Genomic DNA, 57,671 nt, shown 5'->3' on the forward strand with positions numbered 1-57,671 from the left:
GTTAGGTGAGACCCCGCAGGCGAAGCCGAGGAGGCTCACCAACCGCCCGCGGAAAGCGAAGTTTTGCACGGAAATCATTAGCGGCGATGAGAGGAATCAAAAAAGTTGAGAAGTCAAAAAGAGCTTCTCTATTTCAGATTGCCTAAAAACAAAAATTAGTTGGGGTTAGTATCTTGACAGTCTCGTTCATATCAAGAGGCTCACGAGCTGCTCGCAGAAAGCGAAGTCATCCACGGAATCGGGCAGCGGTATTAAGAACTGTATCCCCCAAAAAAGAAATTCCCAATTGTTTGCGGGTTGATAGATTTTTTACAGATATGTCATTATAATAGAGAGTAAGGAAAGGAGTAGATAAAGATGGCTGATCAAGCACAATTTGATTCCGTACAGGAAGTACTAGATAAATTACGTCCGTTCCTACTTCGCGATGGCGGGGACTGTGAACTGGTTGACGTGGAAGACGGCATTGTGAAGCTGCGTCTGTTAGGCGCATGCGGAAGCTGCCCAAGTTCAACAATTACACTTAAAGCTGGTATTGAACGCGCACTAGTCGAAGAAGTACCTGGAATTGTTGAAGTAGAACAAGTTTTCTAATTTTGAACTTACGGATGACTCAAGTAATGTTGAGTCATCTTTTTTATGCCCGCAAAGCTCTATCCCCCGGCGAATGCCCGGCCCTTAAATCAAGCTAAAAACCAATTAATTCCACTAATTCCAACATCTTTTTATAGCATGCCGTTTTCTTTTTTTCATATACATCTTATAATGATTCAGATTTGTTTTTTAAGGGGAGAAAGTGAGAAATTGACTAAAGAGAGATATCAACAGATCGTAGATGAGTTGTTAGCCCGTTTGGATTCTAGAATGAATGTGATATTGGAGTGTACCTTTCCCGGAAAGCGCCTTGTAGGCGGGAAGTACAGTATGAACACCCACTCGATTACGATATACACTGATAATGTCACCGAGCAATGCCTCAGGATGTATGGGGAAGCTGAATGCCTGCCTGAATATTTTAAAGTAGTCCTTGCCCATGAAATGGGGCATGCGCATGACAATGAACTTGAAGTACTTGCCGGCAGACTGGATGAAGCTGATAAAGAAGAAAGAAGCCGCCTGATGCTCCGGATTGAAGAAAATGCATGGAAGTTTGCCCGCACAATTCTATATGATGTGGCACCGGCTTTCCTCGAAGAGATTGAGCGGCAGTCGCTCGCTCCTTATTATAAGGCTGTTGAAGAAGAGGCAGTTCCTGTATAAGGAAGAAAAAACACGCATGGCGTCATGCGTGTTTTTTGTATGTCATTCCACCCGGGTACGGGGCTCGTCCCCTTTTAAAACAGCCATTACATTCTGTACGCACAGATTCATCATAGCCGTCCTGGTTTCAATCGACGAGCTGGCGATGTGCGGCAATGCGACCACATTGTCAAGCTGCAGGAGCGGGTGATTGGAATCGATCGGCTCTTCAACGAACACATCGAGTCCCGCTCCTGCGATTTCACCTTTTTTAAGCGCTTCTGTCAATGCCTCTTCATTCACGATCGGCCCGCGTGCCGCATTGATGAAGAAGGCAGATTTTTTCATGGCCTGGAATTGTTCTTTTTGGAACAGGCCTTCCGTTTCCTGAGTCAGCGGTGCAAGGACGACGACAAAGTCAGATTGGGCCAGGAGTTCATCCATTGATACGTAAACAGCGCCCAGCCCTTCTTCAGCTTCCGGCTTTCTTGAACGGTTATGATACAGGATATTCATATCAAATCCTTTTGCCCTTTTTGCCACGGTTTCCCCTATGCTCCCCATACCGACGATCCCGATCGTTTTATGATGGATGTCCGCTCCGGCAAGAAGGAGCGGGGACCAGCTTTTCCACCTGCCCTCTTTTATGTAACGATCAGCCTCCACGATCCTCCGGGCGGCCGCCATTAATAACCCAAAGGTCAAATCAGCGGTTGTATCAGTCAATACATCGGGTGTGTTGCAGATGATGACGCCTTTTTCTTTTGCTGCTTGCAGATCGATATTATCGTACCCGACTGCCAGGTTCGCAATAACCTTCAATGAGGACGCATGTTCAAGCAGCTCCCCGTCCATTTGATCAGACAGCATGGTGATCAAAGCAGAGGCACTCCCTGCTTTCTTTAGCAAGACGTCTCTTGGAACCGGCACGTCTTCTTTCTCCCACATTTCTACCTGGTATTCCGCATTCAAAGGCTCAATTACAGCCTGGGGCAGTTTCCTCGTGATAAAGATAGATGGCTTCATCCTTCTTCCCTTCTTTCACTCATGTTTCTTTTTAGTGTATCATAAAAGGGTTTTCATGAAGGGGATCTTGATTTAAAGCCAGCCTACCAATGGGATCCCCCATTTTTTCACCGGAACCTCTGACAGGTGGTAAAAGTCAGATAAAAAGGTCTCATAATGATTGGAATTTTTTAAATAGCGATCAAGCTTATCCTCTGCGGCTTTCTTTTGCCCGTCGGACTGTGAAATATAGTACTCTTCTATGCATTCGAAATAATGAAGGGGGAAAAGGATCCTTGAATACAGCAGACGCCATCCAAATGGCGAGAGCGGTGCCACTGATCCATATTCCCTTAAGAATTCCTGCAGACCGGGATGGAAGGTCTGATTCTTCAAGTGATATTGTTCCCTGACCCATTCAGCCAGATCCCGGCTGGCGTGATCAAATACCCAGTGAAACGGGAAATGGATGCAGCTTTCGGTTCCCCAGGTCGAGTTCTGGAAACGTTCATGGCAGATTGTGCCGGCATCCTCCGGCTTCGGGTCTTCATCCAGCTCTGTATCGACCAGATACTGAATGGCATTTTCCGATAACGAATTGTAGTAAGGATAGCTTTCTACAAATCTCCTTTCAAACTCATCTGCCGGCTGATTCTCAATCACCGAATAGTAGGCTTTTTCCAGCTGTGAGAGCCTCCTTTCCCATAACGTCTTCCACTGTCCCATCCTGCTGATCTTCTCCACTTTTTCTTCGAAAAGCCTTCCGCGGAAATGGAACTTCCCAAGTTTCCTGCCCACTTTGCCTTCAGCAACTGGAGGCAGATTTTCATTTCTGACCACCACATAATCCTGGTTTTTTTCCGTTACAAGGAAACGCCCTTCCTTACTCTGGACAAAGGAAGAAACATAGCGGTCCCCCTGCGTCTTCATATGCTCCGTCAATTTATACATTTCGACCAGTGTTTCCTGTTCCACATCTGAAACACTGACAATACTATATAATAATCCGCCCGCCATGTAGCGGTCCATCACACCGTCAAAGAATGCGCGCTCGGGTGTCAAACCGAAATGTTTTGCTAAAAGGTCTTGTGACATAATACCCTCTCCTATCTTGATAAAAGCGGCCATCTCCATGGCACCTCTGCCTTCGTATCGATATTTTTATATGAAATCGAACCTTTCAAGGAATATCACCTTGTACTGATGGGCATGAATGGGGATAGAAGCTATTATTATGTCTATTTTTCAAAATGGAATCATATGAGTAAAAAACAAGGCTCTGATGCTTGAATACTATTTATAAACAGAAAAGGTGAATAGGATGAAGGACAAAAAATCAATGGACATATTAAAAGAGACCTCAAGGAGATGGCTCCATGAAAGAGGGGTCGAAATAGAAGACATCGCCAATTTAGTTATGTACCTTCAGCAGAAATACCATCCTGACCTGGAACTGGAAGAATGCATTTATAACGTGGAAAGGGTCCTGACCAAGCGGGAAGTCCAAAATGCCATTCTAACAGGTATACAATTGGACCGGCTGGCAGAAAAGAAAATGCTTGAAGAGCCGCTGCAGGCGATTGTGGAAGTGGATGAAGGCTTATATGGAGTTGATGAAATCCTTGCCTTCTCGATCGTGAATGTCTATGGATCAATCGGCTTTACGAATTACGGTTTCATCGATAAACAAAAACCTGGTATTTTGAAAAAGCTGAATGATAAATCTTCCGGCATGTGCCATACTTTCCTGGATGATATCGTCGGTGCCATTGCTGCAGCAGCCTCAAGTCGTCTTGCCCATCGGAATGAAGGACAGCAATAAGCATACCAAAAAACAGACACTCATTTGAAGAGGTCTGTTTTTATTTGGTAAATTTTTCTTTTTTTAGCACATTAAAGTTGCACACGCAAAAATTATCCGATATAATTACAAATATAGTTGTAATTATTAAAAATATAATTGTAATATTATGACTCTTTTCTCTTTATAAAGGCTATCACGAGTACGGCTAAATCCGCCTGTTCATTGGTCGCAACAATGAATCGGACTGAGGTGAATGTAAGATAAAACTACTCAGTGATCAAACCTTGGTAGAAGCGTTCAAAAAAGCAAATGCATTACAACTGGACAAAGAATTCATTCAAATGATCAAGCTGGAAATGTCTCATAGAAACCTCATTCTGTCAACTCGTCAGAAGAGGGAGCCCTAAGCGTCATCTCTTCTTCGCGAGTGGGAATGATATCCTCCCACTTCAGCTGCAAACCTTGTATCAGCGCATGAATTTTGTTTATGGATGCATTTGCGTCTCCTTTTTCAATCAGGGAGATATAATTTACGGTCAACCCGCTCCTCCTGCTAAGCTCTTGAATCGTGATTTCTTTTGCGCGCCTGTGCCTTCTGATGTTCTTCCCAATCAACTCAGTAATACTCATACTTCACACTACCTTTTTCATATTCCCCAACTAACAGAGTCAACAGGATCGGATATGCATACATATCCTTCTTACCCTTCTACCCTGCATAGCATGATTAAAACATTCCACGGCAATTTATTTTACCTTCCCCTCCTTTTATTCATATTTCAGGAAATAACTTTCATTTCCCTGTTCTATTTTACCTAGATAAAAAAGAGATGTCTAACCTTGAAATGCTGGAATCTCATTTTTTGAATCAAAAAAGGGCGATAGACTAAGTGTCCATCACCCTGCCCCTTTCTATACATCCCACTCCTCCAGTGTGTCGGCCACATAAGTAGGCTGGTCATCCTTCTTCTCCAAAATTTCTTTCGTTGTCACTCCTGTATGAACTAACAGAGTATCCAGACCTGCATTCATTCCTGCTTTGATATCCGTATCGTAATTATCGCCGACCATCAAAGTATCCTCTTTTGAAACCCCAAGCACCTCCAGTGCCTGCTCCATGATGATTGATTCCGGTTTTCCGATGAAAATCGGCTGAGTTTGAGTGGATACCGTCACAACGGAAGTCAGCGACCCGTTTCCAGGCAGCAGACCTCTTTCTGTCGGGATGGCGATATCCCCATTTGTTGAAATGAATGTTGCTCCATTCCGTACTCCGAGACAGGCAAGGGAAAGTTTTTCATAATTGATATCGCGGTCAATTCCTACAACGACAAAGTCCGGATTCTTGTCCTGAAGCGTGATGCCTTTTTCCTGAAGAGCAGACCGGATCCCCTCCTCACCGATGACATAAGCTGTGCTGCCTGGCTTTCTGCCGGCAATGAACTGAGCAGTGGCCATCGAGGTGGTAAAAACCTGTTCTTTGGCTGCCTGGATCCCGAATGCCTGGAGCTTTTCAGCCACCTGTTCAGGGCGGCGCGAGGAATTATTGGTCACAAACAGATACGGCAGCCCCTTTTCCTGCAGGCGGCGCACAAAGTCCCCGGCTTCTTTTATGACTTCGGTTCCCCGGTACATAGTTCCGTCCAAATCGATTAAATACCCTTTATATTGTTTCATGATGTACCTCCATTTAATTGTTTTAGTATGTATTGTTTTCAGTAAAAAAATCTCATTATAAGCAGAAAGCGCTTTCCATATAGGAAGCGCTTTTGAATGTATTAATTTTTGAACGCTGATACAGGTCCGAGTTCGTTTTCAAGGTAGCGGCGGATATGAACCGGAAACTGTTCAAGTGTAGGCTTTACTTCAGTCAGGATTTCATTGAGTTCATTTCGATCGACTTTTGTATACTCCTGTACAAGTATTTTTCGCTGATCGATCAGACGTTTCAGGTCCTTGCTCATACCCTCGTCGATCACCTTTTCATCCAGCAGGATATCGATAATATCCTCGTAACTGCCGGGATCCCTCATGATGAACCCGTCGATCATGCTGTTTCCAACATCCAGGACCGATTCAATCAAGGTATGCCCGATTCTTTCAAGGGCGAGCGTTTCAACGGTTGATTCCCATGTGGAGCCAGCGTTGAATACACTTAACTGATCATTCATATACACTAATCGTTCTTCAATTTTGTCTCTGTCCACGAAATACATTTTGTTCACCTCTTCTGAATAACATCCACATATAGTTTAACATAATTTGCGTGCGGTCTATATAGCGGCTTCTTCTCTGCAAACCCGTCCCTAAGTTTGTTATGATGATGAAAGGCAAAGAATTTAAGGAGGAAATCATGATGACAGAACGCTTTTATTTATATGATGATACAGAGCAGACCAAGACGAGGTTTGTAAGTTTCATGGGGGAGAATCAGCGCTATGATTTAGCCATCACCCAAACTGAAAGATATTATGGAAAATCACTTGTACTCGACCTTCAGGGAAGCAGTTTCGCCATCATCGGACGTGACGACCTGGATGAGCCGGGTTACCTGGAAAGCGTGTATAAGCTCACCGAAGAAGAAGCAGCCGAGCTGAGGGAATTCTTGAGCGAAACGATTCTTTAACATACCGGGAATGAACATCTCCCTCCCCTCACATACTATTTCTAAGAAAGGTGGGAGATAAAATGAAAGAAGAACACTGCGACAAAGAAGAAGTATACAGTGATTTCTCGAATGTAGAGGCGCAGAGAAACTTCCTTGTTCCGGAGACACTTCCTGAAGGACCTTACGGATCACCCCGGGGTAAATACACTCCTGTTGAGAACAAAAGCACGGAATGGGAAGAAGGACAGCGCTATTACAGTGCGTTCAACTATGAAAATAAAACCCTGCACCAGGATATCCCCCGTCAGGAGCCTGGCGCACACCCCGTTCATGCCGACCCCGAACGTAATGAAGAACCGCCATACACGGAGAATGAAAATAAATAATAAAAGGGACATCTCTTCACGAGAGACGTCCCCTTCCCTTCTTACTTTTTTACTTTCTTCAAAAGAAAATAAGCGCAGCCAAAGTTACAGTACTCATAAAGATAATCCTTGTGGGTGCTTACTTTTGTGTCAAATGAAGATTTTTGATTTTGATCATCAAAAAAACCTTTCAGGCGCAATTGCCCGTATCCCCAGTCGCCGAGGATATAGTCATATTTATTTAAAATGTCACTGTACCGCTCTTTGAATGCCTCTTCATTGAATCCGTCCCTGAATTCCTCGACGATTTCATAGCATATGTTTTGTACACAGATCATTCCATCCACCTCTTTCATGCTTATCCTTACTTAAATTATAACGGATTGTCCATTAATTACTATGAAAAATTGTAATTTGAGTTGGCTACCCTAATAAATAGGGGGTGCTTCAATTGAACAAATATATTCTGGGCACGACTGTATTAACCTTTTCATTGTTTGGTGCTGCCTGCAGCGGGATCGACACTGCGAACGAAGAAATGTTCCATGATAATGGCAATACCATCAATGTAAATGACCAGGAAGAGCTTTATAATGAGAATGTCAGCAACAATGCCAAGAAAAACGGCGAAGATTTCGGTTTTGTAAGACAGCAGAAAAGTCCTGTACAGGGACAGGCCATTTCAAATAAAAATATGTACCGCTTAGACAGGGAGAAGGTTGCCGACAGCATCAGCAGAATGAGCGTGGCTATACCGAATGTAGATGATTGTGCAACACTTGTTACGGATGAAGAAGTGCTGATTTCCTATAAAACGGATAAAAAAGGCAAGGATGAACGTTTCAATATAGCCGATCAGGTAAAGAAAACCGCTTTATCCGTCGTTCCGCGCTGGTACCATGTGTATGTAACGGATGACCCTAACTTGATGCAGAATGTCGAGAACCTAGCAAAAATGGACAGCGACAGCAAAAACGTCAATACGTCCATTGATGATACAATCGATCAGATGCTTAAGGCTTCTCCACAGGGGAAAAACGTCAGTACCGGCGAAAATGCCAACGGAGAGATGATGGACGAACAATATATGGGTGAAGATGACGTCCATCAAATCAACAAAACCAATCAAAAACGCATCGATAATCAGAAACAATGACGGACTAGATGCAATAAACAAGCTTTGAAAAAGGACTGACTAAAAAGTCAGTCCTTTCTTTTTTATACCTCTTGTTTTAGCTCTTCTTCCCCTGCTGCCTGTTTCGCTTTTGCGGCTGCATTAACCTGCTCATCCGCGTGATAAGATGAACGCACAAGCGGCCCAGCTTCACAGTGACTGAACCCTTTTTCCATCGCTGCTTCACGAAGCTCTGCAAATTCATCAGGGTGATAGTACTTCTGTACTTTCAAATGTTTCTTCGTCGGCTGCAGATATTGACCGAGTGTTACGATATCCACATTGTTGGCACGAAGATCATCGAATGTCTCAAGAATTTCTTCCTTCGTTTCCCCAAGACCCACCATGATGCTGGATTTCGTCGGGATGTCTGGATTCAATTCTTTTGCACGGCGAAGGAATTCGAGCGTACGGTCATATGTTGCACGGGCGCGGACTCTTGGAGTCAATCGGCGTACCGTTTCGATATTGTAGTTCATGATATCAGGTTTGGCATCCATCAAAGTCTTGATGTTATCAAACACACCGCCCATGTCGGAAGGCAGTACTTCAATGGAAGTGAAAGGACTCTTACGGCGGATGGCACGCACTGTTTCAGCGAATACCTGGGACCCGCCGTCTTTCAGATCATCACGGGCAACTGCTGTGATGACCACGTGCTTCAGATTCATCAATTGGACTGAATCGGCTACGCGTTCAGGTTCTTTAAGATCCAGTTCATTCGGCAGCCCTGTTTTGACCGCACAGAAACGGCAGGCACGTGTACAGATGTCCCCAAGGATCATGAATGTGGCGGTTCTTCTGGTTCCCCAGCATTCGTGGATATTCGGGCATCTCGCCTCTTCACATACCGTGTGAAGATTTTTTTCACGCATCATTTTTTTCAAGCCCATATAGTTATCATTCGTATTCAGCTTGATTTTAAGCCAATCCGGTTTACGAATATATTCGTCTTTCTTCGTCATACCCCTCATCTCCAATCCTAACAATTTCTGATTTAGGCAAAGCCTTTTCGCATACACTGTTGCTTACAGACAGGAAAATACAGGAACTTAGGTATTTTCCAATGTACGTCCCTCTTTCTTTTTAGCTTGAGTTTGAAAAGAGCACGTAAACACGCACTATTCAGTCCCCGCAATCATGAACGAGATGCAACAGTAATTAGAAAACAGCCCTATGTAAGAGTGAAACGCTTACTGATCGTTCATTCTATGTAAAAAAAGCCATCATCAATATACTCCTTTTGTCACTTTATCATACTAAAAATGTGAAAACAAGCATGTTACCCTTTTACCATTTATTGATGATTATGAATCCTAAATGCTCGTCGCAAACTAATGATAGAACTCTAAGTTGGGGTGATTGACCTTGTATATACGATTAGTCCTGGCACTGATCCTGCTCTTTTGTTTCACGAGTCCAGTAAAGACAAAGGCAGAAGAAAAGTTGTCAGAAGAACAAATCCACACAAAACGAATGGAATTATTTCAAAAAAGTGAAGCACTCACTCATATACCCTGGTATTATCTTGCGGCAGTCGATCAGTATGAACGGAGCCTGCGCTTTGCGCGTAAAGATAGAGAAAAGCCCACTTCTTTCATTTCCATCTATATTGATCCCGAGAGATGGTCAGGTCCCCTGAATCCTAATCCTGGAGATGACAATCCGAGGACGATCACGTTATTCAATGGTTTCGGCAGGGACGGGGATATGGACGGTAAGGCAAGCATCAAAAGCGATGAAGATATCCTTGCCGCCTTTACGGATTATGTATTGCAGTACGGGATTGACCGAGATAATTTCAAGTTGGCCTTATGGGATTATTACGAACGCGATAAGACAGTCAGCATCATTATGGGAAAAGCCAAAATCTATAAACATTTCGGCACGATTCACCTCAATGACAAAGCATTTCCACTGCCGCTCCGGTTCAACTACAGTTATAAGAATACATGGGGTGATGCACGCGGGTGGGGAGGACGCCGCATCCATGAAGGAACGGACCTTTTTGCAGACTATGGCGTACCGGTAAGAGCGACTTCCTATGGGATTATCGAGATGAAAGGCTGGAACCGTTATGGCGGATGGAGGATAGGAATCAGGGATATCAACAATACCTATCATTACTTTGCCCATTTAAGCGGTTTTTCTGAAAATCTTAAAGTCGGACAGGTCGTTGAACCGGGTATGATGATCGGCGGAGTGGGCAGCTCGGGATATGGACCGCCGGGAACATCCGGTAAATTCCCGCCTCACCTCCACTACGGTATGTATAAGGATAACGGATTGACAGAATGGTCGTTTGATCCTTATCCGCATCTGCGCCAATGGGAGAGACAGGAATGGATGAAAAGCAGGAAGAGGTAACATTCTTTTCTCAACAACGCTAATGATTTCCGTGCAAGACTTCGCTTTCTGATGGGTAGCCCGTGAGCCTCCTCGGCAAGCCTGCGGAAAAAAAAGCGGAGGGGCTTTGAAGAGAGGCGGTTTGCATAAGGCGAATCGACCACGAAGGCGCTCTTTGCCTTCTTGGACGATTTGACTTATGACATGTGCCTCTAAGCCCAGCAGCTGGACAAATAGAAAAGCGGAAGCGGCTCGCCCAGAGGCGACAAGCATAAGGCGAGAAAGCCGGAAAGGCGTACTTTGCCTTTTTGACTTTCTCGCCTTATGACCTCGAGCCTCTAGCCGCTGGAGCTGGACAAGTAGAAAAGCGGAAGCGGCTTGACCAGAGGCGACAAGCATAAGGCGAGAAAGCCGGAAAGGCGCTTTTTGCCTTTTTGGCTTTCTTGACTTATGACCTCGAGCCTCTAGCCGCTGGAGCTGGACTAGTCTCACATTAGCTACACTTGGCAGGAGTCTTCGTCTTGCACTCCAATCAACCGCTGAAAAGGACTAAGATAAAATGTGCAATCAATACGCTCTGAACAAGAAAGTGAATTAGACGTTGGATCAAGTATTCTTGTCACAAAAATTAATGTTACAAAAAAAGCAGCCGGTTGAAATGTCAACCGGCTGCTTTTTCTTATAATCAGGATGCTTTTTTTGATTTGGACACCGCGTTCGCGATACTTGCCGCAAGGCCTCCCCATATGATGACGACACCGACAACCAACATTACAATTGCACTACCGCTCATGTCAGCTTACCTCCTTATAGCTTTCAGCTTCTGTCTTTGAATGCCAGCGCTTAAAGGTGAATGCCACACCGACGATCAATGCGAATGCTGCTACGAACCACCCGCTGTAGAGGATGAAAGCATTTGAGTAACCTTCATAGTTTCCGGTATCCGTATCGAATTCTTTCAGAAGATTCATCTTGAATAATCCGAACATCATCCAGCCAAGCACGATCGGAGTGATGACGCCGAGGCATACTTTCCACCATCCGCCAAGCTGGATATCGGAAATGCCGTTAGAATGATCTCTGAATGTATTGATCTTGCGCAGGAACCATGCCACGACAACCACTTCCACCAATCCGATGAACGCCACTCCGAATTGATTGATGAAGTAATCTGCAACGTCGAGGAAATACAATCCGCCCTGTGTTGCAAATAAGATTGAGATGACAGCTGAAAGTCCTCCGCCGAACGCTACGGCTTTTGTACGCGATAAGCCGAATTTTTCCTGTACCGCAGCCACATAAGTTTCAGAAATTGAAATCAGTGACGACAACCCTGCAAGAACGAGGGATGCAAAGAATAAGAATCCAAACAACCCATTCAATGCCGGGAATTCATTGATGATCTGCGGGAAGACAACGAATGCCAAGCCCACTCCGCCGCTGACGACTTCCTCCACCCCGACTCCCTGGGACTGAGCCATGAATCCGAGTGCAGCGAATACACCGATACCGGCAAGAAGCTCGAAACCTGAGTTACTGAACCCTGTGATAAAGGCGTTATTTGTGATATCCGATTTCTTTGGAAGATAACTTGAATACGTGATCATGATGGCAAATGCAATCGACAAGCTGAAGAAAATCTGTCCGTATGCAGCCACCCATACCCCCGGGTCTGCGATCTTACTGAAATCCGGTTTGAAGAATGCATCAAGTCCATCAAGTGCCCCAGGTAAAGTCAACGCGCGAACCACAATGATCAAGAATAAAATGACAAGTGCGGGAATAAAGATCTTGTTCGCAACTTCGATACCTTTCTTGACACCCTTGAACAGAATTCCAAGAGTGATGATCCATACAAGCACAAGCGGGATGAATACTCCGCCAACGATGCCGCCGGTTTGTCCGGGATCTACAGAAAGCTTAAGATACTCCCCGAACAGGAAACCTTCCGTGTCGTCCCCCCAGCCCTTGTTAAAGGCAAAGACACTGTAAGACATTGCCCACGCGATGATGACGGCATAATAGGTCGAGATGACAAATGCGACGAGTACCTGCCACCATCCAAGCCATTCCGTCTTTTTGTTCATACGGAAATAAGATAATGGTGCTGATCCGCGGTACTTATGACCTATCGTGAACTCTAATACTAATAATGGAATACCGGCGGTCAAGAGAGCAAACAGATAAGGAATGAAGAATGCTCCTCCGCCATTTTCATACGCTACGGCCGGAAAACGCCAGATGTTCCCCAACCCGATCGCAGATCCTACTGCTGCCAGGATAAATCCTGCACGTGTTCCAAACTGGGCACGTTTTTCCATGTTGGTCCCCCCAAGCTTTTCAACTACCAATAATAAGGTAATTGAAATTTTTTTATTTTCAGATTATTTAATCTAAAGTCAGTATAGCTAGTTCTAGGACAATTGTCAAAGCAAAATTTTGCTGTTTTAACTGTAAAGTCCGCTTTGATGGTTCAAAACGACTATATACCGCGGTTTTTGTCGAATATTTTTTCAGCTTGCAATTTATACATCCTCCCTATGCTGGATTTCAAAAGCAGTCCTTACCCCTGATTCAATCGCCCCCTCCATCCAGCCATGGAATGAAGAAGTATGCTCCCCTGCAAAATGAAGCCTTCCCTCCGGTTCCCGGGAGATTTTATCGAAGTTCTTCTGCTGCTGAGGTGTAAATAGTGTGAAGCACCCGGCTGAGTATGGATTTTGTCCCCAATTGAACCAGACAGCCTGAATAAATTCAGAATAGACGATGTTTCCATATATTTTGGCTAAATCTTTCAAGGTAACCCTCACCAGTTCTTCATCGGGCAGACTATTCCATAATACGGCATCATTACCCCAGCTGTAGCTTGCAAGCATCACCCCCGGGCCGCTTGAACCGATGCCATGGCTCGGAATATAACTGAACTTCAAAGGACTGTCGGTGACTGCATTTCCAAACCCGGATTTCTCCCAGAACCTGGTCTTGAATTCGATGCCGATCTTTACTGCCTGGACATTATTCACTTCCCTTATCGCCTTCCATTTATTGAATGAAATCGATTCATGAGGGACTACGTCCACGAACTGAAAGACCGTGAAGGGCATCGTGACAATGGCATAGTCCGCCGTGTAACTCGACCTCTTGCCTGAATGGGGATTCAACGTCCGTACACAGACACCATCTTCTTTCTGAATGATCTTCACCACTTTCCGATTGAGCTTGATCTCATTTTGCAGCTCACTGATGAAAGAACGTGGCAGCTGATCATTGCCCCTCGTTATTTCATAAAAGGATATTTCCTCACTGAAAATCGGATAAATGATATCGGTCAAAATATCAATGAACGAAAAACCGGGGAATCCTTCGATGCCCAGCATGACACCGATCTTTCTTATGGCACTGTCTGAAAGGGGTTTTCCCAGCCGGTTGGAAGCCAGGTAGTCGCCCATCGAGTAGATTGAATACTCTTCTCTTAAACCCTTCTGTTCTTCGGGTGTACTGCTCATATACAGATCTAAGAATGGTCTCGTCGCCTCTAGGAAAAGCTCTGCGGCAGTTTTCCCTTTTTCATGTTCTTCAACCGGATAACCCAGGATATCAGGATTTCTTTTATATTCATCTTTAGTGGTAAGGACATTATTCGCAAAGATCAAATCCTGCGGAGATGAGTTGATGAAGCGGTTTACGGGCAGGTTAAAGCGTTTGATGTATTCAAAAACCAAAGCGTGGTTCTCAGGAATTCTCATCGCTCCAAAATCAATGTAATTACCTGAAGTAAAAGGTTCCCTTACTGTATAAACCCTACCTCCCACCCTGTTATTCCCCTCCAGGACAGTGACTTCATGCCCGGCCCTCTTAAGCAGGGATGCAGCCGTCAAACCAGCGAGTCCAGCTCCGAGTATCAGCACCTTCTTCGGCTTGGACGAATGTTTAAAACCATTTCGGATGATCGATAACAAATCATCGGGATAGATCAAATCGTTAAAGCCTTCCACCTCTGTCAGCATATCTCTGCCCCCTTTTCTCCTATTCTTATGAGAAAAGAATCTATGGTAGAATATGGGCGAAAGGCTTATTTTCTTTAGGGAGAGAACAAAAAAACCAGAAGCAGCATTCTGCCTCTGGTTTCTTTTTCTTACATTATGAAACGGCTGATTCCGTTTTCTTCCCTTTCAGTAAACCAAGTCCCACGATGATCACAACCACTACGATCAGACCAAGCAGTGTGCTTCCCGTGAATCCTAATACAAGATATCCGATTGAAGCCGCCAGTGCTCCGATAAGAGCATATGGAAGCTGTGTCAATACGTGGTCGATGTGATTACTTCCGGCTCCTGTCGAGGACAGGATCGTCGTATCGGAAATCGGTGAACAGTGATCTCCAAGTACAGCACCTGCCAATACGGCTGCCATCGCAGGAAGTAATACACTTACGTCTGTCGCCGCTGCAATTTCACCAGCGATCGGAAGCAGGATCCCGAAGGAGCCCCATGAAGTACCCGTAGAGAAGGCCATGATACCGGCGACCAAGAACAACAGTACTGGAAGCAGCTCGACTGGCATGTTTGATTTTTCAACCAGCCCTGCAAGGTACGTGCCCGTTTGAAGCTCATCGATCAGCGTGACGATGGCCCATGCAAAAATAAGGATATATACGGCAGGAAGCATCGATTTGATTCCTTCCACTACCGCTGTCCCGACTGCACTCCCTTCCACACCCTTCAAGCTTACTTGACGGAAGAAAAGAATAAGTGCAATCGCCAGTGCAAATAAACTGCCGTATAATAGTGACTTTGTTACATCCGTGTTTTCAAACACCGGGATGATGTCAAAGGCTCCGACTGCCTTATACCCTGTCCATAGCATCATGCCGACGGTTCCAGCGACAAGCGCAATGATCGGCCATGCCAGATCACCGACTGTCCCTTTGGAGCTGACTGGAAGATCATTTTTCAGTTCTCCCGGGATTTCCTTGTCTGGATCATACAGATTCCCTGTCGTGATTGCCCTGTCTTCATGCTCTTTCATTTTACCGAAATCAAAGCCTTTAAACGCTACTACCAATACGAGCAGAAGCGCTGCCCAAACATACAGATTCATTGGGATCATTTGAATAAATGCAGAGAATGCCGTGTACTCGGTGATGCTGTGAGTCGCAAGGATCGAACCGATGATTCCGATGATATATGCTCCCCAGCTTGATACCGGTGATACGACACAGACCGGAGCTGATGTCGAATCGATGATATAAGCAAGTTTCGCACGTGAAATTTTGTGACGGTCCGTGATCGGCCTTGCAACCTGTCCGACCGCAAGCGCATTGAAATAATCATCAATAAAAATAATGATACCTAAAACGGCTGCGAGCAGCTGCGCGCCTCTTCTGGTCTTCACGCGTTTCATCGCCCATTCACCGAATGCGCGGCTTCCGCCTGAGATGTTGACGAATGCAGTGATGACGCCAAGAATCAATAAGAAAAAGATGATGTACACATTCCATGTGTTCAATCCGCCGTCTGCGACGAAAATACCTTTGACGGCCTCCCATATCTTAGCGGCTGTACCTGTGATAGAGAAATTTGTAATAAGAAGTGCTGAAGCGATGATCCCTACACCCAGCGAGAGCAGTACGCGTCTCGTCAGAATAACCATCAGGATGGCTAAAAGGGGCGGGATGATTGAATAAATCGTGTTTTCCATAATGTCCTCCTCCTACTTGATAGGGGGGAACCATTAGCATGACAGAGGAATATAAAAAAGGTAATGATAGAGGATCCTATCATTACCTTTAATGAGTAATGTAAGTGCTCCATCACGATCTGTAGCTCCCCATTATAGAGTGTCCCCCATAATGACAGTGTTACCCTTCTTCAAGATAACCCCAGCATATATGCTTTTGACGAACATATCTGCTTCGGCAAAGGTTCCCTTTCATCTGTTGTCTCAGTTGTCATCCTCAAACAGCTTACTCTTGAACCCTGCACCTCTACCCCATCGGATTGATGATGTGGTTATAATATTAAAATTTCCTTTTTAAATATATCAAACTATCACTTTTTTGACAACTTTTAATTCGAGATGGGGTGAGGGAAGTTTTTTCCATTCTTGATTGTCGCAATTGATTTCCGTGCAAGACCTCGCTTTCCGCGGGCAGCATCAATTCGTCGGCATTTCGATTGATGGAGATGTGCCGTCGCCGCTGTTGTTGAAGAATTGCGGTACATCCAGGTGGACGGTATCCATGGCAATCAGTACATCCTGCTTGATGGTTTCGGTTTTAGTTGCAAACGGGATGATGATCTGGACGTTGACGGTAAGGGTAACATAGACTTTGACGAGGGCATTGTTGATGCCGAACTCTTCGACCGTGTGTTTGATATCCGATCGCACGTCCCCGATGGAATGGAACCTTATAGGAACTTTTGGTCCCAGGTTCCCTAGTAATGCATTGTTTGTAGCCTGACCCAGAGGGACAGAATAGACAATTCCTTCATCGGCTTTCGTCCCATCCTCGTCTATTTCAATATCCGTGATGTATTCGAGATTTTCGATATTCCCTTTTTCCGCATCTTTTAAATATAACTGCACCAAATTAGTGATTTCTCCCTGAACCCTGTTGATATTCTGTGTATTGAACCTGAGGGAGACCACCTCCCCTTCTGCATTTTTCACTTCTTCCGTTATTTCCTCCAGTTCAATTGATCCGGCCACCTTTTTGTTGATCGCTTTATTGATAACCATCGTCCCGATTCTGCTCGTCTGCGTTTCGGCATAGGCAAGCAGGGTCGGCTTCAAGCCCAGGTTTACGATCCAGAGACCAGCCCCTGTGGAAAACATGAAGAAAATGATAGTGATGATCATCACATGGCGAAAAGGCAAGGGCCCTCCTCTTCGGGGTTTGTGTGTTTTGAACTTAGACAAAAAAATCCCCCCTTACAAGCTATTCTTATGCTTCCTAAGGAGGGTTTAACGCAAAAAAATTATTTAATTTTACTAGGTGACGGCTCATAATCGACATCAAAACCTGTGATGACTTTATCAAGCTCCGTGCTTAAGTCCAATTCATAAGGAGCATACAATTCTTCCCCTTTTTCTTCGATCACGCGGATGACCGGCCTGTCTGTCACCCCTCTGTTTTGACTCGTTACAATCCCTTTTTTCTCATCATTCAATTCAACGATCATCCCGTTCGGATAAATCGCGACCGATCTCCTGAACGCTTCGATCACATTCGGATCGAATAATGAACCTGAACCTGCGTAAAGGATTTCGAGCGCTTCATGAGGGAGCATGGCTTCCCTGTACACCCGGTTGGAGGTCATCGCATCAAAGACATCAGCGACTGCGATGATCTTGGCATAAGGATGGATGTCCTCACCCTTAAGCCCACGGGGGTAACCCGATCCATCCAGCCTCTCATGATGCTGATATGCACAGTGGGCCACCAGCAGGGAGATCGTCTGCAGCTTTCTTAATATGTCAAAACCGTGCTCGGTATGTTTCTGGACTTCCACGAATTCTTCTTCTGTCAATCTGCCGGGCTTCATGAGAACCTCTTCCGATACAAGCATCTTTCCAACATCATGAAGAATCGCACCGATGCCGAGCTCTTCAAGCTGTTTTTGGGAAAGATTCAGTTCGATCCCGATTGATAAAGTATATAACGTTACATTGAATGAATGATGAAATACGTAGGAATCATAGGAAAAGACGTCTGTAAGGACAGTCAGCAGCTCATCATTTCCTTTAACTTCCTTCAACACAACATCGATTATACTCTTCAGCTGTCTTGCACTTTCCTCTATGACATTCAAACTCCTGGGCATCTTCGCCTCATTGATCCGGCTGAGTACACTTTCTATATTGGCGACCGCTTCCTGCCTGACTTTTCCAGGTACGGATTCAGTCACTTTAATCCCGTTGGATAAAGCATCTTCAATATAGACATACCTGATGTTAAGCTCCTGCAGCCTGCGAATCATCCGCTCTGTGATTGCCACGTTCTGCTGGATCAGTGCATGACCCCTTACATTATATACAGTTGTCGCCATAACCATTCCAGGCCTCAAAGCCCTAGTTGATATCAGCCTCATAGAATTCTCCTATGTAATTCTTTCAATTTTCGACATTTTTTACTAGTACCTCCATTATAAAGGATAAAAAGGGCGTTGCAACCTGAATTTATGCAAAAAACAGGAAATATTCATGAAAGAATATTAAGGGGATTATTTTTGGGATGGAGTTTATAGGGTGGAGATTGCAGCTATTTGGTTTTGGGGCTTATCGGGGGAGCGGGTAGGAAATGTGGATTATGGGTAGTGAATATGGATGGTGAGGAGTGTGGATTGGGGTGGATGGTGAGCAGATAATGGTTGGTGGCGCGGGATGATACAGTGACGGGTATTAAACGCTGCAACATAATGGTTTTGATAATATATTTCTATTTTTGATAATAAAAGGTTGGTTTTTGATAATATATCCTGATTATTGATAATAACCGGGCTGTTTTTGATAATATAATTTTCCAATGTCCGATAATACCCCTCCCCCGGCCGTAATTCCACCATGAAAAGTCTCCCGCCGGACCCTAAAACACAAAAAAGCCCCCATGCACCCGGCACAGAAGCTTTATCCAAACAAAATCATAACATTTTCAACAGCGCATCGCGGCCGACGGTACCTGGAATGATTCCTCGGTTTTCCGCTTCGATTGTGACTGATTCAAGCGGTGCATCGAGAAGCTGATCAATCGTTTTGACCCCTACCGCCCTGCCGGCAATGATTCCCCGGTCACTCAGTTTTTCATTGAGCAGTCCCACATCCAGCGCACCGCACATGATATATCCCTTATCGCTCGTGACTACGAGCAGGTTGGTTTTAGGCAGCTCCACTGATATGGCTAAAAAGGTATGTCCTTCTATCGTAACTGGAGAAAGATTCATCATTCTGCATCACTCCTCTCAACTCATATGTATGAGAGGAGCCGCAGAACGGTGAACCATTCACCCGCCTAATTTCCAGGCAAGGACATCCCTCAGGAACTCAGGCATGAAGTATTTCTTATCCAGCCTCGCAAGGTCTGGGAAAAAATGACCGAATGTAAACATGTCGGGGATGGCAAGTTTATATGTTTCCTTCGGTAGGATTTCACTCCCATTTATATAAATCTTTTGTTTCTCTTCTTCAAACGCAATCCCGCTGTATACGAACTCACCCATGATTTTCCCCCGGAAGCCGAGACCTTTCAGCTGAAGATGCGGCCATTCTTCATTAAAGGTCATTTTAATGAGCTCTTTCAATTCTGCTCCTGACAGTTCAATCAGGCAGGGGTTGATCGGGTGAGGGAGAATATGATGAAGATCCCTTTTCGTCACAGCCCCTTCATTCAACCCCTCGATGAGAAGTCCAGCATTCAGGAAGGAACAATCCGCAGAGCACCATTCTTTCAGGGCATCGCACAAAAGTCCTGGAAGCGGTGATGGTTTAAACCATTCAGCTTGCAAAGGTTCCTGTAAATGGGCTACTTCTGTCTCCAGTAAATGTTCTCCCTCTCTGTACCATTGCACCATTTCTTCCTCTTCATTAACTGACTTCGGCAGGTCTTCGTGTGCGTATAGACGCGCTTTCTTGGACAGCACTGTTTTTTTATCGGGATCCACTTCAATCATCATATGGCCGACATAATGACCGAACTTCCCTGCAGCCCCGAGCATCACCCCATTTATTTCTTTCCCTTCATGCAGGATATGATGGGTGTGAGCGCCTAAAACTACATCAATCTCAGGGAAGGATGAGGCGATGAGTTCATCGTCCCTGATTCCAAGATGCGACAGGAGCACAAGCACATCAGCTTCATCTTTCACGAGCTCCACCTGCTTTTTGAGCTCCTCAAGCGGAGGGGTGATATTCCAGCCAAGTGCCTTGTAAAAAGGAAGGAAGTAAGCGGTCAGTCCGAGGACTGCAACCTTCAACCCCGAACTCGTTTCATAGATATGATGAGTTTTCACCCAGTGGGGAACCTTATTGTCCCTGCTTAACAGATTCCCGACAATCACATCAAATTCAGCGTTTTTATACAGGCTTTCCAAATCCTCGTAATCGAGGGTGATCCCTTCATTATTCCCGATCGTGACGGCATCGTACCCCGCTTCATTGAGAAGGCCGACATTTCCCTTTCCCAATGTAGCTTCCGAATAAGGATGCCAGCGGTCTGCATGATCTCCGATATCGAAGAGAAATACCTCTTCTCCTTCGGTGACATGCCATTCTTTTCTTTTTTTCAAAAAATCCCTTATCCTTGACCAATGTTCAAAATGACTGTGAAGGTCATTCGTATGGTAGATATGAATAGTTTCTTTCATGTTACTCTCACTCTCCCGATGGAGGTTATCCCGTTATGCTCTGATAAATCAAACGTAATCCTATAAGTATCAAAATGATCCGCAGCACTCTCACAAGGACCTTGGATTCCAGTTTGGTGTTCACAAATGAGCCGATTTTCGCCCCGAACCAAGCCCCCGGGATCAGCGCTAGTGCATACAGCCACTTAACATTCCCAAGGGCGACATGTGTGCCCGAACTGACGAGCGCTGATAGAAACACCATGAACATCGATGTCGCCACAGCTACATGAGGCGGGAACAGGAAGATCAAAATCATGGCAGGCACCATTAAAGATCCCCCGCCGATCCCGAATAATCCTGAAGTGAATCCCACCAGGAGTGCGATCAACGCGCCGATCACCGGCGGGTAACCGTAATGAAAGGTGTTACCTGACGGATCGGTGAACTCCCTTTGAAAAGAAGCATTCTTAAACGTTTCAATTGGCTTCAGTTTATCCCTGACCATCAAGATGACAGCCATCACGATCATGAATATCCCAAAATAAAGATTGAAGTCTTCCATTTTCAAATATTTGTTCACCCAAGCACCGATGATCGAACCCGGACCTGCTCCAGCAAAGAAAATCAATCCGCTTTTATAATCGACGGTCTTATGCTTGAGATAGGAAAGGGTTGAAGAAAGCCCCGTGAAGATCATGACCAGCAGCGAAGTGCCCACTGCAGTCTGCGGGGTGATATTATCAAGCAAGCCTGTATATGTACCAAAATAAATCAATGCAGGAACAACGATGACTCCTCCGCCAAGGCCGACAAGTGAGCCCAGTGTCCCTGCAAATAAACCGATGCCTATCAATACGATCCATTCCACTGTGTTTCATCTCCAATTCTCATTTTAATAACAATCCTCGGGTTCTTCTTACTCCTGGAATAAATCAAGCTGCTTCGGTGCAAGCCCTTCATATTCTATTCCGAGCATGTCAATCAGCTGCTTGGCATTGTCCGCCGCGTCCCCTCCGGAATTGTTATTAAAAAGGATATACACATCCTTCGACTCTTCATGAAGCTTATGGATATGGGGAATCCACTCTTTTAATTCTGATTCATTGTACCGATATAAATACCTGACTTCACGCCATTCATCACCGCTTCCGGTTTTATTCCATCCATGAACGTTGCGTCCGTGGAACCGGATAAGCGTGGCATCTTCCTGGGTCGCCTCCGTCACTCTCGGAATTGACCCTTCCCCTGCCTGCGGTTCATCACAGACGCTGTGAATCCAGCCTTGGTCCTTCATGAAGTCCAGTGTCTTTTCCTTGAACTGAGGGTAGTACCAGCTTTGATGGCGGAATTCTAGTGCCAGCGGCAGATCGTCGAGTTGTTCTTTACAGTATCTGATGTAGGCGACATTGTCCCGGTTGCAGTCAAACCAAGGAGGAAACTGCAGAAGAACCATCGCCAGTTTTTCAGCTTCAAGATACGGAGTAAGGGAATCCCTGAATGCACGGAACATCTCCTCTTTCGTTTCAAAAGGGATATCACCGCGCTGATGCCCGGTCATTCCCTGATATGCCTTTACTATAAATTTAAAATCTTCGGGCGTCTCCCTCACCCACTTCTCGGCATTGCGTATCGGCTGGATGGCATAGAAACTCGCATCCACTTCCACAACCGGAAAGTGTGCACCATATTCTTTCAGCTTATCCCGCGGGGAAACGTGATCATACAACGTATCATGATCTCCCCAGCCGGTCACTCCAATATAAATCATCCGTATTCACCTTCTTTTACAGTGATGAACTTCTTTCAGTTTGTTTTTCATTTTATCATAAGAAATATGTGGATTCGTAGTGATTGGAACTATTTTCGAAAACAATCTTTCAATATACAATCACTTCCCCTTAACAGTCTGAAATAAACAGATGCAGCGTCTTCCGGCTTTTGTGAAAGGCTTATGAAAGAAGGGGACCTGTCCCTGTAGTAACACCAGTCTTCCAAAGACACGCTACTATTTTGGATATATTTAACAATTGACGGAATTATTCACAAAATCGAAAGAATAATCAGCTAAATTCGAAGAATATAGGAGAATTTAAAAGATTATCGACCAAATTTCAAAGATTATCACCGAATATCGAAAGAATAACCAATTAATTTCCAACTACAGCTGCCGTCATCCTCATAATTACTCTATTAATGGCCCTCTAACAAAGTGCTGCACCCAAATATGATCGGATCCAACACCAACAAAGCATTAATCAGACAATAAACTTGCTTTGTACATATGAAAATACCGGAACCTGTGTAATTCCGGCTTGTCCTGCCCTCTGTTGTTTAAACTTGAGTTCGAAAAGAGCACCTCCCCAAGCAATATTCAGTCTGCAAGCCATGTAACAAAAAAGCAACAACCGAAAACTGCCTTCTGAAAAAGAAAAACCCCCTGGCCGCATAAACAGCAGCAAGGGGGTGGTATCGTTACATATATAGTTTATCCGATTGAACCTTCCATCTCGAACTTGATCAGGCGGTTCATTTCAACTGCGTATTCCATTGGAAGTTCTTTCGTGAATGGCTCGATGAAGCCCATTACGATCATTTCTGTTGCTTCTTCCTCTGAAACTCCGCGGCTCATCAGATAGAATAATTGTTCTTCTGATACCTTCGATACTTTCGCTTCGTGCTCAAGCGAAATGTTATCGTTCAGGATTTCGTTGTAAGGGATCGTATCGGAAGTGGACTGATTATCCATGATCAGCGTGTCGCACTCGATGTTCGAGCGTGCCCCTTCCGCTTTGCGTCCGAAGTGGACGATTCCGCGGTATGTTACTTTACCGCCGTGCTTGGAGATCGACTTCGATACAATTGTTGAAGAAGTGTTCGGTGCCAAGTGAATCATCTTAGCCCCTGCATCCTGGTGCTGACCTTTACCTGCAAGCGCGATGGAAAGTGTCATACCTCGGGCGCCTTCTCCTTTAAGGATGACAGCCGGATATTTCATCGTCAGTTTAGATCCGATGTTTCCGTCTACCCACTCCATAGTTGCGTTCGCTTCGCACACAGCACGCTTCGTTACCAGGTTGAATACGTTGTTCGCCCAGTTTTGAATCGTTGTGTAACGGCAGTACGCATCTTTTTTGATGATGATTTCAACAACTGCCGAGTGAAGGGAATTCGTTGTATAAACCGGAGCCGTACAACCCTCTACATAGTGTACGCTTGCGCCTTCATCTACGATGATCAGTGTACGTTCGAACTGACCCATGTTCTCGGAGTTGATGCGGAAGTACGCTTGAAGCGGTGTATCTACCTTCACACCTTTAGGAACATAGATGAACGATCCGCCTGACCATACCGCTGAGTTCAGTGCAGCAAATTTGTTATCCGTCGGAGGGATGACTTTTGCCCAGTGCTCACGGAAAATGTCTTCGTTTTCTTTCAGTGCGGAATCTGTATCCTTGAAGACGATTCCCATATTTTCAAGATCTTCCTGCATGTTGTGGTAAACAACCTCAGATTCATACTGGGCAGATACCCCTGCAAGATACTTTTGCTCAGCTTCTGGAATACCCAATTTATCAAACGTCTGCTTTATTTCCTCAGGTACTTCATCCCAGCTTCGCTCTGACTTCTCAGAAGGCTTAACGTAGTACGTAATGTCATCGAAGTTCAGTTCTTGTAAGTTGCCGCCCCATTGCGGCATTGACATATTATAAAAATGGTCAAGTGACTTCAAACGGAAATCAAGCATCCATTGAGGCTCTTCCTTCATGCGGGAGATTTCTTCTACAATCTCACGCGTCAAACCACGTTTTGAACGGAAAATTGATACGTCTTTATCGCTGAATCCGTATTTATAATCCCCGATCTCAGGCATTTTCTTAGCCATGTTGATTCCTCCATTCTTTGATAGAGTACCGAAGAAGAGCTTACTCCTGCTCTTCTTCTTTCACTCCTTTTTCCATCGCTTTCCACGCCAGTGTTGCACATTTAATGCGGGCCGGGAATTTAGCGACTCCCTGAAGTGCTTCAATATCTCCTAAATCCACATCTTCATCATATTCGTTCCCTTGCATCATATCAGAAAAAATCTTTGAAAGCTTAAGGGCCTCTTCGATTTCTTTACCTTTTACGATTTGCGTCATCATGGAGGCCGAAGCCATTGAAATGGAGCATCCTTCACCGTCGAATTTCGCATCCTGGACGATTCCATCCTCCACCTTCAATGTCAAGTGGATGCGGTCGCCGCAGGTCGGATTATTCATATCGATCGTAAAGCTTCCATCTTCAAGCGCCCCTTTATTGCGGGGATTTTTATAATGGTCCATGATGACCTGTCTGTACAGCTGATCTAAGTTATTAAAAGACATCGCTGAAAAACTCCTTTGTCTTCACTAGGCCTGCTACAAGTTTATCAATATCTTCTTCTGTGTTGTACAGGTAGAAGCTGGCACGGGCAGTTGCCGACACATTCAGCCACTTCATCAGCGGCTGTGCACAATGGTGGCCTGCACGGACAGCGATTCCGTCTGCATCCAATACAGTCGCCAAGTCATGCGGATGGACATCATCAATGTTGAATGTCACAAGTCCGGCACGCTGACCGGGATCTTTCGGACCGTAAATGGTTATTCCTTCAACACTATTCATCTTATCGAGGGCATATGCGGCAAGTTTATGCTCGTATGCCTCGATATTGTCGAGTCCGATATCCTCCAGGAAATCAATCGCCGCACCAAGGCCGATTGCGCCTGCAATGATCGGCGTACCGCCTTCGAACTTCCACGGAAGCTCTTTCCACGTGGATTCCTGAAGGCCCACGAAATCGATCATTTCTCCACCGAAATCGACCGGTTCCATCTTGTTCAGATGTTTCTTCTTCCCATAAAGGACACCAATACCGGTTGGCCCGACCATTTTATGAGCTGAGAAGGCGAAGAAATCACAATCCAGATCCTGCACATCGATCTTCATATGAGGAGCAGCCTGTGCCCCGTCAACGACCATGACCGCACCGTTTTCATGTGCGATTTTCGTGATTTCCTTGATTGGATTCATCGTACCGAGTACGTTCGATACCATCATGATCGAAACGATCTTCGTTTGAGAAGTAACCGTTTCTTTCACATCCTCAAGGGTGATCGTCCCATCCTCTTGAAGAGGGACATATTTCAATACTGCACCGGTTTCCTTGGCAAGCTGCTGCCACGGGATGATATTGCTGTGGTGTTCCATATGGGTGATGACGATTTCATCGCCTTCACTTAGATTGGCACGTCCGTAGCTCGATGCAATTGTATTGATCGACGTTGTCGTCCCGCGCGTGAATATCACTTCCTGGGTTGACGGGGCGTTGATGAACTTGCGAACCTTTTCACGGGCTCCTTCGTAGCCATCCGTCGCTCTTGTACCAAGCGTGTGAACACCGCGGTGAACATTCGAATTATAGCCTCTATAATAATCATTGACTGCTTCAATGACGGAAATCGGTTTTTGTGAAGTCGCAGCGCTGTCCAAGTAAACTAGCGGTTGTCCATTGACTTCCTGGTCGAGAATCGGAAAATGCTTACGAATCTCTTTTACATCCATTAGTTTACTTTCCTTTCAATTACCTCAACAAGCTGCTTCTTGACTCCTTCAATCGGCAATTGATTCACTACAGGAGCCAGGAATCCGTGAATGACCAGACGCTCCGCTTCCTTCTGAGGAATACCGCGGCTCATCAGATAGTATAGCTGCAGCGGATCGACGCGGCCAACCGAAGCTGCGTGTCCTGCTGTTACATCATCTTCATCGATCAGAAGAATCGGGTTGGCATCTCCGCGAGCTTTTTCGCTCAGCATCAATACGCGTGATTCCTGCTCTGCATTCGACTTGGATGCACCGTGTTCGATTTTACCGATACCGTTAAAGATTGAAGAAGCTTCATCTTTCATGACACCATGCTTAAGGATGTAACCTTCAGAGTTTTTACCGAAGTGAACAACCTTCGTCGTGAAGTTTTGCTTCTGTTTTCCTCTTCCGACAACAACCGTTTTCGTATCAGCATAAGAACCGTCTCCGATCAGGTTCGTTACGTTTTCAGAAACGGTGTCACCGTCGTTCATCAGGCCGAGGGCCCATTCAATGCGGGCGTCCCTTGCTGCAACACCGCGGCGGTTCACATAAGTCGTCAGTCCGCTTGCAAGATTGTCCACTGCACCGTATGCCACCTTGGCGTTGTTTTTAGCTACAACTTCCGTCACGATATTGTAGACACCGTCTTCAACGTCAGCAGTAGAAATATAGTTCTCTACATATGTCACTGAACTGTTGTCTTCCGCCACAACCAATACGTGGTTGAACATCGCAACTTCAGCATCATCGTGAACATAAACCGCTTGAATCGGATCAACCAGTTCCACATTCTTAGGAATGTAAAGGAACGCTCCACCGTTCATCAATGCAGCATGAAGAGCCGTAAGCTTGTGCTCATCTGTTTTCACGCCTTCTGTCATGAAATACTTTTGAACAAGGTCGCTGTGCTCTTTCACCGCAGTGAAGATATCGGTGAAAATGACACCTTTGTCTTTCAATTCACTGGATAATGAAAGGAAAGCAGGCGTATTATTTCTTTGAATATATAAACTTTGATCTTTGCTTTCTAAGTCAACTAGTGCCTTTGCTTCTTCAGGCAGCTCATTCAATGATGAGAACGATTCACTGTCAACTGCATGCTTCTTGAATGAAGTGAAATTCCAGTTCGTGATTTTCGTCTTATCTGCAACCGGCAGGCTGAGGTCTTTCATCTTGTTGAACGCATCTGTACGAAGGTTCGTCAGCCATTCCGGCTCCCCAAGCTGCTTCGAGTAGGAGCTGACATAGTCCTGATCTACTGATAGTTTCGTTTCTACAGTCATTATTATCCCCCTAACACTTACGCTTCTTGGCCGACAGTTTCGTCTTTGATTCCGAGTTCTTCCTTGATCCAGTCATAACCTTCCGCTTCAAGGCGCTGAGCAAGTTCTGCACCGCCTGATTTCACGACGCGGCCCTGCATCATAACGTGAACGTGATCTGGTGTAATGTAGTTAAGAAGACGCTGATAGTGAGTGATGATCAAGCAGCCGAAATCTTCTCCACGCATTTTGTTGATTCCTTTAGATACAACTTTCAGAGCATCGATATCAAGTCCTGAATCGATTTCGTCAAGGATTGCGATCTTAGGCTGAAGCATCATCAACTGAAGGATTTCATTACGCTTCTTCTCACCGCCGGAGAAACCTTCATTCAAGTAACGCTGTGCCATATCAGGATCCATTTCAAGGTATTCCATTTCAGAGTCCATTTTACGGATGAACTTCATTAGTGAAATCTCATCGCCTTCTTCGCGTCGGCTGTTGATTGCAGAGCGAAGGAAGTCCGCGTTTGTAACACCGCTGATCTCACTTGGGTATTGCATAGCAAGGAATAGACCTACACGCGCACGCCCGTCTACTTCCATTTCAAGGACATCTTCGCCGTCAAACGTGATGCTTCCTTTTGTTACTTCATACTTAGGGTGACCCATGATAGCAGAAGATAAAGTAGATTTACCTGTACCATTCGGTCCCATTACTGCGTGGATTTCTCCACCCTTAATTTCAAGGTTAACCCCTTTCAGGATTTCCTTTCCTTCAATCTCAACATGAAGATCTTTAATTGTTAAAGTAGAACCTGCCATGTGTAAATACCTCCGTGACTTTATAAAATGAATGTAAGGGTTACTCCCTTACTCATTCTCAATTTATTATCATTACAATCTTATAACAAATAAAAGGTATAATCAACTTTTTCAGAGCCTGCCGACCATGTTATCCTGCCCGAAAATCCTTCTCTATTGTGTGCTTAAACAATCAGAAAAATGTAGGCCCTGCCGTGAAGGAGCCTGTCCGGGTTTCTTCTTATATAAAAAGGAAGAAATTACATGATGCTGTTGTATTTCATTCCCCTCATTCGATTTCCTTGCAAGAGTTCGCTTTCCGAGGGCAGCACGTGTCTCCTCGGCTGGTTACATGCCTGACCATTTATATGTTTTTATTAATGATTGCAATGAAATAAAGCATAATCATGTATTATCCGCAGTACTTTATACCGCATTAATGAAAAAAACCAGTGTCTGAAACAACACTGGTTTTCCTTTGCATCTATTATATATTAGCATGCACTTTTCTATCAAGTGCGGCAATCATTCTTCGGCTTTCCTTGTAATCCTGCTCTCTTTGCTTCTCTACTTGCATCCTCACTGCATGCTTTCGTTTGTACACCTCGTATCCAATTCCATGGGCACTATGCATCGCCTTTTCCATTTCACTTGTGTACGACAAACCCTCAAGAGAGTCGATAATGAATCATTCCTTTCAAATTTTATATTCATAACTATACTACCCCCTCCTTCTGAACACAAAACCCGAATTTCTTCATTTTTTCTTAAAAATCATATTCAGAAGATTTTTACAGAAGGGTATCATTAAGTTTTCACAAAATTCCGCCACTATACTGGCAAATGATAGGTAAGTTAGTAAATATCCAGATGGTTGTATAAAGATGAAGCGCTTACATTGAAGAGATGGGGAGAAATGGACAGGCAGCCTGGATTTTCGGATGTGAGTCCATGTCCATTTTTATTTATTTATGTTCCAGTTTCCTGCTTTTACGTTCCATATTTTAAAAATACGATCCAAATATCTAATTTTCATTCCACTTTTCAAAATTACGTGCAACTTGTCGGATTATCTTTATACAGCCGGAACAAAATAAACCAATGACCCCTGAACGCCAATCTACTTTCCCGTCTCCTGAACGAAAGTCCTATATATAATAGAAGAAACTAAAAAGCGGAAGGGCTCCGATCCGAGTCCTTCCGCTTTCTGAGTTATTGTTTAAGCTGGTTCAGTTCCTGCACGGACTGCTGTACGAGGGTGACGGCCTGGCTCATTGCTGCCCCTCCGCCGAATGCCGCAGTGACCCCGACAGCTTCAAGAATTTCCTGTTCAGTGCATCCTTCATCGAGGCACCCCTTTGTGTGGTAGATGATGCAGTATTCATCCTGTGAATAAAGACTGATCCCAAGGGCAATCAGCTGCTTTTCTTTTTTAGAAAGGACCCCCTCCCTGAAACAGTGTTCTGTGAAGGTATTATAATGCTCTGCAAGCTCAGGCATTTTCTCCGTGAAGATCCCGAGTCCCATTTTATAGTCATGAAGTGCCGCTTCGGTTGTATTTCTTGGTTCCATTTGCATCCTGTTCAACTCCATTTTCGTTTTAGATTCATCGAAGATAGTATGAGCCAATCAGGAATGGTTTATGACTGAAATTTATCCATAAAAGAAACCCGATGGAAGCATCGGGTTTCTCAAAACGTATTATTCTGAAACTGGGACAACCGCTCCGTCCCATTCTTCATTGATGAAATCCTGGATTTCTTTTGAGCGCAGAGCTTTAACCAGTTCTTTCACTTCTTCCTTATCTTCGTCGCCTTTGTTGACAGTGATTACATTTACGTATGGAGAATCAGTATCTTCGATTGCGATTGAATCTTCCAGAGGCTTCAGGCCGGCATCGATGGCATAGTTGGAGTTGATGACCACGGCATCGCCTTCTTCATTTTCGTACATTTGAGGAAGCATACCCGCTTCATACTCGTAATCGAATTTCAGGTTTCTCGGGTTATCCTTAATGTCTTCAAGCTGAGCCTTTGTATTTTCGACGCCATCCTTCAGCGTGATGAGTCCTTTCTTCTCCAATAAGCTAAGGATGCGTCCGTGATCGGAAACAGAGTTACTCATCAAAATTGTTGCACCGTCCGGAAGGTCTTCCAGAGATTTATACTTCTTGGAGTATACTCCGATCGGCTCGATATGGATTCCGCCCGCATTGACGAAATCATAACCCTCATTATCCTTCATTTGAAGTTCCATGTAAGGGATCGTCTGGAAATAGTTGGCGTCGATATCGCCGTTATCAAGATCTTTGTTAGGAAGGATATAATCCTGATACGTCTCGATTTGAAGATCGATTCCCTTCTCTTCAAGGATCGGCTTTACCTGTTCAAGGATTTCAGCGTGCGGTACATTCGAAGCACCCACAACCAATTCCTTTTCATCGCTCCCCGCTCCTGAATCATTTCCGCAAGCGGCCAATCCAAATATACTTGCTGCTGCTACTGCTCCTGCTAACCATTTTTTCATGTTGTTCTCTCCTTTTAGCGTTTATCTAATTTTTTTGTAAAGTAATCACCAATGAATTGAATTCCGAACACGATCACGAGGATCATGATCGTAGATGCCAGAGTGACATCATCCCTGCTGCGCTGGAAACCGTCAAGATAGGCAAGGTTCCCAAGACCGCCTGCCCCTATGACTCCTGCCATAGCGGTATATCCGACAAGGGCGATGGCCGTCACCGTAATACCTGAAATGAGGGCCGGCATCGATTCCGGGATGAGCACTTTAATTATGATTGTACTTGTCTTTGCGCCCATGGCCTTTGCTGCTTCAATTACACCTTTGTTTACTTCCCTCAGGGCGATTTCAACCATTCTTGCGTAAAACGGGGCTGCCCCAATGATGAGCGCCGGCAGGGCTGCATTCGCACCGCGGATCGTATCAAGCAAGAACTTCGTGAACGGGATCAACAACACGATCAAGATGATGAACGGGATCGACCTGAATACATTCACGACAGCGCTTGTTATAGTGTAAGTAAGCTTGTTTTCCCATAGATTTTCTTTGGATGTCAAAAATAGAAGTATCCCGAGAATGATACCCAATACAAACGTGATAAGGACGGACATTCCTGTCATATAAAGGGTTTCAAGTGTTGCTTCCCAGAGTTTTTCCCAATCGACATTCGGAAAGATCGTGTCGATCATCCTGCCATCACCTCCACTTTCACCAGCTGGCTTTCGGCAAACGTGAGAGCTTCCTTAAGTTGAGATTCCTCTCCGTCCAGATGGACAAATAATGTGCCGTAAGCCCCTTTTTGGGTCTGTGATATCTGCCCCTGGAGGATATTCACTTCAAGGTCGAATTTTCTGATCAGCGAGGTGATCAGCGGCTGCCCGGTGGATTCACCCACGAACGTGAATTTCAAGACCTTCCCTGTCGGGTACTCTTTGATCAGCTGTTCGATCACTTCATCCGAATCCTGATCCTGTGATACTTCCTTCACAAACCGTTTAGTCACCTGCTGCTGCGGATTACGGAATACTTCGAGTACATCCCCGAGTTCGGCAACCTTCCCATTTTCCATCACGGCTACACGATGACAGATTTTTTTGATGACGTGCATTTCATGCGTGATCAGGACGATGGTCAATCCCAGGCGTTTATTGATATCCACAAGCAGATCAAGGATGGAATCGGTTGTCTGGGGATCAAGTGCAGATGTCGCTTCATCACACAGAAGTACTCTCGGGTTGTTCGCAAGTGCCCTTGCGATGCCTACACGCTGTTTCTGGCCGCCGCTCAGCTGCGCAGGGTATGCATCCCCTCTTCCTTCAAGCCCGACAAGCGTCAGCAGTTCGTTTGCCCTATTAACTCTTTCCTTTTTAGGAACCCCTGCTATCTCCAAGGGAAATTGAATATTATCAATGACAGTCCGTGACCACAGCAGATTGAAATGCTGAAATATCATTCCGATTGACTGCCTTGCTTCCCTGAGCTTTTTACCTTTTATTGTAGATACTGCTTGGCCGCCTACGTTGATAGTCCCTTCTGTCGGTACCTCGAGGCCATTCAGCATACGGATCAGCGTACTTTTACCGGCACCGCTGTAGCCGATCACCCCGAATATTTCACCTTCCTTAACGGAAAGGTTCACTCCGTCCACTGCAGAAATCGGCCCTGCTTTCGATTGGTATATTTTCTTCACGTCTGAGATGGTAATCATGATGTCGGTCACCTTCTTTCATTTGAGTAAAACGATCGTTCTAATAAGAATTAATACTCCTATTAAACGTGCGCCCCTTCAAAAAAGGGCAATAAAAAAACCTTCCTGCTGATAAGCAGAAAGGCATAATCATATGACTATCCTTTCTCTTATCTTTCAAAGCGTCTGCTTTGAGTGAATTGGCACCATTTCAATTTGCATTGACGGTTGCCGGGCTTCATAGGGCACGTCCCTCCACCACTCTTAATAAGAGTAAGTTAAATATATTAAGTTAAAGAGTTAAAAGTCTCAGAAAATTTTCTACAAAGGTGATTCTATCATCACGTTCAAAGACATGTCAAATGTTTTTTTCAGAAGATTACAGTTTTCATTATATTTCCACAGTTTCCTTTACCACAGGCCTGGTCAGCCATAAAACCGATTCGACGAATAGCAGCGGCCGGTATCCTCCCTTTATTTCAAGCTGATCCTGATCAACCATGTGCGATAATAGCTCATTTCCTTTAAGCAGGCAGGCAATCATATCTTCAGTTCCTTTAATCAAGAACTGAGATTCAAGGCCGTTACTGTCTTCCACGATCATACATGCCTTGCTTGAAAGGGAAATGGTGTAACGCTGATCTTTACATTGAATATCCAGGATAAATGGATTTGATGGAAATAATAGCTGCAGATGGTACTTCGAACGGCATTGTTCAATTAGAGTTTCTAAGTATTTTCTCATACATACCCTCCCGCGAATCTTCTTACCTAATACATTCTACTTCTGGGTATTTTATCCTCCACGGGTCGCTCGACATGATTCAGAAGAAATGTCATATTCTTGTCGAAAATGATAGTTTTGAATATTCAGAATATAAATTCCGAGCAATTTCTCTAAAAATTTCCCGAGAAATATGTCCTTGTTTGTAGAAAGGTTTTCCTTACTCATCGAAGAAAAATTATATAAATGACATAAAAAAAGACCCTTAGCTCGTAAAGGTCTCGGTTTTCTTCAGCATGTCGTATAGATAAGGAACCGATTGAAAGGCATAGATCCTTTCAATTTCCTTCGAATTCTTATATAGGAGCAGACAAGGAACACTTTCTATTGATTGCTCTTCTGCAAACTGCTGCAAGTAATTCAAATTGACTTTTTCGAAATGAAAAGCATGAGGGAGCTTTTCCACGATGTCAAGCATCCTCCCGGCTACCTGGCATGTCCCGCACATCGGGGTGTAGAGATACACGGCGGCCAGCTCATGTGTATTGATTGCATCATACAGTGCTCTTTCATTACTTACCTCGTTCAACTTAACTCATCCTTTTTTCCAAATATTCCGTGTGTACATCGATATTTGCGCCAACCAGTACTGAAGCAAGATGATACTCGGGTGCAGATGCCACTTCTTTATACATCCGGTCGATATATAAGTGTTCTGCTTCCGGGAATTCACGCTTGAATTGCTTCCTCAGCTTTTCGCCTGCATGATCGGCATCCACAAGTATATAAACATCTCTCTGTTCCAGCGAATCGATCAGTTCGTCCATTTTTGTGATGCTGATGGTTCCGTTCGTACAGATAATTTCAATCGGTTCCTTTATGATTCCTTTAACCTTTCGTTTATCTGTCGTACCTTCAACGATAATTACTTTTTCATCACCAATTTCAAACATTGTCATCACCTTATCTTTCAGAAAATAAGATTAGGATAGTATATTCAATTATTTAGAGATGATGTCCACTACTTACTCATATCTTCTCATTTTTTTGAGGAAATAGAAAGGAAAAAGGCTGTGTTTAAACCCGCTGTTGATTTCCGCACCAAGACTTCGCTTTCGGCAGGCAGCCAGTGAGCCTCCTCGGTCGTACCATCCTGAGAGTAGAAAAGTGGAGGGGCTTCGCTCAGAGACGGGTGTCATAAGGCGAAGCGGCAACGAAGGCGCTCATTTGGATGATTTGACTTATGACATGTGTCTTTAAGCCCTATAGCTGGATAAGTCTCACATTTCCCAAAGAAGTCTTCCTCTTGCACCCCAATCATCACCTGGAACAGGCTTATACATTATTCTTTTACTAACTAAGCAGTTGAGACAGCATCTATGAAGTATATATACATAATCAATAACCTTGAATCAGCTTTATTATAGGCAAAAGGGTGCCGGCTGTCCATCAGGAGAAGTCCGGCACCCTATTTAGGAGCTTAACACCAGCCGCCTTCATCGCAGTCTGTATATCGTGTATCAGACCCTTCTGTCGCGGTGTAGCTTTGAAAAATTTTGTTTTCTTTCGTTTCAAAATTAGGTTCCATGGAAATCCCGTCAAGCGGAACAGCCATTCTGCCGACCGGCTGATTATCGAGATACAATTCCAGCTCTCCATTTTTTAATTTTCCTGTCACACGGTCGGTGACATCGAGTTTTTTCGGTTCGAGTGTCATAGGGGTCATCCCTTCTATAATGGTTTCTATCGTTAGAATGCCCCAAATAAAAAACAAAACACCTTGAGAATTCACTCAAGGTGTCAGCCATTAACCTTCGTTAATCATTTCATCATATTGTTCTGCACTCATAAGCTTGTCCACTTCACCGGCATCAGCAGGTTCAATGACGATCATCCAAGCTTTTTCGTAAGGGGACTCGTTCACGAATTCAGGGCTGTCAGCAAGTTCATCGTTCACTTCCACGACTTTACCCGAAACCGGAGCATACAGTTCAGAAACAGTCTTAACAGACTCAACGCTTCCGAAAGGTTCTGAAGCGGTTACTTCGTCGCCAACTTCCGGCAGTTCAACGAATACGATGTCGCCAAGTTCGGATTGTGCAAATGCTGTGATTCCAATTCGTACTTTTTCCCCTTCTGTTTTGACCCATTCATGTTCTTCTGAATATCGAAGATCTTTCGGTGTACTCATTTCAAATCCCTCCAAATCCTTGTTATACAACCTAATATTGACACACTTTTAAATGAAAAAGCAAGAAAACAAAAAGTTTCCCATAAAACTTTTTATTTACTGTTACAGAACCTTCCAACTCCGTCCTGACATGGCTCTATTTCCATGTTTCTTCAAACGTTTCTTCCTTGAATCCAACAGTCACTTTTGAGCCGTCAGTCGCGATTGGACGTTTGATGAGCATCCCGTCTGAAGAAAGGATCTCAAGCAGTTCTTCGTCGGAAGCAGAATTCACTTTATCCTTCAATCCAAGCTCTCGATACTTTTTCCCGCTTGTATTGAAGAACTTTTTCAACGGCATGCCGCTTTTTTCGTAAAGGCTTTTCAGTTCTTCCTTGGACGGGGGATTTTCAACGATATGTATTTCATTAAAGTCAGCGTTATTGTCTTCAAGCCATTTCTTGGCTTTGCGGCATGTACCGCATTTCGGATATGAGTAAAATGACAATGACATATTACCACCACCTTTCGATTCCTGTCCGGTTTTCTTCTGCTTAAACCATATAGATTGCCTTCCGTCTTTTCACGAAGGAAGGCTTCATCTCTTCCACTAGACTACATTCGACAGACTTCGTTATTTTCCTTCTTTTACAGAAGGTTTATTCGCAATGATTTTCAATTGTCCCTACAAGCTCTTTAAGCAGTGCAGCCGCATGATCAAGCTCAAGCGAATAAAAGCGCTGAGTCCCTTTCTGCTCCATGGACACAAGCTTCTGATCCCTAAGTATCTTTAAGTGATGCGAAACAGCAGGCCTTGAAAGTGTGAGATGCTCAGTGATTTCGTTGACAGTCAGAGGTTCTTTATCGGCGAGGAGGACAATGATATCCTGCCTGTAAGAGTCGCTTAATGCTTGAAATAAAGGTGTGCAAGCACGGAATACTTCAATGGCTTTTTGCCCCATAATGTTCACCCTTCTCTTTCTTTCCGCTATTATTATATCCGTTCCTGGACTTTGCGCACAAACTTTGTGACCATCCTGCGCGGGAGGAATCGGATAGATCCTGCAAGCAATCTATTCTTCACCCCCGGTATGATGACAACCTTCTTTTGGGTCATTTTTTTGTAAGCTTCATCCACTACTTCCTCAACAGTCATGACCCCTGACTGAAAAAGTTTTGACTGTTGAAGGTCTGCTGCATCTTTAAACCCTGTAGAGGTTGCACCCGGGCAAAGAGCCATAACTTCTACTCCATGAGATTCCCATTCATTCGCAAGGGCCTCTGAGAATGAAAGGACGTAAGCCTTGGTTGCATAATAGACGGCCATTAACGGACCAGGCTGGAAAGCTGCGGTAGAAGCGACGTTCAGGATCTGTCCTTGTTTCCGCTTTACCATCTCTTTGCCAAAATACTTACTGAGCTCGGTCAGAGCGGTTATATTTACTTGTATCATATCGACTTCTTTACTTATTTCTGTCTGTTCGAATTCGCCGAACAAGCCGAAACCGGCATTGTTGATCAGCGTATCAACTTCAATGCCTTTCGCAGTAACCTGTTCGTATATAGATTTGGAAGCTCCTGTTTTGGCTAAGTCTCCATCGATTACATGTGCCTTGACACTGTATTTTCCCTCTAATTCCTCAGCAAGTGATAGAAGCTTATCCTTACTGCGGGCGACAAGGACTACATCATGTCCGTCTTGTGCAAATTTATGACTGAAGCTAAGGCCGATTCCGCTTGATGCCCCAGTGATCAGAACTGTTTTGTTATTCATTTTGGCAGCCACCTTTATTTTATGTTGTTATGTTTAAACGTTTAAACATATAATAATTACGATCAAGCGTTAAGTCAAGAAAATAGGTAAGTGGCCTGTACTCTTGAAGAACTACTAACTTCCATCCAATACAAAAAACGGACCCCCGCCGATCGGAGGTCCGTTTCTCTTATAAAAATTCACTTATCAAACTACGTACTTCTCAGCGTCAACCAGCTTTTCAGATGCTTCACGTTTCACTGCGATCACGTTGATCGGTGTGTGGCGCGTGAATTTACGGAGCGCTGAGAGCATCATGCGCAGAGTGTCACCCTGTTCGGTTGCGACAAGGGTTTCTTTTGCATGTGCTTCGATTTCATTGAACGCTTCCTGACAGAAGATTTGTGTGTAAAGAAGTTTTTGCTTCGCTTTTTCAGCTCCGCCCTTCTCAAGCGCTTTTTCTGTACGAAGGACAACGGATTCCATTGCATAAGCGTTTGATACGATATCCGCGATGTTCACAAGGATTTCCTGCTCTTTTTCGAGTGCCTTTCCGAACTTCTGAGCAGCTAATCCAGCAAGCATCAAGCCGATCTTCTTCGCATTTTTCACAAGATATTTCTCTTGTGCCAGCGGCTCGTCGCCAACTTCTTCAGGCATAAGCATCATCAGTTCTTCCTGAAGAGCCTGAGCTTTCTGCAGCAGCGGCAGTTCGCCTTTCATTGCTTTACGAAGGTATGTGCCCGGTACAAGAAGGCGGTTGATTTCATTCGTTCCTTCGAAGATACGGTTGATTCGGGAATCGCGGTACATTCTTTCAATCTCATATTCCTGCATGAAGCCGTAACCGCCGTGAAGCTGGACGCCTTCATCTACAACATAATCCAGCACTTCCGTCGCGAAGAATTTATTCAATGAACACTCGATGGCATATTCAGCGATCGACTTCGCCACTTCCGTTCCATTTTTCACTTCTTCATCCGTAAGCTTGCTCATGCGGTCTTCGAATAATCCTACAGTACGGTATACGGAGCTTTCGGCTGCGTACAATTTCGCTGCCATCGTCGCCAGTTTTTCTTTTGTCAGGTTGAAAGAAGAAATCGGTGTCTTGAACTGCTGGCGCTGATTTGTGTATTGAACCGTCACTTCAAACGCACGTTTACTGGCACCGACTGCACCTACACCAAGCTTGTAACGCCCGATATTCAGGATGTTGAAGGCGATGATATGCCCTTTTCCTGCCTGGCCGAGAAGGTTTTCTGCAGGAATTTCAGCATCTTCCAGGATCAATGTACGTGTGGAAGAACTCTTGATTCCCATTTTCTTTTCTTCCGGTCCTGTCGATACGCCTGGATAATCTTTTTCAACAATGAACGCTGAGAAATGCTCGCCGTCGATTTTCGCATATACAACGAATACATCAGCGAATGCAGAGTTTGTGATCCATTGCTTTTCACCATTTAAAATATAGTGCGTGCCCGCTTCGTTCAGTTTCGCTGTCGTCTTCGCACCAAGTGCATCCGAACCTGAACCCGGCTCCGTCAATGCATACGCCGCAAGCTTTTCACCTGTTGCCAGCGCAGGAAGGTACTTTTGCTTTTGATCTTCGTTACCGAAAAGGACGATCGGAAGTGACCCGATCCCGACATGGGCACCGTGGGAGATGGAGAAACCGCCTGCACGGGACATTTTTTCAGCAATCAACGCAGAACTCACTTTATCTAGACCTAGTCCGCCGTACTCTTCAGGTACATCCGCTCCAAGGAGACCAAGTTCCCCTGCTTCTTTCAATAAGCGTACGGAATGATCGAATTCGTGGTTTTCAAGATTGTCGATGACCGGTACCACTTCATTCAAGACATAATCTTCAGTGGTTTTCGCGATCATTTTTTGTTCGTCTGAATATTCTTCAGGTGTGAATACTTGATCAAAGCTCACATCTTCGATTAAAAAACTTCCACCCTTAATCAATTTATCAGTTTGATTTGCCATATTTGACATCCCCTTAACGTTTTTTATAAATGGCCATATCCTAATATTGATGTTCCTTAGAAACGTAGACCGTTCCTTTCCGCTGCAGGCACCTGCTTTCCGCGGGGAGGAAGTCGAGCCTCCTCGTCGCTGCGCTCCTGCGGGGTCTCGACCTTTCCTCTATCTCCCGTCGGAGTCAAGTGCCTTCCGCTCCAATCCACTCTCGTTTTTCAATATGGTTAATAAATTATCAAATCTTAGTTGCTTAATAGAAACTCAATCAAATGTCATTTCAGCATTAGAAATGAGTTAACCAATTAGTTCAAACACCCCGGCTGCTCCCATTCCGCCGCCGATGCACATGGTGACGATGCCGAATTGCTGGTTGCGGCGTTTCATTTCGTGGACGAGTGACAGGGTCAATTTTGCACCTGTGCATCCAAGCGGGTGACCGAGTGCGATCGCACCGCCGTTTACGTTCACTTTGTCTTCATCAAGGTCAAGCTGGCGGATGACCTGGATCGACTGTGAAGCGAATGCTTCGTTCAGTTCGAACAGGCCGATATCAGACAGCTCAAGACCTGCCATCTTCAGTGCACGGGGAATCGCTTCGACAGGACCTATTCCCATGATTTCAGGCGGCACCCCTGCTACGGCAAAGCTTCTGAACTTCGCCATCGGCTGCAAGCCGAGGCCGTCTGCTTTTTCACGGTCCATGACCATCACTGCTGCAGCCCCGTCACTTGTTTGAGACGAGTTCCCTGCCGTTACAGACCCTTTTACATTGAAGGCTGGGCGCAGTTTGCCAAGTACCTGTGAATTTGTTCCAGCACGTACTCCTTCATCTTTTGCAAATTGAAACGTCTTTTCTACCAGTTTGTTCTCAGCATTCACAGTACGCTGGACCACATCTACCGGCACGATTTCATCGTCGAATTTTCCTTCGGCTATCGCTTTTGCTGCTTTCTGGTGGCTCCTCACTGCAAATTCATCCTGGTCTTCACGTGATACGCCGAATTTCTTCGCCACTTCTTCTGCCGTATGGCCCATGCTCATGTAGTACTGTGGAGCCGTTTCAGCAAGCTTAGCATTCGGGCGTACGACGTGCCCCATCATTGGTACAAGACTCATTGATTCCGCTCCGCCGGCAATCGCCGTGTCAGAATGGCCCAGCATGATTTTCTCGGCTGCATAGGCGATTGACTGCAAGCCTGATGAGCAGTAACGGTTGATCGTAATGGCAGGAACCGAGCTCGGAAGCCCTGCAAGGCCTCCGATATTTCTTGCCATGTTGAGGCCCTGTTCGGCTTCCGGCATCGCGCATCCGATGATCAGATCGTCGATATTCCCTTCATAATTTCCCGCGCGTTTCAATGTTTCTTTAACGACCAGGGCACCAAGGTCATCCGGTCTGACACTTGCCAATGACCCTTTTCTTGATCTTCCGACTGGTGTTCTGGCACCAGCCACTATGACTGCTTCACGCATGATGTTCCCCCGCTTTCTGGATTGGTTTTATATGATTAGTTGCGTAATGGTTTCCCTTTGACAAGCATGTGCTGCATTCTTTGCTGTGATTTCGGCTGAGCGATCAGACTCAGGAATGCTTCCCTTTCAAGATCCAATAAATACTGTTCATCAACTTCTGTCCCGAACGGCACTTTTCCGCCGGCGATCACGTACGCCAGCTTCTTGGCGATCAAAAGGTCGTGTTCTGAGATGAATCCTGATTGATACATGGATTGTGCTCCCAGTAAAAGCGTACCGTATCCCGTTTCGCCTGTTACCGGGACTTTCTTGCGAATCGGTGCTTTATACCCGCTCTCATAGAGGGCGATCGCAGCCTGTTTCGCATCATATAATAAATGATCGCCGTTCACACTCACGCCGTCAGCCTTGCTGAGGAAGTTGTTTTCCCTTGCTTCATCGCCTGAGGTCGACACTTTTGCCATGGCGATCGTTTCGAATACTTTATTCGCTACTTTCTGAAGGTCGAATTCCACTCCATTCGGAAGGTTCGCTAGATGTTTCATATAAAGTTCTTTGTTTCCGCCTCCGCCCGGGATCAGGCCGACTCCGACTTCCACAAGCCCCATATAAGTTTCCATGCTTGCCTGAATATGTGCAGCCGGCAGGCAGACTTCACTTCCGCCGCCGAGCGTCATGCCGAATGGTGCAGCAACGACCGGTTTAGTGGAATATTTGACTTTCATCATCGCCTGCTGGAAGTGACGGACAACCATATCAATTTCAAATACGTTGTCATCCTGCGCTTCCATCAGGATCATCGCGAGGTTGGCACCTACACAGAAGTTCTTGGCCTGGTTTCCGATGACCAGACCTTTGAAATTCTTCTCTACTTCATCAACCGCGTAGTTGATCATCTGGATGATATCCAATCCGATTGCGTTGTTAGGAGAATGGAATTCAAGGAGTGCGACACCGTCCCCGATATCGATCAGGCTTGCACCTGAATTTTTCTTGAGAAGCTTGCCTTGCTTTTTCAACAGCTTCAAGTCGATCACTTTCGGGTTACGCTCTACAAGCTTGTATTCACCATTATGGTAGAAATACAGCTCTCCCTCTTCTTCTTTATAAAAATGCGTATGGCCAGCCTCGAGCATGTCTTCCACCCACTGAGGTACGGTCACGCCTTCTTCTTTCATTCGTGTAACGGATCTTTCAACCCCGATGCTATCCCAAGTTTCAAACGGTCCAAGCTCCCAGCCGAATCCCCATTTCATGGCGCGGTCGATCGCCACGATATCATCAGCGATTTCACCGTGCAGCTGCGCGGAATAAGTAAGCACCGGGGACAGGATGTTCCAAAGGAGGGAACCTGCTTTATCTTTCGCATAGGCGAGGGACTTGATTTTATTCCGGAGTCCCTTTTCATTCTTGCTCATTTCTACAGAAGCGGTCTTCAGCTTTTTACGCGGCCCGTATTCCAAGGTGTCCGGGTCCAATTCAAGGATTTCTTTCCCCTGCTTCAGGAAGAATCCCTGGCCGCTCTTGCTTCCAAGCCAGCCGTTATCAAGCATCTTCTGCATGAATGCCGGTACTTCGAATACCTTCTTCTCGTCCCCGTCCACTTGGTCATAGACATTTTTCGCCACGTGAGCGAACGTATCCAGACCAACGACATCAAGCGTCCTGAACGTTGCACTCTTCGGTCTGCCGATTAACGGGCCTGTGATGGAATCTACCTCACCTACGCTGTATCCGCCTTTGAGCATTTCCTGTACGGTCACAAGCAGGCCGTATGTCCCGATTCGGTTTGCGATGAAGTTCGGTGTATCTTTTGCAAAGACGACGCCCTTCCCGAGTGCATCTTCACCGAACGTTTTCATGAAGTCCACCACGTCACGATCGGTCTTCTTAGTCGGGATGACTTCAAGAAGTTTCAGGTAGCGCGGCGGATTGAAGAAGTGGGTGCCGAGGAAGTTCTTCTGGAAATCGTCCGAACGGCCTTCTGCCATCGCTTCGATTGAAATACCCGATGTATTGGAGCTGATGATGCTGCCAGGCTTACGGTGTTGTTCAACCTGTTCGAATACTTTCTTTTTAATGTCCAGATTTTCAACGACGACCTCGATGACCCAGTCGCACTCGCTGATTTTCTCCATGTCGTCTTCAAAGTTACCTGCTGTGATCAGCGATAAGTTTTGTTTGGAAGTGAGTGGAGCAGGTTTTTGTTTAAGGAGCTTTTTTAAAGCGTTTTCACTCATGCGATTGCGAAACGCCTTGCTTTCTGTTGTCAAACCCTTCGCTTTATCTTCTTCTGTCAATTCACGCGGGACGATGTCTAATAATAGTGTTGGAATACCGATGTTCGCTAAATGTGCCGCAATCCCGGATCCCATTACTCCCGATCCCAATACTGCAGCTTTTTGAATTCTGCGCGTCAATGTGTTCTCCCCCTTTGTTTGCACTGTGTTTCATTGGATAACCGGCCTGATTGGTCAGGTCCGGACAACTTTGAATGAATACTCATTCATTTTTTCTTCAAAAAAAAGATCCGAATGAGTTTCTGTTATCTATAATATATCGGATATTCTAAAATATCGCAATATTTAAACGTTTAAAATTGTGAAATTTTTTCAGTTTTTCTGAAGTGGCTCCAATTCCTTGGCCCTCTCCCATATGTTCATGTCATAAACTCCCCGCCATCAGGACATTTTAAGAATGGAGGTGTTTTTCATGGCAAAACGCAAAAAAGATCCTTCAAGAGCAGGCGTCAGCGCAGCCAGTGTAAAAGGAAATGCCGGCCCGACAGTTGAAGCTGACGGCGGCGGAAAAGTAAACAGTCAGAACAATCAATTCAAGAAGCAATAATGGATGGTCACAGGCATCATTAGGGGTGCCTGTGAGTATTCAGCATGGATTTTCATGAGCTGAATGGCTTTAGTTCGACCGGTGGAACGTACTTGCGACCTCGACCTAGCTGACCGGGTTTTTACGGACGTTTTCGTTTTATGCTGACTTTTTTAGATTTATGCTGAAAAAATTCATTTTATGCTGACTTTTTCCGATATATGCTGACAAATTTTCATTTATGCTGAATTTATTCTATTATATGATGATTTTTGAAATAAATGGAATTTGCGCTGCAACTCCCATCCCCCTGATAAATTCTTCTACCTGTCCCTACATACATGCAAATGCAAAAATTAACTTTGATTCCTCGTACATTATGAAGTAAACTAATAGTATTGCATCAGGTTGTCAGACCTCTTACTTTTCTCTTGGCAGTAAGACTGGCAGCCTGCTTATTTTTGATAACGTTTACAGACAAGGAGAATGACATACGATGATGATGCGCAGATCGTTATTTTTTACTATAGGATTATTCATTTTGACACTGGGGGTTTCCCTTATCATTAAATCGGGGCTCGGGGCTTCTGCATGGGATGCGCTGGCGGTCGGTCAATCCAGGATGTTCGGGATCACGGTTGGTACGGCGGTATTCATCAATGGGATTGTGTTGATCGCACTCAATGCCGTGATTATGAAGAAACGCCCGGATATCCTGGCAACGGCAACGATCTTTGTGATCGGACTATTAATTGATTTCTGGCTGATGATCGTATTGGCTGAATTTGCTCCATCCATGCTCATTAATCAATTCATTGCGCTTGGATTCGGCATCCTGACAGTGGGGCTAGGTGTAGCTATCTATCTCCAGGCTAATTTCCCTGCAAGTCCGATGGACACGCTGATGGTGGCAATCCATACCCGTTTCGGCCTGAATCTTAGAAACTCGCGGATCCTGTCTGAAGGATTTGCGTTGACACTTGCTTTCTTATTCAGGGGAGATATCGGAATCGGCACCATCCTGGTCACGGTCCTGTTAGGATTCGTCGTCCAATATCTATATCCGATTTTCGAACAGCTTTTTGAAAGGAAAGCTGTTGCTAAAGTGGCTGTCCCAACCGAATAATCTGTACCCGAAAACGACCCTTCTTCCCCGGAGCGGTCGTTTTTCTTTTCACCAAACAAATTCCAGGAAAATACAAGCCGAAAAATGATATGATGATTCTATTATTCTATTATATGTATGGGAGCGTTAAGATGCTGCAGGTATTAAATAAAAAATTGGAGAAGCTCATGCCTTTCATAACGCCGTCTGCCGTATTGATCGGTGTCTTGTTCTCTCCTTATTTATCTCCTTTGACGTTCATGGTCCCGTGGGTTTTCGCAATTATGACTTTTTCAGGCTCATTGAGCTCTAATTTTCATTCCGTCAAACGGGCCGTTACATTCCCGCTACCGCTTCTGACTTCCCTATTCATTCTTCATATATTGATGCCGCTGTGGGCGTTCGGGATGGGAAGCATCGTGTTTCCCGAAGACGGGCTCACAGTGACGGGGCTTCTGCTCGCTATGGTCATTCCAACCGGGATCACGAGCTTTGTCTGGGTCACCATTTATAAGGGGAATATCGGTCTTGCACTGTCGATCATCCTCGTGGATACGATCCTTTCCCCATTCATCGTCCCGGCCAGCCTTTCTCTAATTGTCGGACAAAAGGTGGAGATGGACAGCTGGAGCATTATGGCCGGCCTCCTCTGGATGGTTGTGATTCCGTCGCTGATCGGGATGCTGTTAAATCACCTTACGAAAGGAAGCATCAAGGACACATTGGGAAAACAATTGTCCCCTTTTTCCAAAATAGGGATCGGGGTCGTTGTCGCAATCAACTCATCTGCTGTTGCACCTTATTTAAGACATATCAGCTTGAAATTATTACTGATTGCTTTAACGGTTTTATTCATCGCCTTTTCAGGATTCGCCCTCGCATGGCTCCTCGGTACCCTGCTGAAGCAAACGAGGGATACGAAAGCAAGCCTGTTATTCACCGGAGGGATGAGAAACATCAGTGCCGGGGCGGTCATCGCCGTTCAGTACTTCCCTGCTGCCGTTGCCGTTCCGGTTGTGATCGGCATGCTCTTCCAGCAGGTGCTTGCCTCCCTGTTCGGATTCTTATTCCATCGCCATGAGGTGAAAATGAAGGCATAACAAAAAAGGACCCTTCTACAGGTCCTTTTTTATTATACTGTTTTTCGATTCCGTTTCGGATTCCGGTGGAGGTTCGTCATTTACATCCGACGCATTTTTTTCATCGTTTTCTTTAGACGCTTCGGCTGATCTGCCACTCTCAGTATTCTCTATATGAAGGCCCTCTTGACTTGAGCGGCTTACTTCATCTTGACTCTCTTCTTCAAGAACGTCACCTGTTTCAGCCTGGTTCAGTCCCTCATTATCTTTCACGTGCCCGCCGGCCGAGCCGTCAGAGTCTTTCTTTGCATTCAACAGCTGATGAATATGCTTCCGTTGGCTTTTACTTGCAAGCACATACAGCGTATCGTCTGCTTTGATGATGGTATCCCCTGTGGGGGTGATGAGGTCATTTTCCCGAATGACTGCAGAAATCAGGGTCTTTTTAGGGAGTTCGATCTCCTTGATGGCTTTACCGGTGATGAATGCTTCGTCATTGATGTGGACTTCGATCATTTCATTATTGGTCTTACCGATGCTAACAAGTTCAATCGTGTGGGCAAGCGGCGGACGGTCCTTTCCGGCAAGCTTGAGATAATTCGCAAGCGGGGTGATCGTTGCCCCTTGAACCAAAGCGGATAAAAGGACGACGAAGAACACCACATTGAAAATAATTTCACTGTTTTCAATCCCCGCCACCATCGGGAAGGTGGCAAGTACGATTGGAACGGCCCCTTTCAGGCCGGCCCAGGATATGAAGAATTTTTCTTTCATATTGAAGCTTTTACCGAACGCAAGGGCTATATAGACACCAAGCGGACGGGCGACAAAGATGAGGAGAACCGATAATATGATGCCCTGGAGTGCGATTCCCGGCAGATGCTGCGGAAATACAAGCAGACCCAGGAGGATGAACATCACGATCTGCAGCATCCATGCAAAACCTTCATTGAAACGTATGATGGACTGCCTGTAAGTCAGTTCCCCGTTCCCTACAAGGATGGCCATCACATAGACGGCAAGCAGCCCGCTGGCACCCGCAATGGTGGTCAGTGAATAAGTAAGGATGGCCAATGATACAGAGAGCACCGGATATAAACCCGAAGAATCAAGATTGATCCGGTTGATGATCCAAATGGAAGCAAGTCCGAACAAGACTCCGAACAAGGCTCCCATCCCCATCTGCCAGAAAAAATCCAGGACTAGATTGAACGGATTGGAATTCGGGAATTGGATGAGCTGCAGGAATGCCACAGTCAGGAAGATCGCCATTGGATCGTTGCTGCCCGACTCAGCCTCCAGTGTGGCGGAAATTTTCGGCTTGATGTTTTTATTGCCCAACACCGAGAAAACGGCTGCAGCATCAGTGGACCCGACAATGGCACCAAACAGCATACCCTCAAGCCAGCTCAGGTCGAGGATATATTTTGCGGCAACCCCGATGGACAGGGTCGTCACGAGCACCCCGATCGTGGCAAGTGATAATGAAGGCTTATACACACCCTTTATATTGCTCCATTTCGTCTGGAGTCCGCCTTCAAATAAGATGATGATGAGTGCGATTGTACCGATGAATTGGGTGATATGAGCGTTATCAAAGAAAAAATATGTATTCAGGAGCATTCCGACAGCAATGAAGAGAACAAGAGATGGTACGCCAAGACTTGAGGAAAACTTGGCAAAAAGGACGCCGATCAGAAGCAGGAGTGCAAGAAGGAATGAAACATTTTCGATAGAAAAATCCATTTAATCGCCTCGTAGAAAGTTTTTAAGTTATATTAATTATACTATATTGTGAATTAGGTCACAATTAATCCCCCTTGATGGTTATGAATATTAAAAAAATAAAAACTCCACAAATAGGTCCGTGGAGTTTTCCATTCTTATTTAGGCTCTTTTCTTATACTTTGTTGCTTCACAACCAAGAAAATACCGGAACATGGGTATTTTCAAGTTGTCCGTCCGTCTCTTGTTGAAGATTGAATTCGAAAAGAGCACGACCACAAGCTGCAAAAAGGTTATAAGTCTATTAACGAAAAGCGACAACCTTTTAAAAAACAGCCCCTATTTATTTTTCATGACACCTTTCAAAACAAATGCCACGTTTGCCGGACGCTCGGCGAGACGTCTCATGAAATAGCCATACCAGTCAGTGCCATAAGGGACATACACCCGCATTTTGTAGCCTTCCTGCACCAATTCACGCTGACGCTCCACGCAGATTCCAAAGAGCATCTGGAATTCGAACTGATCACGCGGGATGTTATGTTCTACAGCAAGCTTCTTAGTATAATCGATGATTTTATCATCGTGTGTCGCGATCGCCGTATAATTACCGTTCAGCATATGCATCTTGATGATTTTCTTGAAGTTTTCATCAACATCTTTTTTCTCAGGAAATGCAACTTTCGACGACTCTTTATAAGCACCTTTTACAAGACGCAGATTTGGGGAGTAGGCGTTAAGTTCTTCCATATCCTTCTCTGTTCTGTAAAGGTAGGCCTGAATGACTGTACCAATATTGTCATATTCCGATTTCAATGTCTTGAAGATCTCGAGCGTCTTCTCGCAGCGTGAGTAATCCTCCATATCGATCGTCACGAATACATCGTGTATCTTCGCTTCTTCAAGGATCATCCTCATGTTCTTCGTTACAACATCCTCCTGGAGATCAAGTCCCATTGATGTCAGTTTGAGTGATAACTGGGAACGCAGCTTCTCCCTCCCGATCGCACGGACCGCTTCTACACATTCAAGTGCCATTTGGTTGGCTTCCTCGACGTTATCGACAAACTCACCCAAATAGTCAATTGTTACCACAAGATTCTGTTTATTCAATTCACGAATGACCTCTACCGCTTGATCTATTGAAGAACCTGCGACAAATCTGGCCGCTCCGAAACGCAGGCCGTACTTTTTGGCCATTTTAGTGATCGGTTTATTTTTAGAAAGGAATAAAAAGAAATTACGCATTGCTTGCTCCATGTTGCTACCTCCCTGAAAAGAACATATATGTCATACTATGAAAACGTTTTCTTTTTTGATAAAAAGAAAAGATTTCTTGTAGTATTCTGTTTACCAACATTTTATCACCTATTAAACGTTTTGAATATACTTTTGTTACTTTCTTAGTAGAATATTATCGAAATTTGTTGAAGGTGCATAACCTGCATGAAAAAAGGCACAATAACTGTTGTTGGAGCTCAGCATGGTTTTATTTCCAAAACATATATTAGGTCAAAATACTTATTTTTAAGGAGGAATTATTTATGCAGCAGCAACCTCAACAGGGCAGCCAGCAGCAGGCATATGCGCAGCCCCCTCAGATGTTAACGACGAAGGATTCACTTTATTTGAATGATATGCTTGCATGGAATTTGACGGCTATGAAGAAATGCCATTTTGCAGCTACCCAGTGCCAGGACCAGGAAATCAGAGCAGAACTGGATAAGTGCGGACAGATGCATCAGCGCCATTATGAGCAATTGCTGGCACACTTGAACACAACTACTACTAATCAGGGCATGATGTAGAAAGGAGACTAAACTCGCATGAATCAGCAAAACCAAAATCAGCAGAAGATCCAAAACCCGCAGACGCAGGTCCCATCCACTCCGCAAATGAATGACCGTGATTTCATCACAGACGTGCTGTCTCACGAAAAATACATGACCGCTTCATACTGCACGGCACTTAATGAAGCAAGCCACCAGGCGCTGTATCAGGATCTGCTTACGATCTTCAACGAAACACAGAACGCCCAGCGCGAACTGTACAACGAAATGTTCCGCAAAGGCTGGTACAAGCTCGAAGCAGCCGACAGCCAGAAAATCCAGCAGTCCTATCAGCAGCACCAGCAGTACTCTTCCCAGTTCCCATATGGGACAGGTGCAGGCGGACAGCTTCAATAGTTTGTTTTAGATGCGGCGGTCTCTTTTTATGGGACCGCTTTTTTGTTAGTGCGTACGGATGAATGGGCTGGACTGGATTTTGGGGACTCTTGCAGCATTGGAGGAAAAATAGGAGCCGGGCTTATTTCAGAGTAGCGTTTGCTGCATTGAGAGGGAAGAAATGGACTTTGTCGTGCCCGGTTTACTGTTGATTTTGGCAGGATTCCAGTTGAATTGAAGAGAAATTGACTCATTTTTATAAAAACCACCCTGTCTATCCCCGCAGCATTCGGCTTTTGTGTAAAATACGTGCCACTTTTCAGAAATACGATCCACTTTCCCCGTTTTTCAAGCAATTTGTCGAATTTTCTTTATGGGCCACACTTACGCATCCGCACACCCAAAACTACACACCCTCCCCCGCCGCATCCACATACCAACCCACAAAAAAAAGCACCCCTCCCAGGGCACTTTCAAAACCTATCAGCTAAAAATCGTCTATTCATCCTTCTTCTTCCGGTTCATTTCCTCACGATGAGCCTCGTTCAGCTCTTTGATCTCACCGATGATTTTCTTCATTTCTTCTTTGCCGTCGGGATACAGTGAATTCCAGTGCTTCACGAGGGCCGGCATTTGTTTGGCGACGAATGAGTAGAGTGCATATTGGGTCACCATTTCTTTTTTCTCAGGGGACGTGTCGCCGATAAGAAGCTCTGTGTATTTATCAAGGAGTGCATCAAATTGTTTCGGAAATTCGCTCATGCTATTCAGCACCTCCAGTTTAGTTTGATTCACAAACCGTCCGCTTCACCTTGCACGTCTGCGGACAGGTCTTACAGCGGAATTGTTCGCCGTTCTCCAGTCGGTAGGAATAACAGCATGTCTTCCGGACCCGGATTTCATCGTCCAGACCTTCAACTTTTACTTTTTCAGTATAATATTTCTTTAAAGGATTCTTCTTATATTCACCGAACCACCTGCTGTTCTCGTCGCTTAGTAATTGGACAAAATCATCCTGCTTCTGATCCCTATCCGAGGTAAATGCTTCATTTTCATAAATCCAGAAAAGATAGACCGCAACATTTTCCCACAGGATCAGATCCGGCAGCTTAACGGAGCGTTTCAACACGCCGACCATTTTATCAAGATGCCCCGAGAACAGGGAATGGATGAATTCATCTTTTTCAGCAGGGGAAGTAAATTCCCAGACACTTGGATCTTTCAGATGAATTCGAGGGAGCCACAGCCCATTGTCATTTACATGATCGACAAGCACAAGATTGCCTGGTGACAGATTCAATTTCCTGTTCCAGCAGGTTGCAGCGAGCACCCCGAGCGCTGCAACAAACGCATACCGCTTCATGAAAAGGGATCCGGCTGTCTTCAACTCGCTGGATCCCATCAGGGCGAACCTGTCTTCAAGATAGCGGACCATCTTCCCTTCATCAAAAAGAAGCCCCGATGCTTCAGTGCCGCCCGAACCAGACGGGATCCCCTTCAAAAAGCGGTACTGCTCAAGCAGGGCCCACTGATCTTCAGTCAGTGAAGCAGGCCTCATACCGGCTCACCAACAGAATTGAGGATGCATCTGCCTTTGCCGAACGGGATGCAGAGCGGCGTTCCGAATAATGGATCGCTTGTCACCTGGCAGTCCATATCAAAGACATTCTTCACCAACTGGCAGCTGATGATTGATTCAGGTTTCCCCTGTGCATAAATCTTTTGGTCCCGGATGGCCACGATATTGTGCGCGTAGCGGCAGGCAAGATTCAAATCGTGGAGGACCATGACAATCGTGCGCTCTTCCGTTTCATTCAATTCAAACAGCAGATCGAGGATTTCAATCTGATGGGTCATATCCAAATACGTGGTCGGCTCATCCAGCAGGATGATGTCTGTATCCTGGGCAAGTGTGAGCGCGATCCAGGCACGCTGGCGCTGTCCGCCTGACAATTCATCGACTTTGCGGTGCTGCAGTTCTTCCATTTTTGTTGCCTTCAGTGCATTCTGGACGATTTCCTCATCTTTATGGGACCATTGTTTGAGCCATGTCTGATGCGGGTATCTCCCCTGTTTCACCAGCTGGAGCACCGTCAGCCCCTCGGGAGCCGTCGGTGATTGCGGAAGGATCGCCATCTTACGCGCAACTTCTTTGGTGGACAGCTTGGCAATGGCATCGCCTTCTAAAAGGACAGACCCCTGCTTCGGCTTCAATAAACGCGCGATGGAACGGAGCAATGTCGACTTCCCGCATCCGTTCCCTCCGATGAATACGGTGATTTCCCCTTTGGGAATGTCAATATTCAGTTCATCGATGATTATCCTTTCACCATAAGCCAGGGTTAAGTCTTTCGTTTCAAGCATGCTCATTACGCAGCCAACTCCTTAAGAATTTCTTGTTTTAAATAGAAGATAGATAAAATACGGTGCACCGATTGCGGCGGTGAACACTCCGGCAGGAACCTCGAGGGGCAGGAAAAGCGTCCGGCCGATCAAGTCAGCGAGCATCACCAGGATCCCGCCAATGAGAGCAGATGCCGGAAGCAATGCGCCGTAAGACGAGCCTACCATCCTCCTCGCCATATGAGGGGCCATCAAGCCGACAAATCCGATCCCTCCTGCAAAGGAAACCGCTCCGCCTACCAATACTGTTGCCATGAGAAGAAGGAAGAACCGCTGCCTTTGGACATGTCCCCCAACTCCCTTGGCCAGTTCTTCACCAAGTTCCTGGATATTCAATTGACGTGTGATAAAAAAGCTGATCAGGATGAACGCGATGCTCCATGGAAGGAGGATCGACACATCCTGCCAGTCCGACCCGTTTACAGTACCGGTGATCCAGATATTTGCCTGGCTCGCCCTGTAGATGGGACCCATGATCATCAACAGTGTTGTGACTGCCTGGGTCAAGGCTGAAATCCCGATACCGATCAAAACGAGCCTGACTGGCGAGACGCCTTTTCTCCAGGCAAGAAAATAAACGAGGAAAGCGACTACGGCTGCCCCTATGAAAGCAGCGACCGGCATCCACTGGATGCTGACCGGCAGTGTGCCGTCCTCATTACTGAATATCGTCAAAAATGCGACGACCGCCGCTCCCGCTCCGCCGGTGATCCCGATGATATCCGGAGAAGCAAGCGGATTTCTGATCATTCCCTGCAAAATGCCGCCGGCAACTGCAAGGGCCATCCCCGCAAGGAGCGCGATGATGATCCGCGGCAGACGGAAGGATTTCACGACGAGCTGTTCAAGGCCCGTTCCGCCTTCAAAAAACACACTGACGACATTCCACGGGGCGATCTTCATATCCCCTATCCCGGTACTGACTATCAATACAAGGACAGCCAACACACCAAGTACCGTCACTTTTTTTAATGCGGACATATCGATCAAAAAAGATATTCTATCTTTAAACCAGCGTTTTCCTATGAATCTATTCATTTTAGAACCCCTTCCTGGCCACATACACAAAGAATGGAGCACCGATGACAGCGGTCATCACCCCGACAGGAACTTCCTGGGGCATGATGATGTAGCGTGCAGCTATATCTGCAGTCAGAAGAAGGACCGCGCCCAGTAAACCTGCGTAAGGGATGAGCCATTTGTGATCGACTCCTATCAACTTCCTGGCCAGATGAGGAATGACAATGCCGATGAATCCGATCGGTCCGGCAATCGCGACGGAACCGCCTGCTAAGAGGACGACGATCAATAGCGCCAGGAACTTGATGAGGTTGGTTTTCAACCCCAGTCCCTTTGCTACGTCCTCACCCATTGCTAATATATTCATTTTGCCTGCGAGTATGAGCGCCCCGATCCACCCTGTCAGGATGTAAGGGAAAACCCCTGTCAAGATTTCCAGCTTCCTGCCCTGTACCGAACCGGCAAGCCAGAACAGAACCTGTTCAAGAGCCGATTCATCAAGTACGAGCAGGCCTTGCGTAAAGGACGAGAACATCGCTGTAATCGCAGCCCCTGCAAGGGTAAGCTTCATCGGTGTAAGGCCGTTGTTTCCCGCAGCACTGATCGCATATACGCCAAAAGCGGCAATCCCCGCACCGAAGAACGAAAGCCAAGTGAACGTCTGGAGGTCTGTGACACCGAACATGGTCACGGCGACCACCACCATGAAACCTCCCCCGGCGTTGATTCCGAAAATGCCCGGTGATGCAAGTGGATTCTTCGTCAAGGTCTGCATGAGCACCCCGGAAATGGCGAGTGAAGCCCCTACAACGGCAGCGATGAGCGCCCTTGGAAGACGGATTGTCTGCAGGACCAGATGTTCCGTGGATTGGTCCGGATTCACAAATGACTCAAGTGCCGTCTTCCAGGATGTTTCCGTATAGCCATAGACGATACTCATCCCGATACATAAAATAAGGATGAAAAGCGTCCCTAGAAATATAATGAACTGTTTTTGCGTATTAATCATATGTTTACCTTTCAGGTCACAGTTTACGTAATGGTTAAAATGATTCCTCTTATTCACTTCCTATTTTAGAGAAGATTGGGAGCGCAGTCAATGACTTTGAAAATCATTATCAATTAGTTGTTGACAATGAAAACCTTCTCAACTATGATTATGTTTGTGAATGATAATCATTATCAACAAAACTACTTTTAGGAGGATTCACACATATGAAAGTAAGAAGTTTACTCTCTTTACTGCTGATCGCTTCCCTTCTTTTCCTGGCAGCCTGCGGGAACAAAGAGGAAGAAAAAGATTCATCAGCAAGTAAAGATGACAAAAAAGAAGAAACATACACAGTAGAACACGCTATGGGTAAGACTGAAATTAAAGGGACTCCTGAAAAGGTGGTCATCCTGACAAATGAAGGTACAGAAGCACTTCTTGCAATGGGTGTCACTCCTGTCGGCGCCGTCCAATCATGGACTGGCGACCCTTGGTATGATCACATCGCTGACGATATGAAAGACGTTGAAGTTGTAGGGACCGAAAGTGAATTGAACATCGAAGCAATCGCAAAGCTTCAGCCGGATCTGATCATCGGTACGAAACTCCGTCAGGAAGAGCAGTACAATCAATTGAAAGAAATCGCTCCGACTGTCATGTCTGAAACACTTAAAGGCAACTGGAAAGAAAACTTCGAACTTTATGCAAAAGCATTGAACAAAGAAGAAAAAGGGAAAGAGGTTTTGGCTGAATACGATCAGCGCATCGAGGACCTGAAAGGCAAACTCGGCGATAAGCTGAACCAGGAAGTTTCAATGGTACGCTTCCTTGCAGGCGACGTCCGCATCTATCACAAAGATTCATTCTCAGGTGTCATCCTGGATCAATTAGGATTTGCGCGCCCTGCTGAACAGGATAAAGATGACTTTGCCGAAAAAGGCGTAACAAAAGAACGTATTCCTGCAATGGACGGGGATGTCCTCTTTTACTTCACATATGAAACAGGAGATGGCGAAGCGAACAAACTGGCAGAAGAATGGATCAATGATCCTCTCTTCAAAAATCTTGAAGCAGCCAAAGCTGGTAAAGTATACGAAGTAAGCGACGCAATCTGGAACACTGCAGGCGGCGTAATCGCAGCAAATGAAATGCTCGACGACATCGAAAAGTTCTTCCTGGAGCAATAAGTAAGAGTAATGAAGAGATCAGGGATCATTCCCTGGTCTTTTTTTTGTGTTTAAGAAAGTGATTTTCTTATGTATCCTAGGAGCCTGAGAATAGGTTCGAAGGCAAAGAGTAAAACCGGAAGGAAAATCCAAGTCCCTCCTCATTCATATCAGGAGACTCACGGGTCACCCGCGGAAAGCGAAGTCTTGCACGGAAATCAAAAGCGGTATTGAAAACCGCCTCACTTTAATATTCCCTCTATAAAAATACTTTCCCGCATCCCTTCAACTTTTCATAATTCTCCCTTTTTCGGAAACACTAGTGAATACACCAAGACGAACATGAGGGATTCCTATGTTTTCTTTCTTCAAGAGTAACAAAAATGATAAAAACAAACAGAAGCCATCTTTTAAAAGCATTAAATCAGCTCTTGATAAATCAGCTGATTACCAACATTCTTTCTACCTTAATCCCTTTACTGGGGTAAAATTCAGCCTCCACTTTTTCACGACGCTGATTGATGGGAAGATTCTGCAGGAAGACGTTCTTCCTTATGTACTGTCTAAGGATTTCAATAACCTTGAAGACCTGAAAAAGATCGTCCCGATTGTTGATATCCAATTTTCAGAAGATGAAGCCGTCATCGAACAGAAACTGCTGAATGGCTACACAATGGTGACAATGGATCATACTCATCGAAAATTCGCCTTCATCGCGACAAAAAATGAAATGGGACGCAAAGTGTCACAGCCGGAAGTCGAATTCAGTGTCGTCGGACCGAAAGAGGCATTCGTCGAGTCACTTAGTGACAACCTGAACCTCCTTCGCAAACGGGTACCAGTAAAGGAGCTTACGGTGGAAGAAATGAGTGTCGGGACCATCACTCATACAAGAATTGCCCTGATATATCTTGATGGTCTCGCAGATGAAGCGAATGTAAACACGGTCCGCCAGCGGTTGGATGCTGTTGATTTCGACCAGATTATGGACAGTTCGTTCATTGAACAGCTGATCTCGGATAATACCTTATCACCATTTCCACTGCTTCTTGATTCGGAGCGGCCGGACCGTGTCGCTTCCGTTTTAATAGAAGGAAAAATTGCCATACTGGTGGATGGGTCGCCTCATGCACTGATTGGGCCCACCACGCTTGTTGAATTTTTCAACGCATATGAAGATTATTTTCTTAACTTTATAGTCGCATCCTTCTTCCGTCTTGTACGGGTATTTTCGGTTGCCTTCTCAATTCTGATCACGCCGATCTATGTAGCGGCCCTTACATATCATTATGAGCTGATACCGAAGGACTTGATGGCGACCCTCGTCACATCGAGGCAGGAAATCCCGCTGCCTCCGATACTTGAAGCACTGTTCCTTGAACTTACCATAGAACTGCTGCGGGAGGCGGGGGCGCGGCTTCCGACGAAGGTCGGCCAGACGATCGGTATCGTTGGCGGTATCGTCATCGGGACGGCATCGGTTGAAGCAGGCCTTACGAGTAATGTCCTGCTGATCCTTGTTGCCCTTGCCGCACTGGCTTCATTTACGACACCTGTTTACCGGATGGGTAATACAATCCGTATCCTCCGCTTTCCATTTTTACTTTTGGCGCAGCTGTGGGGACTCCTCGGAATTGTTTTCTGTTTCTGTTTCCTGCTGGGGCATCTGATGAATCTGACCTCACTCGGACGGCCATTCCTGGAGCCTTTATACCCGCCGCGTTTAACGGATCTGAAGGACGCTCTCATACGGTTTCCATTTTTCAAGCAGCCAGACCGCCCTTCATTTCTGAGGACAAATAAATCCACACGATTCAATCCTTCCGAAGGGAAGAAAAAGCTTGATATCGACGAATGATTGGAGGTGCTGTAATGCAGCCGATTCCTGAAAGCAGAAAGGTCTCCCCTTTTCTCGTATTCTTTCTTATACATTCAATCCAGGTCGGAGCCGGGGTATTGGGCTTTCAGCGGATCATCTCGCAGGTTGCAGGATATGATGGGTGGATTTCAGTGATTCTCGCCGGAATCACTACCCATATTATCATGTTCATCATGTATCTATTACTGGATAAAGGCGGAGGCGACCTTGTTGAAGCACACGCCCTTGTTTTTGGAAAATGGTTTGGTAAGTTATTGGATCTTATCTTCGTCCTTTACTTTACATTACTCGTAATAACCATTCTGAGAACCTATATCGAGGTTGTCCAAGTGTGGATGTATCCGAGGCTCAGTACCTTTTATTTTGCCCTTGCCTTTATGATCCTGGCATATTATATCGTCTCTGGAGGAGTAAGGAGTATTGCAGGAGTGGCATTTTTC

At 45.3% G+C, this 57,671-nt stretch carries 60 protein-coding genes and 2 riboswitches (1 of these 62 running past the window's edge); of the genes, 16 read left to right on the forward strand and 44 right to left on the reverse strand.

All coding sequences use genetic code 11. The annotated features are described in order from the left end of the window. The first annotated feature begins 357 nt into the window (after positions 1-357). Complete coding sequence (locus tag ACKA06_RS04240; RefSeq protein WP_032086472.1) at positions 358-594, forward strand: NifU family protein; 237 nt, start codon at positions 358-360, stop codon at positions 592-594. Between the two features lie 210 nt (positions 595-804). Further along, positions 805-1,260 carry a hypothetical protein gene (locus ACKA06_RS04245; protein ID WP_032086473.1) on the forward strand — a complete coding sequence of 152 codons (456 nt, stop codon included), beginning with the start codon at positions 805-807 and terminating at the stop codon, positions 1,258-1,260. Between the two features lie 42 nt (positions 1,261-1,302). On the opposite strand, the gene ACKA06_RS04250 is transcribed toward ACKA06_RS04245, so the two are convergent. Next, entirely contained in the window at positions 1,303-2,265 is a 963-nt protein-coding gene (locus tag ACKA06_RS04250; protein WP_197669334.1) for a 2-hydroxyacid dehydrogenase, read from the reverse strand. A 72-nt stretch (positions 2,266-2,337) separates the two neighbouring features. Further along, positions 2,338-3,339 carry a spore coat putative kinase YutH gene (gene yutH / locus ACKA06_RS04255; protein ID WP_197669335.1) on the reverse strand — a complete coding sequence of 334 codons (1,002 nt, stop codon included), beginning with the start codon at positions 3,337-3,339 and terminating at the stop codon, positions 2,338-2,340. Between the two features lie 226 nt (positions 3,340-3,565). On the opposite strand from yutH, the gene ACKA06_RS04260 reads away from it, so the two are divergent. Then, positions 3,566-4,066, forward strand: a complete 501-nt coding sequence (locus ACKA06_RS04260; RefSeq protein WP_032086476.1) for a phosphatidylglycerophosphatase A family protein — start codon at positions 3,566-3,568, stop codon at positions 4,064-4,066. 266 nt (positions 4,067-4,332) lie between these two features. Beyond that, positions 4,333-4,455, forward strand: coding sequence for a sporulation histidine kinase inhibitor Sda (sda, locus tag ACKA06_RS04265; protein WP_318293574.1), 123 nt, complete (start codon positions 4,333-4,335; stop codon positions 4,453-4,455). Here sda and ACKA06_RS04270 read toward each other — a convergent pair. From ACKA06_RS04270 to ACKA06_RS04280, 3 genes are all read right to left on the reverse strand, one after another. Then, a complete protein-coding gene (locus ACKA06_RS04270) occupies positions 4,421-4,678 on the reverse strand; it encodes a helix-turn-helix domain-containing protein (RefSeq protein WP_032086493.1) in 258 nt (85 codons plus the stop codon). The genes sda and ACKA06_RS04270 overlap by 35 nt on opposite strands. 282 nt (positions 4,679-4,960) lie before the next feature. Beyond that, positions 4,961-5,725 carry a TIGR01457 family HAD-type hydrolase gene (locus ACKA06_RS04275; protein WP_032086477.1) on the reverse strand — a complete coding sequence of 255 codons (765 nt, stop codon included), beginning with the start codon at positions 5,723-5,725 and terminating at the stop codon, positions 4,961-4,963. 101 nt (positions 5,726-5,826) lie between these two features. After that, positions 5,827-6,264, reverse strand: a complete 438-nt coding sequence (locus ACKA06_RS04280; protein ID WP_058299685.1) for a DUF86 domain-containing protein — start codon at positions 6,262-6,264, stop codon at positions 5,827-5,829. A 140-nt stretch (positions 6,265-6,404) separates the two neighbouring features. On the opposite strand from ACKA06_RS04280, the gene ACKA06_RS04285 reads away from it, so the two are divergent. Next, positions 6,405-6,674 carry a DUF3055 domain-containing protein gene (locus ACKA06_RS04285; protein WP_032086479.1) on the forward strand — a complete coding sequence of 90 codons (270 nt, stop codon included), beginning with the start codon at positions 6,405-6,407 and terminating at the stop codon, positions 6,672-6,674. 62 nt (positions 6,675-6,736) lie between these two features. Further along, entirely contained in the window at positions 6,737-7,042 is a 306-nt protein-coding gene (locus ACKA06_RS04290) for a cytosolic protein (RefSeq protein WP_411159041.1), read from the forward strand. Positions 7,043-7,083: 41 nt separating this feature from the next. Here ACKA06_RS04290 and ACKA06_RS04295 read toward each other — a convergent pair whose 3' ends face one another. Further along, positions 7,084-7,359: a YutD family protein gene (locus tag ACKA06_RS04295; protein WP_032086481.1), complete on the reverse strand. Its 276-nt coding sequence runs from the start codon at positions 7,357-7,359 to the stop codon at positions 7,084-7,086. A gap of 104 nt (positions 7,360-7,463) precedes the next feature. On the opposite strand from ACKA06_RS04295, the gene ACKA06_RS04300 reads away from it, so the two are divergent. Further along, on the forward strand, positions 7,464-8,177 hold the full coding sequence (locus ACKA06_RS04300; RefSeq protein WP_411159042.1) for a YhcN/YlaJ family sporulation lipoprotein: 714 nt from the start codon (positions 7,464-7,466) through the stop codon (positions 8,175-8,177). Positions 8,178-8,239: 62 nt separating this feature from the next. Here the strand turns inward: ACKA06_RS04300 and lipA are convergent, their stop codons facing one another. Next, the gene (gene lipA / locus ACKA06_RS04305) at positions 8,240-9,160 is read right to left on the reverse strand and encodes a lipoyl synthase (protein ID WP_032086483.1); all 921 of its coding nucleotides are present in this window, start codon (positions 9,158-9,160) and stop codon (positions 8,240-8,242) included. 409 nt (positions 9,161-9,569) lie between these two features. Between lipA and ACKA06_RS04310 the strand changes: the two genes are divergently transcribed. Then, positions 9,570-10,562 carry a M23 family metallopeptidase gene (locus ACKA06_RS04310; RefSeq protein ID WP_411159273.1) on the forward strand — a complete coding sequence of 331 codons (993 nt, stop codon included), beginning with the start codon at positions 9,570-9,572 and terminating at the stop codon, positions 10,560-10,562. Positions 10,563-11,226: 664 nt separating this feature from the next. Here ACKA06_RS04310 and ACKA06_RS04315 read toward each other — a convergent pair. From ACKA06_RS04315 to ACKA06_RS04460, 30 genes are all read right to left on the reverse strand, one after another. Continuing rightward, positions 11,227-11,334, reverse strand: coding sequence for a methionine/alanine import family NSS transporter small subunit (locus ACKA06_RS04315; protein WP_071620474.1), 108 nt, complete (start codon positions 11,332-11,334; stop codon positions 11,227-11,229). Position 11,335: 1 nt separating this feature from the next. After that, positions 11,336-12,862, reverse strand: coding sequence for a sodium-dependent transporter (locus tag ACKA06_RS04320; RefSeq protein ID WP_032086484.1), 1,527 nt, complete (start codon positions 12,860-12,862; stop codon positions 11,336-11,338). A 204-nt stretch (positions 12,863-13,066) separates the two neighbouring features. Then, positions 13,067-14,548 carry a flavin monoamine oxidase family protein gene (locus ACKA06_RS04325; RefSeq protein WP_032086485.1) on the reverse strand — a complete coding sequence of 494 codons (1,482 nt, stop codon included), beginning with the start codon at positions 14,546-14,548 and terminating at the stop codon, positions 13,067-13,069. A gap of 133 nt (positions 14,549-14,681) precedes the next feature. After that, complete coding sequence (locus ACKA06_RS04330; RefSeq protein ID WP_032086486.1) at positions 14,682-16,241, reverse strand: Na+/H+ antiporter NhaC family protein; 1,560 nt, start codon at positions 16,239-16,241, stop codon at positions 14,682-14,684. A 114-nt stretch (positions 16,242-16,355) separates the two neighbouring features. After that, positions 16,356-16,538: riboswitch (Lysine riboswitch) on the reverse strand. 159 nt (positions 16,539-16,697) lie between these two features. Beyond that, positions 16,698-17,420: a sporulation protein YunB gene (yunB, locus tag ACKA06_RS04335; RefSeq protein ID WP_232353721.1), complete on the reverse strand. Its 723-nt coding sequence runs from the start codon at positions 17,418-17,420 to the stop codon at positions 16,698-16,700. A 101-nt stretch (positions 17,421-17,521) separates the two neighbouring features. Beyond that, entirely contained in the window at positions 17,522-18,598 is a 1,077-nt protein-coding gene (locus ACKA06_RS04340; protein ID WP_318293575.1) for an HD-GYP domain-containing protein, read from the reverse strand. A gap of 585 nt (positions 18,599-19,183) precedes the next feature. After that, a complete protein-coding gene (locus ACKA06_RS04345; protein WP_032086489.1) occupies positions 19,184-19,486 on the reverse strand; it encodes a YunC family protein in 303 nt (100 codons plus the stop codon). Between the two features lie 57 nt (positions 19,487-19,543). After that, entirely contained in the window at positions 19,544-20,902 is a 1,359-nt protein-coding gene (locus ACKA06_RS04350) for a bifunctional metallophosphatase/5'-nucleotidase (protein WP_411159044.1), read from the reverse strand. Positions 20,903-20,927: 25 nt separating this feature from the next. Beyond that, complete coding sequence (locus ACKA06_RS04355; RefSeq protein WP_058299675.1) at positions 20,928-21,752, reverse strand: sulfite exporter TauE/SafE family protein; 825 nt, start codon at positions 21,750-21,752, stop codon at positions 20,928-20,930. 48 nt (positions 21,753-21,800) lie between these two features. Then, positions 21,801-22,652 (reverse strand): DUF72 domain-containing protein, encoded by an 852-nt coding sequence (locus ACKA06_RS04360; protein WP_411159045.1) that lies wholly within the window; start codon positions 22,650-22,652, stop codon positions 21,801-21,803. Between the two features lie 717 nt (positions 22,653-23,369). Next, positions 23,370-24,767, reverse strand: a complete 1,398-nt coding sequence (sufB, locus tag ACKA06_RS04365) for a Fe-S cluster assembly protein SufB (RefSeq protein ID WP_032086498.1) — start codon at positions 24,765-24,767, stop codon at positions 23,370-23,372. A gap of 40 nt (positions 24,768-24,807) precedes the next feature. Beyond that, positions 24,808-25,248: a Fe-S cluster assembly sulfur transfer protein SufU gene (sufU, locus tag ACKA06_RS04370; RefSeq protein ID WP_032086499.1), complete on the reverse strand. Its 441-nt coding sequence runs from the start codon at positions 25,246-25,248 to the stop codon at positions 24,808-24,810. After that, on the reverse strand, positions 25,238-26,467 hold the full coding sequence (locus tag ACKA06_RS04375; RefSeq protein ID WP_411159046.1) for a cysteine desulfurase: 1,230 nt from the start codon (positions 26,465-26,467) through the stop codon (positions 25,238-25,240). The genes sufU and ACKA06_RS04375 overlap by 11 nt, the downstream gene beginning before the upstream one ends. Beyond that, the gene (gene sufD / locus ACKA06_RS04380) at positions 26,467-27,777 is read right to left on the reverse strand and encodes a Fe-S cluster assembly protein SufD (protein WP_032086501.1); all 1,311 of its coding nucleotides are present in this window, start codon (positions 27,775-27,777) and stop codon (positions 26,467-26,469) included. Before sufD ends, ACKA06_RS04375 begins: the two co-directional genes overlap by 1 nt. 17 nt (positions 27,778-27,794) lie before the next feature. Beyond that, positions 27,795-28,580: a Fe-S cluster assembly ATPase SufC gene (gene sufC / locus ACKA06_RS04385; RefSeq protein WP_411159047.1), complete on the reverse strand. Its 786-nt coding sequence runs from the start codon at positions 28,578-28,580 to the stop codon at positions 27,795-27,797. A 1,191-nt stretch (positions 28,581-29,771) separates the two neighbouring features. Then, positions 29,772-30,137 (reverse strand): carboxymuconolactone decarboxylase family protein, encoded by a 366-nt coding sequence (locus ACKA06_RS04390; RefSeq protein ID WP_032086503.1) that lies wholly within the window; start codon positions 30,135-30,137, stop codon positions 29,772-29,774. Between the two features lie 123 nt (positions 30,138-30,260). After that, complete coding sequence (locus ACKA06_RS04395; RefSeq protein ID WP_032086504.1) at positions 30,261-31,085, reverse strand: MetQ/NlpA family ABC transporter substrate-binding protein; 825 nt, start codon at positions 31,083-31,085, stop codon at positions 30,261-30,263. A 14-nt stretch (positions 31,086-31,099) separates the two neighbouring features. Next, entirely contained in the window at positions 31,100-31,768 is a 669-nt protein-coding gene (locus ACKA06_RS04400; RefSeq protein ID WP_032086505.1) for a methionine ABC transporter permease, read from the reverse strand. Beyond that, complete coding sequence (locus tag ACKA06_RS04405; RefSeq protein ID WP_411159048.1) at positions 31,765-32,787, reverse strand: methionine ABC transporter ATP-binding protein; 1,023 nt, start codon at positions 32,785-32,787, stop codon at positions 31,765-31,767. The genes ACKA06_RS04400 and ACKA06_RS04405 overlap by 4 nt, the downstream gene beginning before the upstream one ends. 146 nt (positions 32,788-32,933) lie before the next feature. Next, positions 32,934-33,040, reverse strand: a riboswitch (SAM riboswitch). A 117-nt stretch (positions 33,041-33,157) separates the two neighbouring features. Continuing rightward, positions 33,158-33,511 (reverse strand): hypothetical protein, encoded by a 354-nt coding sequence (locus ACKA06_RS04410; protein ID WP_032086507.1) that lies wholly within the window; start codon positions 33,509-33,511, stop codon positions 33,158-33,160. Between the two features lie 244 nt (positions 33,512-33,755). Further along, positions 33,756-34,079, reverse strand: a complete 324-nt coding sequence (locus tag ACKA06_RS04415; RefSeq protein WP_411159049.1) for a thioredoxin family protein — start codon at positions 34,077-34,079, stop codon at positions 33,756-33,758. 1 nt (position 34,080) lies between these two features. Further along, positions 34,081-34,443, reverse strand: a complete 363-nt coding sequence (locus ACKA06_RS04420) for a toprim domain-containing protein (RefSeq protein WP_058299823.1) — start codon at positions 34,441-34,443, stop codon at positions 34,081-34,083. A gap of 527 nt (positions 34,444-34,970) precedes the next feature. Beyond that, entirely contained in the window at positions 34,971-35,207 is a 237-nt protein-coding gene (locus ACKA06_RS04425; protein WP_032086537.1) for a YusG family protein, read from the reverse strand. A gap of 90 nt (positions 35,208-35,297) precedes the next feature. After that, positions 35,298-35,681 carry a glycine cleavage system protein GcvH gene (gene gcvH, locus ACKA06_RS04430; RefSeq protein ID WP_032086510.1) on the reverse strand — a complete coding sequence of 128 codons (384 nt, stop codon included), beginning with the start codon at positions 35,679-35,681 and terminating at the stop codon, positions 35,298-35,300. A 136-nt stretch (positions 35,682-35,817) separates the two neighbouring features. Beyond that, positions 35,818-36,174 (reverse strand): arsenate reductase family protein, encoded by a 357-nt coding sequence (locus tag ACKA06_RS04435; protein ID WP_032086511.1) that lies wholly within the window; start codon positions 36,172-36,174, stop codon positions 35,818-35,820. A 145-nt stretch (positions 36,175-36,319) separates the two neighbouring features. Beyond that, positions 36,320-36,622: an ArsR/SmtB family transcription factor gene (locus ACKA06_RS04440; RefSeq protein WP_032086512.1), complete on the reverse strand. Its 303-nt coding sequence runs from the start codon at positions 36,620-36,622 to the stop codon at positions 36,320-36,322. A 32-nt stretch (positions 36,623-36,654) separates the two neighbouring features. Then, positions 36,655-37,434, reverse strand: a complete 780-nt coding sequence (locus ACKA06_RS04445; protein WP_198257924.1) for an SDR family NAD(P)-dependent oxidoreductase — start codon at positions 37,432-37,434, stop codon at positions 36,655-36,657. A gap of 186 nt (positions 37,435-37,620) precedes the next feature. After that, positions 37,621-39,405, reverse strand: coding sequence for an acyl-CoA dehydrogenase family protein (locus ACKA06_RS04450; protein WP_032086514.1), 1,785 nt, complete (start codon positions 39,403-39,405; stop codon positions 37,621-37,623). Between the two features lie 288 nt (positions 39,406-39,693). Then, on the reverse strand, positions 39,694-40,872 hold the full coding sequence (locus tag ACKA06_RS04455; protein WP_411159050.1) for an acetyl-CoA C-acetyltransferase: 1,179 nt from the start codon (positions 40,870-40,872) through the stop codon (positions 39,694-39,696). A gap of 35 nt (positions 40,873-40,907) precedes the next feature. Next, positions 40,908-43,292, reverse strand: coding sequence for a 3-hydroxyacyl-CoA dehydrogenase/enoyl-CoA hydratase family protein (locus tag ACKA06_RS04460; protein WP_032086516.1), 2,385 nt, complete (start codon positions 43,290-43,292; stop codon positions 40,908-40,910). 292 nt (positions 43,293-43,584) lie between these two features. Here ACKA06_RS04460 and ACKA06_RS04465 point away from each other — a divergent pair, with 292 nt between their 5' ends. The 3 genes from ACKA06_RS04465 (at position 43,585) to ACKA06_RS04475 (ending at position 45,903) form a co-directional block, all read left to right on the forward strand. Then, on the forward strand, positions 43,585-43,719 hold the full coding sequence (locus ACKA06_RS04465) for a YuzL family protein (RefSeq protein WP_074440089.1): 135 nt from the start codon (positions 43,585-43,587) through the stop codon (positions 43,717-43,719). Between the two features lie 475 nt (positions 43,720-44,194). Continuing rightward, entirely contained in the window at positions 44,195-44,824 is a 630-nt protein-coding gene (locus tag ACKA06_RS04470) for a YczE/YyaS/YitT family protein (protein WP_411159051.1), read from the forward strand. Positions 44,825-44,955: 131 nt separating this feature from the next. After that, positions 44,956-45,903: a bile acid:sodium symporter family protein gene (locus ACKA06_RS04475; protein WP_032086517.1), complete on the forward strand. Its 948-nt coding sequence runs from the start codon at positions 44,956-44,958 to the stop codon at positions 45,901-45,903. Positions 45,904-45,918: 15 nt separating this feature from the next. Here the strand turns inward: ACKA06_RS04475 and ACKA06_RS04480 are convergent, their stop codons facing one another. Continuing rightward, positions 45,919-47,628: a potassium/proton antiporter gene (locus tag ACKA06_RS04480; RefSeq protein ID WP_411159052.1), complete on the reverse strand. Its 1,710-nt coding sequence runs from the start codon at positions 47,626-47,628 to the stop codon at positions 45,919-45,921. A 318-nt stretch (positions 47,629-47,946) separates the two neighbouring features. Beyond that, positions 47,947-48,867 carry a proline dehydrogenase family protein gene (locus tag ACKA06_RS04485; protein WP_411159053.1) on the reverse strand — a complete coding sequence of 307 codons (921 nt, stop codon included), beginning with the start codon at positions 48,865-48,867 and terminating at the stop codon, positions 47,947-47,949. Between the two features lie 284 nt (positions 48,868-49,151). On the opposite strand from ACKA06_RS04485, the gene ACKA06_RS04490 reads away from it, so the two are divergent. Continuing rightward, on the forward strand, positions 49,152-49,415 hold the full coding sequence (locus tag ACKA06_RS04490) for a hypothetical protein (RefSeq protein WP_058299829.1): 264 nt from the start codon (positions 49,152-49,154) through the stop codon (positions 49,413-49,415). Between the two features lie 18 nt (positions 49,416-49,433). Beyond that, positions 49,434-49,793: a spore coat protein gene (locus ACKA06_RS04495; protein WP_058299830.1), complete on the forward strand. Its 360-nt coding sequence runs from the start codon at positions 49,434-49,436 to the stop codon at positions 49,791-49,793. 477 nt (positions 49,794-50,270) lie between these two features. On the opposite strand, the gene ACKA06_RS04500 is transcribed toward ACKA06_RS04495, so the two are convergent. Genes ACKA06_RS04500 through ACKA06_RS04520 form a run of 5 tightly spaced genes read right to left on the reverse strand, consistent with a single transcriptional unit; the run spans position 50,271 to position 54,204 of the window. Then, positions 50,271-50,534, reverse strand: a complete 264-nt coding sequence (locus ACKA06_RS04500) for a DUF2573 family protein (RefSeq protein ID WP_411159054.1) — start codon at positions 50,532-50,534, stop codon at positions 50,271-50,273. Between the two features lie 19 nt (positions 50,535-50,553). Next, positions 50,554-51,330, reverse strand: a complete 777-nt coding sequence (locus tag ACKA06_RS04505) for an IucA/IucC family C-terminal-domain containing protein (RefSeq protein ID WP_411159055.1) — start codon at positions 51,328-51,330, stop codon at positions 50,554-50,556. Further along, on the reverse strand, positions 51,327-52,142 hold the full coding sequence (locus tag ACKA06_RS04510; protein WP_411159056.1) for an ABC transporter ATP-binding protein: 816 nt from the start codon (positions 52,140-52,142) through the stop codon (positions 51,327-51,329). Before ACKA06_RS04510 ends, ACKA06_RS04505 begins: the two co-directional genes overlap by 4 nt. A 15-nt stretch (positions 52,143-52,157) precedes the next feature. Continuing rightward, positions 52,158-53,213: a FecCD family ABC transporter permease gene (locus tag ACKA06_RS04515; RefSeq protein ID WP_411159057.1), complete on the reverse strand. Its 1,056-nt coding sequence runs from the start codon at positions 53,211-53,213 to the stop codon at positions 52,158-52,160. Between the two features lies 1 nt (position 53,214). Next, the gene (locus tag ACKA06_RS04520; protein ID WP_032086525.1) at positions 53,215-54,204 is read right to left on the reverse strand and encodes a FecCD family ABC transporter permease; all 990 of its coding nucleotides are present in this window, start codon (positions 54,202-54,204) and stop codon (positions 53,215-53,217) included. Between the two features lie 206 nt (positions 54,205-54,410). Between ACKA06_RS04520 and ACKA06_RS04525 the strand changes: the two genes are divergently transcribed. From ACKA06_RS04525 to ACKA06_RS04535, 3 genes are all read left to right on the forward strand, one after another. Next, a complete protein-coding gene (locus ACKA06_RS04525) occupies positions 54,411-55,373 on the forward strand; it encodes an ABC transporter substrate-binding protein (RefSeq protein ID WP_411159058.1) in 963 nt (320 codons plus the stop codon). Positions 55,374-55,707: 334 nt separating this feature from the next. Continuing rightward, positions 55,708-57,210, forward strand: a complete 1,503-nt coding sequence (locus ACKA06_RS04530; RefSeq protein ID WP_411159059.1) for a spore germination protein — start codon at positions 55,708-55,710, stop codon at positions 57,208-57,210. A gap of 14 nt (positions 57,211-57,224) precedes the next feature. Next, positions 57,225-57,671 carry the 5' end (the start) of a GerAB/ArcD/ProY family transporter gene (locus ACKA06_RS04535; protein WP_411159060.1) on the forward strand. Its footprint extends 642 nt past the window's final position, so only the first 447 of its 1,089 coding nucleotides appear in the window; it begins with the start codon at positions 57,225-57,227; its stop codon lies off the right edge, out of view.

Source organism: Rossellomorea oryzaecorticis, assembly GCF_045897515.1.
Taxonomy (GTDB): Bacteria; Bacillota; Bacilli; order Bacillales; family Bacillaceae_B; genus Rossellomorea; species Rossellomorea enclensis.

Excerpts from the sequence above, each read along its gene's own strand:
- ACKA06_RS04475 (WP_032086517.1), top strand. The coding sequence starts at position 44,956 with ATGCTGCAGGTATTAAATAAAAAATTGGAGAAGCTCATGCCTTTCATA.
- gcvH (WP_032086510.1), bottom strand. The coding sequence starts at position 35,681 with ATGAGTACACCGAAAGATCTTCGATATTCAGAAGAACATGAATGGGTC.
- ACKA06_RS04345 (WP_032086489.1), bottom strand. The coding sequence starts at position 19,486 with ATGATGAATCTTTCTCCAGTTACGATAGAAGGACATACCTTTTTAGCC.
- ACKA06_RS04450 (WP_032086514.1), bottom strand. The coding sequence starts at position 39,405 with ATGGCAAATCAAACTGATAAATTGATTAAGGGTGGAAGTTTTTTAATC.
- sufD (WP_032086501.1), bottom strand. The coding sequence starts at position 27,777 with ATGACTGTAGAAACGAAACTATCAGTAGATCAGGACTATGTCAGCTCC.
- ACKA06_RS04390 (WP_032086503.1), bottom strand. The coding sequence starts at position 30,137 with ATGCAAATGGAACCAAGAAATACAACCGAAGCGGCACTTCATGACTAT.
- sufU (WP_032086499.1), bottom strand. The coding sequence starts at position 25,248 with ATGTCTTTTAATAACTTAGATCAGCTGTACAGACAGGTCATCATGGAC.
- ACKA06_RS04350 (WP_411159044.1), bottom strand. The coding sequence starts at position 20,902 with ATGAAAGAAACTATTCATATCTACCATACGAATGACCTTCACAGTCAT.
- ACKA06_RS04395 (WP_032086504.1), bottom strand. The coding sequence starts at position 31,085 with ATGAAAAAATGGTTAGCAGGAGCAGTAGCAGCAGCAAGTATATTTGGA.
- ACKA06_RS04470 (WP_411159051.1), top strand. The coding sequence starts at position 44,195 with ATGATGATGCGCAGATCGTTATTTTTTACTATAGGATTATTCATTTTG.
- ACKA06_RS04285 (WP_032086479.1), top strand. The coding sequence starts at position 6,405 with ATGACAGAACGCTTTTATTTATATGATGATACAGAGCAGACCAAGACG.
- ACKA06_RS04485 (WP_411159053.1), bottom strand. The coding sequence starts at position 48,867 with ATGGAGCAAGCAATGCGTAATTTCTTTTTATTCCTTTCTAAAAATAAA.
- ACKA06_RS04405 (WP_411159048.1), bottom strand. The coding sequence starts at position 32,787 with ATGATTACCATCTCAGACGTGAAGAAAATATACCAATCGAAAGCAGGG.
- yutH (WP_197669335.1), bottom strand. The coding sequence starts at position 3,339 with ATGTCACAAGACCTTTTAGCAAAACATTTCGGTTTGACACCCGAGCGC.
- sufB (WP_032086498.1), bottom strand. The coding sequence starts at position 24,767 with ATGGCTAAGAAAATGCCTGAGATCGGGGATTATAAATACGGATTCAGC.
- ACKA06_RS04320 (WP_032086484.1), bottom strand. The coding sequence starts at position 12,862 with ATGGAAAAACGTGCCCAGTTTGGAACACGTGCAGGATTTATCCTGGCA.
- ACKA06_RS04505 (WP_411159055.1), bottom strand. The coding sequence starts at position 51,330 with ATGAGGCCTGCTTCACTGACTGAAGATCAGTGGGCCCTGCTTGAGCAG.
- ACKA06_RS04520 (WP_032086525.1), bottom strand. The coding sequence starts at position 54,204 with ATGATTAATACGCAAAAACAGTTCATTATATTTCTAGGGACGCTTTTC.
- ACKA06_RS04250 (WP_197669334.1), bottom strand. The coding sequence starts at position 2,265 with ATGAAGCCATCTATCTTTATCACGAGGAAACTGCCCCAGGCTGTAATT.
- ACKA06_RS04515 (WP_411159057.1), bottom strand. The coding sequence starts at position 53,213 with ATGAATAGATTCATAGGAAAACGCTGGTTTAAAGATAGAATATCTTTT.
- ACKA06_RS04420 (WP_058299823.1), bottom strand. The coding sequence starts at position 34,443 with ATGTTTGAAATTGGTGATGAAAAAGTAATTATCGTTGAAGGTACGACA.
- ACKA06_RS04495 (WP_058299830.1), top strand. The coding sequence starts at position 49,434 with ATGAATCAGCAAAACCAAAATCAGCAGAAGATCCAAAACCCGCAGACG.
- ACKA06_RS04500 (WP_411159054.1), bottom strand. The coding sequence starts at position 50,534 with ATGAGCGAATTTCCGAAACAATTTGATGCACTCCTTGATAAATACACA.
- ACKA06_RS04445 (WP_198257924.1), bottom strand. The coding sequence starts at position 37,434 with ATGAATAACAAAACAGTTCTGATCACTGGGGCATCAAGCGGAATCGGC.
- ACKA06_RS04260 (WP_032086476.1), top strand. The coding sequence starts at position 3,566 with ATGAAGGACAAAAAATCAATGGACATATTAAAAGAGACCTCAAGGAGA.
- ACKA06_RS04280 (WP_058299685.1), bottom strand. The coding sequence starts at position 6,264 with ATGTATTTCGTGGACAGAGACAAAATTGAAGAACGATTAGTGTATATG.
- ACKA06_RS04455 (WP_411159050.1), bottom strand. The coding sequence starts at position 40,872 with ATGCGTGAAGCAGTCATAGTGGCTGGTGCCAGAACACCAGTCGGAAGA.
- ACKA06_RS04375 (WP_411159046.1), bottom strand. The coding sequence starts at position 26,467 with ATGGATGTAAAAGAGATTCGTAAGCATTTTCCGATTCTCGACCAGGAA.
- sufC (WP_411159047.1), bottom strand. The coding sequence starts at position 28,580 with ATGGCAGGTTCTACTTTAACAATTAAAGATCTTCATGTTGAGATTGAA.
- ACKA06_RS04480 (WP_411159052.1), bottom strand. The coding sequence starts at position 47,628 with ATGGATTTTTCTATCGAAAATGTTTCATTCCTTCTTGCACTCCTGCTT.
- ACKA06_RS04530 (WP_411159059.1), top strand. The coding sequence starts at position 55,708 with ATGTTTTCTTTCTTCAAGAGTAACAAAAATGATAAAAACAAACAGAAG.
- ACKA06_RS04325 (WP_032086485.1), bottom strand. The coding sequence starts at position 14,548 with ATGCTGACAGAGGTGGAAGGCTTTAACGATTTGATCTATCCCGATGAT.
- ACKA06_RS04275 (WP_032086477.1), bottom strand. The coding sequence starts at position 5,725 with ATGAAACAATATAAAGGGTATTTAATCGATTTGGACGGAACTATGTAC.
- ACKA06_RS04295 (WP_032086481.1), bottom strand. The coding sequence starts at position 7,359 with ATGATCTGTGTACAAAACATATGCTATGAAATCGTCGAGGAATTCAGG.
- ACKA06_RS04315 (WP_071620474.1), bottom strand. The coding sequence starts at position 11,334 with ATGAGCGGTAGTGCAATTGTAATGTTGGTTGTCGGTGTCGTCATCATA.
- ACKA06_RS04400 (WP_032086505.1), bottom strand. The coding sequence starts at position 31,768 with ATGATCGACACGATCTTTCCGAATGTCGATTGGGAAAAACTCTGGGAA.
- ACKA06_RS04340 (WP_318293575.1), bottom strand. The coding sequence starts at position 18,598 with ATGGTTATGGCGACAACTGTATATAATGTAAGGGGTCATGCACTGATC.
- lipA (WP_032086483.1), bottom strand. The coding sequence starts at position 9,160 with ATGACGAAGAAAGACGAATATATTCGTAAACCGGATTGGCTTAAAATC.
- ACKA06_RS04465 (WP_074440089.1), top strand. The coding sequence starts at position 43,585 with ATGGCAAAACGCAAAAAAGATCCTTCAAGAGCAGGCGTCAGCGCAGCC.
- ACKA06_RS04510 (WP_411159056.1), bottom strand. The coding sequence starts at position 52,142 with ATGAGCATGCTTGAAACGAAAGACTTAACCCTGGCTTATGGTGAAAGG.
- ACKA06_RS04490 (WP_058299829.1), top strand. The coding sequence starts at position 49,152 with ATGCAGCAGCAACCTCAACAGGGCAGCCAGCAGCAGGCATATGCGCAG.
- ACKA06_RS04525 (WP_411159058.1), top strand. The coding sequence starts at position 54,411 with ATGAAAGTAAGAAGTTTACTCTCTTTACTGCTGATCGCTTCCCTTCTT.
- ACKA06_RS04330 (WP_032086486.1), bottom strand. The coding sequence starts at position 16,241 with ATGGAAAACACGATTTATTCAATCATCCCGCCCCTTTTAGCCATCCTG.
- ACKA06_RS04425 (WP_032086537.1), bottom strand. The coding sequence starts at position 35,207 with ATGACACTCGAACCGAAAAAACTCGATGTCACCGACCGTGTGACAGGA.
- ACKA06_RS04360 (WP_411159045.1), bottom strand. The coding sequence starts at position 22,652 with ATGATTTATATTGGAGTGACCGGCTGGGGAGATCATGATACGTTGTAT.
- ACKA06_RS04435 (WP_032086511.1), bottom strand. The coding sequence starts at position 36,174 with ATGTCATTGTCATTTTACTCATATCCGAAATGCGGTACATGCCGCAAA.
- ACKA06_RS04440 (WP_032086512.1), bottom strand. The coding sequence starts at position 36,622 with ATGGGGCAAAAAGCCATTGAAGTATTCCGTGCTTGCACACCTTTATTT.
- ACKA06_RS04290 (WP_411159041.1), top strand. The coding sequence starts at position 6,737 with ATGAAAGAAGAACACTGCGACAAAGAAGAAGTATACAGTGATTTCTCG.
- ACKA06_RS04240 (WP_032086472.1), top strand. The coding sequence starts at position 358 with ATGGCTGATCAAGCACAATTTGATTCCGTACAGGAAGTACTAGATAAA.
- ACKA06_RS04410 (WP_032086507.1), bottom strand. The coding sequence starts at position 33,511 with ATGAGAAAATACTTAGAAACTCTAATTGAACAATGCCGTTCGAAGTAC.
- ACKA06_RS04270 (WP_032086493.1), bottom strand. The coding sequence starts at position 4,678 with ATGAGTATTACTGAGTTGATTGGGAAGAACATCAGAAGGCACAGGCGC.